General features: G+C 54.4%; 50 protein-coding genes and 1 riboswitch (2 of these 51 cut by a window edge). Of the genes, 34 read left to right on the plus strand and 16 right to left on the minus strand.

What is annotated here, in order from left to right; translation table 11 throughout:
• The 6 genes from B1C80_RS26745 to B1C80_RS26770 form a co-directional block, all read left to right on the plus strand.
• Window positions 1-2055: the 3' portion of a xanthine dehydrogenase family protein molybdopterin-binding subunit gene (locus B1C80_RS26745; protein WP_077924269.1), read on the plus strand. It extends 171 nt beyond the left edge of the window; 2055 of the gene's 2226 nt are visible here — the last part of the coding sequence; its start codon lies beyond the left edge, outside the window; the stop codon is at window positions 2053-2055.
• Window positions 2056-2135: 80 nt separating this feature from the next.
• A riboswitch (cobalamin riboswitch) is annotated at window positions 2136-2324 on the plus strand.
• A 140-nt stretch (window positions 2325-2464) separates the two neighbouring features.
• The gene (locus B1C80_RS26750; protein WP_077924270.1) at window positions 2465-4465 is read left to right on the plus strand and encodes a TonB-dependent siderophore receptor; all 2001 of its coding nucleotides are present in this window, start codon (window positions 2465-2467) and stop codon (window positions 4463-4465) included.
• 17 nt (window positions 4466-4482) lie between these two features.
• The gene (locus B1C80_RS26755; protein ID WP_077924271.1) at window positions 4483-5070 is read left to right on the plus strand and encodes a DUF6580 family putative transport protein; all 588 of its coding nucleotides are present in this window, start codon (window positions 4483-4485) and stop codon (window positions 5068-5070) included.
• Between the two features lie 74 nt (window positions 5071-5144).
• Window positions 5145-6113: an ABC transporter substrate-binding protein gene (locus B1C80_RS26760; protein WP_077924272.1), complete on the plus strand. Its 969-nt coding sequence runs from the start codon at window positions 5145-5147 to the stop codon at window positions 6111-6113.
• Window positions 6058-6591, plus strand: coding sequence for a bifunctional adenosylcobinamide kinase/adenosylcobinamide-phosphate guanylyltransferase (gene cobU / locus B1C80_RS26765; RefSeq protein ID WP_077924273.1), 534 nt, complete (start codon window positions 6058-6060; stop codon window positions 6589-6591). The genes B1C80_RS26760 and cobU overlap by 56 nt, the downstream gene beginning before the upstream one ends.
• Entirely contained in the window at window positions 6588-7295 is a 708-nt protein-coding gene (locus tag B1C80_RS26770; RefSeq protein WP_236648943.1) for an adenine nucleotide alpha hydrolase, read from the plus strand. Before cobU ends, B1C80_RS26770 begins: the two co-directional genes overlap by 4 nt.
• Window positions 7296-7366: 71 nt before the next feature.
• On the opposite strand, the gene B1C80_RS26775 is transcribed toward B1C80_RS26770, so the two are convergent.
• Window positions 7367-8785 carry a Gfo/Idh/MocA family protein gene (locus B1C80_RS26775; RefSeq protein ID WP_077924274.1) on the minus strand — a complete coding sequence of 473 codons (1419 nt, stop codon included), beginning with the start codon at window positions 8783-8785 and terminating at the stop codon, window positions 7367-7369.
• Between the two features lie 118 nt (window positions 8786-8903).
• Window positions 8904-9200, minus strand: a complete 297-nt coding sequence (locus B1C80_RS26780) for an SCP2 sterol-binding domain-containing protein (RefSeq protein WP_077924275.1) — start codon at window positions 9198-9200, stop codon at window positions 8904-8906.
• 109 nt (window positions 9201-9309) lie between these two features.
• Here B1C80_RS26780 and B1C80_RS26785 point away from each other — a divergent pair, with 109 nt between their 5' ends.
• The 4 genes from B1C80_RS26785 (at window position 9310) to B1C80_RS26800 (ending at window position 13866) form a co-directional block, all read left to right on the plus strand.
• Window positions 9310-9765 (plus strand): hypothetical protein, encoded by a 456-nt coding sequence (locus tag B1C80_RS26785; protein ID WP_077924276.1) that lies wholly within the window; start codon window positions 9310-9312, stop codon window positions 9763-9765.
• Between the two features lie 186 nt (window positions 9766-9951).
• Complete coding sequence (locus B1C80_RS26790; protein WP_077924323.1) at window positions 9952-10323, plus strand: BlaI/MecI/CopY family transcriptional regulator; 372 nt, start codon at window positions 9952-9954, stop codon at window positions 10321-10323.
• Window positions 10320-11744 (plus strand): M56 family metallopeptidase, encoded by a 1425-nt coding sequence (locus B1C80_RS26795; protein ID WP_077924277.1) that lies wholly within the window; start codon window positions 10320-10322, stop codon window positions 11742-11744. Before B1C80_RS26790 ends, B1C80_RS26795 begins: the two co-directional genes overlap by 4 nt.
• 256 nt (window positions 11745-12000) lie before the next feature.
• Window positions 12001-13866 carry a glycoside hydrolase family 127 protein gene (locus B1C80_RS26800; RefSeq protein WP_077924278.1) on the plus strand — a complete coding sequence of 622 codons (1866 nt, stop codon included), beginning with the start codon at window positions 12001-12003 and terminating at the stop codon, window positions 13864-13866.
• Between the two features lie 177 nt (window positions 13867-14043).
• Here B1C80_RS26800 and B1C80_RS26805 read toward each other — a convergent pair whose 3' ends face one another.
• The 3 genes from B1C80_RS26805 to B1C80_RS26815 form a co-directional block, all read right to left on the minus strand.
• Window positions 14044-15237, minus strand: a complete 1194-nt coding sequence (locus B1C80_RS26805; protein WP_077924279.1) for a DUF1501 domain-containing protein — start codon at window positions 15235-15237, stop codon at window positions 14044-14046.
• 88 nt (window positions 15238-15325) lie between these two features.
• Entirely contained in the window at window positions 15326-16762 is a 1437-nt protein-coding gene (locus tag B1C80_RS26810; protein WP_077924280.1) for a DUF1800 family protein, read from the minus strand.
• A gap of 478 nt (window positions 16763-17240) precedes the next feature.
• Complete coding sequence (locus B1C80_RS26815; protein WP_077924281.1) at window positions 17241-17780, minus strand: hypothetical protein; 540 nt, start codon at window positions 17778-17780, stop codon at window positions 17241-17243.
• Between the two features lie 637 nt (window positions 17781-18417).
• Between B1C80_RS26815 and B1C80_RS26825 the strand changes: the two genes are divergently transcribed.
• Window positions 18418-22476: a S8 family serine peptidase gene (locus B1C80_RS26825; protein WP_077924283.1), complete on the plus strand. Its 4059-nt coding sequence runs from the start codon at window positions 18418-18420 to the stop codon at window positions 22474-22476.
• 112 nt (window positions 22477-22588) lie between these two features.
• Entirely contained in the window at window positions 22589-25318 is a 2730-nt protein-coding gene (locus B1C80_RS26830) for a S8 family serine peptidase (protein WP_077924284.1), read from the plus strand.
• 75 nt (window positions 25319-25393) lie between these two features.
• On the opposite strand, the gene B1C80_RS26835 is transcribed toward B1C80_RS26830, so the two are convergent.
• Window positions 25394-27001, minus strand: a complete 1608-nt coding sequence (locus tag B1C80_RS26835) for a S8 family peptidase (RefSeq protein ID WP_201723598.1) — start codon at window positions 26999-27001, stop codon at window positions 25394-25396.
• 86 nt (window positions 27002-27087) lie between these two features.
• Window positions 27088-27363 carry a helix-turn-helix domain-containing protein gene (locus B1C80_RS26840; RefSeq protein ID WP_077924286.1) on the minus strand — a complete coding sequence of 92 codons (276 nt, stop codon included), beginning with the start codon at window positions 27361-27363 and terminating at the stop codon, window positions 27088-27090.
• Window positions 27364-27787: 424 nt separating this feature from the next.
• Here B1C80_RS26840 and B1C80_RS26845 point away from each other — a divergent pair, with 424 nt between their 5' ends.
• The 9 genes from B1C80_RS26845 to B1C80_RS26885 all read left to right on the plus strand — a co-directional run bounded on the left by B1C80_RS26845 (window position 27788) and on the right by B1C80_RS26885 (window position 32511).
• Window positions 27788-27997 carry a hypothetical protein gene (locus B1C80_RS26845; RefSeq protein WP_077924287.1) on the plus strand — a complete coding sequence of 70 codons (210 nt, stop codon included), beginning with the start codon at window positions 27788-27790 and terminating at the stop codon, window positions 27995-27997.
• Between the two features lie 13 nt (window positions 27998-28010).
• The gene (locus B1C80_RS26850) at window positions 28011-28208 is read left to right on the plus strand and encodes a hypothetical protein (protein ID WP_077924288.1); all 198 of its coding nucleotides are present in this window, start codon (window positions 28011-28013) and stop codon (window positions 28206-28208) included.
• 190 nt (window positions 28209-28398) lie between these two features.
• Window positions 28399-28707, plus strand: a complete 309-nt coding sequence (locus tag B1C80_RS29045; RefSeq protein WP_369822751.1) for a type II CAAX prenyl endopeptidase Rce1 family protein — start codon at window positions 28399-28401, stop codon at window positions 28705-28707.
• Window positions 28708-29016: 309 nt separating this feature from the next.
• A complete protein-coding gene (locus B1C80_RS26860) occupies window positions 29017-29304 on the plus strand; it encodes a hypothetical protein (protein WP_139361753.1) in 288 nt (95 codons plus the stop codon).
• A gap of 14 nt (window positions 29305-29318) precedes the next feature.
• The gene (locus tag B1C80_RS26865) at window positions 29319-29510 is read left to right on the plus strand and encodes a bacteriocin class II family protein (protein ID WP_077924291.1); all 192 of its coding nucleotides are present in this window, start codon (window positions 29319-29321) and stop codon (window positions 29508-29510) included.
• A gap of 140 nt (window positions 29511-29650) precedes the next feature.
• Window positions 29651-30079, plus strand: a complete 429-nt coding sequence (locus B1C80_RS29050; RefSeq protein ID WP_369822752.1) for a type II CAAX prenyl endopeptidase Rce1 family protein — start codon at window positions 29651-29653, stop codon at window positions 30077-30079.
• Window positions 30080-30532: 453 nt separating this feature from the next.
• Window positions 30533-30868, plus strand: a complete 336-nt coding sequence (locus B1C80_RS26875) for a hypothetical protein (RefSeq protein ID WP_077924293.1) — start codon at window positions 30533-30535, stop codon at window positions 30866-30868.
• Between the two features lie 78 nt (window positions 30869-30946).
• Window positions 30947-31612, plus strand: a complete 666-nt coding sequence (locus tag B1C80_RS26880; protein WP_077924294.1) for a hypothetical protein — start codon at window positions 30947-30949, stop codon at window positions 31610-31612.
• 554 nt (window positions 31613-32166) lie between these two features.
• A complete protein-coding gene (locus B1C80_RS26885) occupies window positions 32167-32511 on the plus strand; it encodes a hypothetical protein (protein ID WP_077924295.1) in 345 nt (114 codons plus the stop codon).
• A 199-nt stretch (window positions 32512-32710) separates the two neighbouring features.
• Here the strand turns inward: B1C80_RS26885 and B1C80_RS26890 are convergent, their stop codons facing one another.
• Complete coding sequence (locus B1C80_RS26890) at window positions 32711-33829, minus strand: DUF3500 domain-containing protein (protein WP_369822750.1); 1119 nt, start codon at window positions 33827-33829, stop codon at window positions 32711-32713.
• Window positions 33830-34028: 199 nt separating this feature from the next.
• Between B1C80_RS26890 and B1C80_RS26895 the strand changes: the two genes are divergently transcribed.
• A complete protein-coding gene (locus tag B1C80_RS26895; protein WP_077924296.1) occupies window positions 34029-35141 on the plus strand; it encodes a hypothetical protein in 1113 nt (370 codons plus the stop codon).
• 75 nt (window positions 35142-35216) lie between these two features.
• On the opposite strand, the gene B1C80_RS26900 is transcribed toward B1C80_RS26895, so the two are convergent.
• The 4 genes from B1C80_RS26900 to mutY all read right to left on the minus strand — a co-directional run bounded on the left by B1C80_RS26900 (window position 35217) and on the right by mutY (window position 39466).
• Complete coding sequence (locus tag B1C80_RS26900; protein WP_077924297.1) at window positions 35217-36242, minus strand: phytanoyl-CoA dioxygenase family protein; 1026 nt, start codon at window positions 36240-36242, stop codon at window positions 35217-35219.
• A 139-nt stretch (window positions 36243-36381) separates the two neighbouring features.
• Window positions 36382-37725 carry a gliding motility-associated protein GldE gene (gldE, locus tag B1C80_RS26905; protein ID WP_077924298.1) on the minus strand — a complete coding sequence of 448 codons (1344 nt, stop codon included), beginning with the start codon at window positions 37723-37725 and terminating at the stop codon, window positions 36382-36384.
• 33 nt (window positions 37726-37758) lie between these two features.
• A complete protein-coding gene (locus tag B1C80_RS26910) occupies window positions 37759-38307 on the minus strand; it encodes a single-stranded DNA-binding protein (protein ID WP_077924299.1) in 549 nt (182 codons plus the stop codon).
• Between the two features lie 70 nt (window positions 38308-38377).
• Window positions 38378-39466, minus strand: coding sequence for an A/G-specific adenine glycosylase (gene mutY, locus B1C80_RS26915; protein WP_077924300.1), 1089 nt, complete (start codon window positions 39464-39466; stop codon window positions 38378-38380).
• A gap of 140 nt (window positions 39467-39606) precedes the next feature.
• Between mutY and B1C80_RS26920 the strand changes: the two genes are divergently transcribed.
• The 3 genes from B1C80_RS26920 to B1C80_RS26930 all read left to right on the plus strand — a co-directional run bounded on the left by B1C80_RS26920 (window position 39607) and on the right by B1C80_RS26930 (window position 42807).
• Window positions 39607-39909 carry an HU family DNA-binding protein gene (locus B1C80_RS26920; RefSeq protein ID WP_077924301.1) on the plus strand — a complete coding sequence of 101 codons (303 nt, stop codon included), beginning with the start codon at window positions 39607-39609 and terminating at the stop codon, window positions 39907-39909.
• A 57-nt stretch (window positions 39910-39966) separates the two neighbouring features.
• Window positions 39967-40851, plus strand: coding sequence for a tetratricopeptide repeat protein (locus B1C80_RS26925; protein WP_077924302.1), 885 nt, complete (start codon window positions 39967-39969; stop codon window positions 40849-40851).
• A 393-nt stretch (window positions 40852-41244) separates the two neighbouring features.
• Entirely contained in the window at window positions 41245-42807 is a 1563-nt protein-coding gene (locus B1C80_RS26930) for an Rne/Rng family ribonuclease (protein WP_170315666.1), read from the plus strand.
• 66 nt (window positions 42808-42873) lie between these two features.
• Here the strand turns inward: B1C80_RS26930 and B1C80_RS26935 are convergent, their stop codons facing one another.
• Window positions 42874-43896, minus strand: coding sequence for a hypothetical protein (locus B1C80_RS26935; protein ID WP_236648944.1), 1023 nt, complete (start codon window positions 43894-43896; stop codon window positions 42874-42876).
• Window positions 43897-44346: 450 nt separating this feature from the next.
• Here B1C80_RS26935 and B1C80_RS26940 point away from each other — a divergent pair, with 450 nt between their 5' ends.
• Window positions 44347-45369 (plus strand): LytTR family DNA-binding domain-containing protein, encoded by a 1023-nt coding sequence (locus tag B1C80_RS26940; protein ID WP_077924305.1) that lies wholly within the window; start codon window positions 44347-44349, stop codon window positions 45367-45369.
• A gap of 3 nt (window positions 45370-45372) precedes the next feature.
• On the opposite strand, the gene B1C80_RS26945 is transcribed toward B1C80_RS26940, so the two are convergent.
• The gene (locus B1C80_RS26945) at window positions 45373-46068 is read right to left on the minus strand and encodes a response regulator transcription factor (protein WP_077924306.1); all 696 of its coding nucleotides are present in this window, start codon (window positions 46066-46068) and stop codon (window positions 45373-45375) included.
• 250 nt (window positions 46069-46318) lie between these two features.
• Between B1C80_RS26945 and B1C80_RS26950 the strand changes: the two genes are divergently transcribed.
• The gene (locus B1C80_RS26950) at window positions 46319-46702 is read left to right on the plus strand and encodes a hypothetical protein (protein ID WP_077924325.1); all 384 of its coding nucleotides are present in this window, start codon (window positions 46319-46321) and stop codon (window positions 46700-46702) included.
• Window positions 46703-46898: 196 nt separating this feature from the next.
• On the opposite strand, the gene dnaG is transcribed toward B1C80_RS26950, so the two are convergent.
• Entirely contained in the window at window positions 46899-48947 is a 2049-nt protein-coding gene (gene dnaG / locus B1C80_RS26955) for a DNA primase (protein WP_077924307.1), read from the minus strand.
• A gap of 195 nt (window positions 48948-49142) precedes the next feature.
• Between dnaG and B1C80_RS26960 the strand changes: the two genes are divergently transcribed.
• Window positions 49143-50507, plus strand: a complete 1365-nt coding sequence (locus B1C80_RS26960) for a vanadium-dependent haloperoxidase (RefSeq protein WP_077924308.1) — start codon at window positions 49143-49145, stop codon at window positions 50505-50507.
• Window positions 50508-50583: 76 nt separating this feature from the next.
• Here the strand turns inward: B1C80_RS26960 and B1C80_RS26965 are convergent, their stop codons facing one another.
• Window positions 50584-52476 (minus strand): amidophosphoribosyltransferase, encoded by a 1893-nt coding sequence (locus tag B1C80_RS26965; RefSeq protein ID WP_077924309.1) that lies wholly within the window; start codon window positions 52474-52476, stop codon window positions 50584-50586.
• A gap of 232 nt (window positions 52477-52708) precedes the next feature.
• Here B1C80_RS26965 and B1C80_RS26970 point away from each other — a divergent pair, with 232 nt between their 5' ends.
• From B1C80_RS26970 to B1C80_RS26995, 6 genes are all read left to right on the plus strand, one after another.
• Window positions 52709-53539, plus strand: coding sequence for a sensor histidine kinase (locus B1C80_RS26970; RefSeq protein WP_077924310.1), 831 nt, complete (start codon window positions 52709-52711; stop codon window positions 53537-53539).
• Between the two features lie 63 nt (window positions 53540-53602).
• Entirely contained in the window at window positions 53603-54262 is a 660-nt protein-coding gene (locus tag B1C80_RS26975; protein WP_077924311.1) for a response regulator transcription factor, read from the plus strand.
• A 102-nt stretch (window positions 54263-54364) separates the two neighbouring features.
• A complete protein-coding gene (locus tag B1C80_RS26980) occupies window positions 54365-55171 on the plus strand; it encodes a DUF547 domain-containing protein (protein WP_077924312.1) in 807 nt (268 codons plus the stop codon).
• A gap of 101 nt (window positions 55172-55272) precedes the next feature.
• Window positions 55273-56754: a DASH family cryptochrome gene (locus tag B1C80_RS26985; RefSeq protein ID WP_077924313.1), complete on the plus strand. Its 1482-nt coding sequence runs from the start codon at window positions 55273-55275 to the stop codon at window positions 56752-56754.
• A gap of 74 nt (window positions 56755-56828) precedes the next feature.
• Window positions 56829-57410, plus strand: a complete 582-nt coding sequence (locus B1C80_RS26990; protein ID WP_077924314.1) for a LemA family protein — start codon at window positions 56829-56831, stop codon at window positions 57408-57410.
• A 73-nt stretch (window positions 57411-57483) separates the two neighbouring features.
• Window positions 57484-57671, plus strand: the beginning of a protein-coding gene (locus tag B1C80_RS26995) for a TPM domain-containing protein (protein ID WP_077924315.1). 250 nt of this gene lie beyond the right edge of the window; the window shows 188 of its 438 coding nt (coding positions 1-188); its start codon is at window positions 57484-57486; its stop codon lies off the right edge, out of view.

A 57671-nucleotide genomic window follows, 5' to 3' on the forward strand; every position in this document is an offset into this window, starting at 1 on the left:
GGCGTTCTGGAGGTATTCACCCATAAGAACCGTCCCAAAACGGCCTGGTTCGACATGAGTTACAAAGACCAGGATTCCCCACCGGGTTCGCCTTTCCGGCCGCTGCACAACGACCAGGTGAAGTACAACGGTCAGCCCATTGCGCTGGTCGTGGCCGACACCTTCGAGGTAGCCCGCTATGCCGCCACACTGGTTGAGGTCGACTACGACGCTGAACCCTGCGAAACTGATCTGCTCAAACACCTGCACGAAGCCCGCGACCCGGAGTCGGGCGTGGCCAATCTGCTGAAACCGCTCCCGCCCAAACCCCGGGGCGATTCGGCAGCGGCCTATGCCAATGCGCCGGTCAGCATGTCGGCCCGGTACATTCATGGTATGCAGCATCACAACCCCATGGAGATGTTTGCGACCACGGTGGAGTACGGCCGCAACGGCCACCTCACCATCTACGACAAAACGCAGGGCGCTACCAACAGCCAGCTGTATGTTACGCAGGCCTTCAACCTGCCGTTCGACCAGGTGCGGGTCATATCGCCCTATGTCGGGGGTGGGTTCGGGTCGGGGCTACGGCCGCAGTATCAGCTGTTTCTGGCCGTTATGGCGGCCCGCGCGCTGGAACGCTCGGTTCGGGTATCGCTGACCCGCCAGCAGATGTGGAGCTTTGGCCACCGCCCCGCCACCGTACAGAACATCCGGCTGGCCGCCAACCCCGACGGTACGCTGGCCGCGGTAGAGCACGAAGCCATTGCCGAAACCTCGCAGTTTGAAGATTATACCGAAACCGTGGTGAACTGGACAGGTAAGCTCTACGACTGCGCCAACTCAACGCTGAGCTACAAGGTAAAGTCGCTGGATATGTATTCGCCCCTCGACATGCGCGCACCGGGTGGCGTAACGGGAGTTCACGCCATCGAATGCGCCATCGACGAACTCGCCTACAACGCCGGTATCGACCCGCTCGACTTCCGGTTCAAAAACTATTCGGAAAAGGACTGGACCGAGAAAGATAAGCCCTTCTCGAGTAAAGAACTGCGGGCTTGCTTTACCCAGGGAGCCGAACGATTTGGCTGGAGCAACCGTACGCCCGAACCCCGCTCCATGCGTCGGGGCCATACGCTCATCGGCTGGGGCATGGCAACCGGTATCTGGGACGCCAACCAGGTACCCGCCCGCGCCGAGGCCGTACTGACCGTGAATGGAAAACTGCGTGTCAGCAGCGCTACCGCCGACATCGGCACCGGCACCTATACGATTATGACCCAGATTGCGGCCGAGCTGCTCGGTATGCCCCTGGAAAACGTAATCTTCCGGCTCGGCGATACCGATATGCCACTGGCCCCCATCCAGGGCGGGTCGTGGACCGCAGCCACCGTAGGATCGGCGGTAAAAGTCACCTGCGAAGCGCTCGCCAAAAAGCTCTTTAAACTGGCCAGAAAGATGCCCGGCTCGCCCCTGGCCAGTGCCGACTTCACCGATGTGTTCTTCGCCAACAGCCACATCCGGCTCCGGCGCGACCCCAGTGTAGCGGTTCCGCTGCAGGCTATCGTTGACCAGACCGGCGGCCGGGCCATCAGCGAAACGGGTACCTCGCTGCCTAACATGCTCAAACAGAAAGACTATTCGCGCAGCGCACACGCAGCCGCTTTTGTCGAAGTAGAAGTCGACGAAGATTTCGGAACGGTGGTGGTTACGCGGGCGGTAAGCGCCGTAGCGGCCGGTCGGATTCTGAACCCCAAAACGGCCCGCAGCCAGATCATCGGCGGTATGGTCTGGGGCATCAGCTCGGCCCTGCAGGAAGAAAGTGTCATGGACCATCGCTACGGTCGCTACATGAACCAAAACCTGGCCGAATACCACATTCCGGTCTGCGCCGATGTGCGCGACCTCGACGTCATTTTTGTCGAAGAAGTCGACGATATCGTGAATCCGCTCGGGGTAAAAGGGGTGGGCGAAGTGGGTCTGGTAGCCATGCCGGCCGCCGTTGCCAACGCCGTTTTCCACGCCACCGGCAAGCGCATCCACGACCTACCGATCCAGCTCGACAGGCTGCTGTAGATCGGCATATAGAAGTTTATTGTCTATAGAAGAAACGGTATTTGTCGGATAAAACCCAACAAATACCGTTTCTGTGTTTATTTTTGGGCCACGTTTACGGTTTGCCCCCTCAACAAGGGCAATTAAAAGGGAACACCGGTGCAAAACCGGGGCTATACCCGTAGCTGTAAGTTCTAGTACCAGGCCGACAACAACAAGCCACTGCCACCAGCGGGAAGGCGTTGCCGGTAGAACAAGCCAGAAGACCTGCCGCCAGCGAATTCATGATCGAGCTTTCGGGTAAAAAGCCGGGAATGAAAGACGTTTTTCGGTAGAATGGCGTGGCCGCCCGGCGGTCACCGATGGGCGTTTGGCCTGTCTGTCTTTTATTTTCTCTTTCCGACGGCTCATTACTTAATCCATCCGATTAATGATGAGCAAGTTTACCACCCTGATGTCGGTCGTATGGGCCGCATCCGCCTTGCCCGCCCTGGCGCAAGACAACCCCACTCCCCCCCTAGCACGCGCCCTGCAACTGGACGCGGTCACCGTTTCGGCCAACCGCATCGGGCAGAAACTATCCCAGACGGGCAAAGTCGTAACGGTACTACCCGACTCGGTGCTGCAGCGCTACGCCACCCAGTCGGTGAGCGAGCTGCTGACGCGGCAGGCCGGCCTCCAGATTGTTGGCGCCAACGGTCCGTTAGGTACTAACCCCGACATCTACCTGCGGGGGGCGTCGGCCGGGAACACCCTTATTCTGCTCGATGGCATTCCGGTCTACGACCCGTCGGGCACGGCCAACACCTTCGACCTGAACCTGCTGACGGTGGGTGAATGCGAGCGTATCGAGATTCTGCGGGGCGCTCAGTCTACCCTCTATGGGGCCGACGCCGTAGCGGGAGTCATCAGCATCTCGACCCGGCAGGCCCGCACCGAAGCAGACGCCCGGAAAGCGCTGGGCGTAACGGCTTCGCTGAACTACGGCACCTACCAGACGTTTCGCGGAACGCTGGGGCTGACCGGACAGACCGATAAACTCTCCTACGCCGTTCAGTACACCCGGCTATCGTCGGCGGGGTTTTCGGCGGCTACGGACCGGACCGGCCAGCAGGCTTTCGACCCCGACGGCTACCGGCAAAACGCGGTGCTGGCCAACCTGAGCTGGCAGGTCAGTCCCCGGCTTAGCTGGAAACTGCGCGGCATCACAACCGCCTTTTCGGCAGATCTGGATGCCGGTGCCTTTGCCGATGAGAAAGACTTCACCTACCGCAATCAGTTTAAGCAGCTGGCTACGGGCTTCGACTATCGGCATAACCACGGCAGGCTGACGGTCAACTACGGCCTCAGCGACAGCCGCCGTACCTACCGCAACGACTCGACGGCCATCGAACCCAACGCGTCGGAGCGGTATTCGGAGCAGGCCTATGGCGGGCTGGCTCATTTCGCCGAAGCTTACCATACGCTGACCGTAGGGCGCTGGGGCGAACTGCTGACCGGGGCCGACTACCGGTTCAGCAACACCGATCAGACCTACCGGTCCATCAGTTCGTTCGGCCTCTACGAAGCGCCCCCAATCGGAGCCGACACCGCCCGCATCGGGCAGCTGGGCCTGTATGCCACCGCCATCCTGACGCCCTACCGGGGTCTCTCGGTCGAGCTGGGTGGTCGTTACAACCGCAACTCGCTCTACGGCAACGTGTTCACCTATTCGATCAACCCCTCCTATCTGCTGGCGGACCGCGTCAAAGTGTTTATCAATGCATCGTCGGGGTTCCGGGCGCCTACCCTCTACCAGCTTTTCTCGCCCTACGGCAACAAGGCGCTCCGCCCCGAGCGTAGCCGGTCGACGGAGGTAGGTCTGCAACTGTTCAGCAAAAGCCGGAACGCCTGGGTCAGGGCCGTTTACTTCGACCGACAAATTCAGCAGGCTATCTTTTTCGAGTCGCTGAATACGGCTCCTTTTGGCCGGTATATCAATTTTGACCGGCAGCACGATCGCGGCTGGGAGTTCGAAGCGCAGACGCAGCTCAGCCGACTGTCGGTAACGGGTAACCTGACCCTGCTTACGGGCGCTGTCACCACCCGGGCAGCCGGCCGGGATACCACGTACAACAACCTGTTCCGGCGGCCCAGAACCCAGCTTAACATCAGCCTGGGCTACCAGCTCACGCCCCGGCTGTTTGTCAGCGTGGCGGGCCGTACGGTGGGCGCGCGTACCGACCGGTTCTACAACGACGAAACCTTCCGGACCGACAACGTAACCCTGGCGGCCTACACTACTATCGATCTCTACGCCGAAGGCAAGCTGACGCCCCACCTCCGGCTCTATGCCGACGTTCGGAACAGCCTCAACACCACCTACTTTGACATATACGGCTATAACACCCGCGGCCGAAACGCCAACGCGGGTATTCGATTTACCTGGTAATTTTTCGCTTCGTACGTATGAAACAATCCCTCAATCCCCGCTCGCTGGTGCTGCTGCTCTTCATTGGTCTGGCGGCCTCCCTGCGCATCGCCAACTCGACCGACTGGTCGCCGATGGCGCATTTTACTCCGCTGGGCGCCATGGCCCTGTTTGGCGGCTCGTACTTCAGCAACCGCTGGAAAGCATTTGGTCTGCCACTGCTGACGTTATGGATCAGCGATCTGGTTATCAACGGGGTGCTGCTCGGAGGCCGGTACGGCATCATGTATGACGGCTGGTACTGGATCTACGGCATCTTTGCCCTCCTGGTCTGGTACGGGCAGGTGCTGCTGCGGACCGTGTCGATTCGGAACGTGTTGCTGGCCGCCCTGGTGGCTTCGGTTTCGCACTGGGTCCTGGCCGACACCAGCGTATGGCTCACGGGCGGAATCGACCTGCGCACCCAGCTCCCGCTGAGCCGCGATCTGGCCGGCTGGCAGCAGTGTCTGCTACAGGGTTTTCCGTTCATGCGCAATTTCCTGGCCGGTACACTCGTCTATAGTACGATCCTGTTTGGCGGGTTCGAGTGGCTGCAGACGCGCTACCCCCGGCTGGCCCTGGCCTGACCAGTACCGCTCTTTATGGTTCTCTTTTCATTCGTCGATTCCTGCTACAGGAATCGGCGGTTTTCCTACTCACGATGAAAGCCTGTTCATTTTTGCCGGCCGCTACCCAGATGATCTACGACATGGGTCTGCAGGATCTGCTGCATGGGGTTACGTTTGAATGCCCCGAACCAGCCCGGGCCGACCATCCTGTTCTGGTGCGATGCGTGCTGGAAGGTCACGACTACAGCAGTCAGGAGATAGACCGCATTTTCTCGGCCTCGAAAGCCGAAGGGCGCAGCCTCTATTACGTGGACGAAGAAACGCTGCACGCCATCGCCCCCGACGTAATCTTCACCCAGGACGTCTGCGAAGTTTGTCAGATCGACACCAAGTGCACGCAGGCGGTACTGGACCGGCTCCCGAAACAGCCGACCGTCGTGGCGCTGACGCCCCAGAGCCTGAGCGACGTCTTCGATTCGGCCATCACCATTGCCTCGGCTCTGGGCCGTGAAGAAGCTGCCTATACCTACCTTCAGCAGCTGCGTAGTCGCATCGACGCGGTAGTCGATCGGCTGCGGGCCAGCCGGGCCCTGCCCAAACGGGTCATGGTTATGGAGTGGATGGCGCCGATTTATAACTGTGGCCACTGGATTCCGCACCAGATCGCCTATGCGGGTGGCGTCGACATGATGGGCAACCCCTCGGGCGACAGCATCGTAACGAGCTGGGAAAAGGTGCGCCGGTACGACCCCGAAGTCCTCGTCGTAGCGCCCTGCGGGTTCGCCATCGAACGAACGCTCCAGGAGTTTCCGTTGCTCGAGCACCTGCCCGGCTGGAATGAGCTACAGGCGGTCGTCGACCAGGCCGTTTACGTTGCCGACTTCGACCTGTTCACCCAGCCCTCGGCGGCTACGCTCGTCGACGGCATCGAACTGCTGGCGTCCTGTTTTCATCCCAACCTGTTCAGCGTGCCAACGGCGTTGCAGGCCAAAATTCATCCGGTTTATGCCACCTCAACCCACTTTTCTACAGCTGATTACGGGTGGAGCCCGCAGCGGTAAGAGCCGGTATGCCCAGCAACTCGCCCGGGCCTGGAGTCCCAATCCGGTTTATGTAGCGACTGCCCAGGTCTGGGACGACGAGTTTGCCGGGCGCGTCGATCGCCACCGGCACGACCGCGGCCCGGAATGGACCGTACTCGAAGAACCCCGACACGTTAGCCGGTTACCCCTGGCCAGCCGGGTTGTCCTGATCGACTGCGTAACGCTCTGGCTGACTACGTTTTTCGTGGATACCCGGCAGGATGTGGATGAATCGCTGGCCCTGTTCCGGCAGGAGATCGACGCGCTGCTGACCTTACCCGGACAGTTTATCATTGTCACCAACGAACTTGGTATGGGCGTTCATGCCGAAACCGCCGTGGGCCGGGCGTTCACCGACCTGCAGGGCTGGGCCAACCAGTACGTAGCCAGCCGGGCCGACGCCGTTACACTCATGGTCAGCGGTTTGCCCCTGGCCCTTAAACAACCGCTACTATGAATCGGGCACTGATGAACTGGAGTGGTGGTAAGGATTCGGCGCTGGCGCTGTGGCAGGTACAGCAGAGCGGCCAGTATCAGGTCGAAACGCTGCTGACCACGCTCAACGCGGCCAACCGTCGTATTTCCATGCATGGCGTACCGGAAGCGCTGCTCGATGCGCAGGCCCGGCGAATCGGACTGCCGCAGACCAAACTGTTCCTGCCCGAAGACAGCAGTATGGCCAGCTACCAGGAGCAGATGGGGCTCGCCCTGGCACCGCTGGTCGAAACGGGGATTACGCACGCCGTTTTCGGGGATATTTTTCTGGACGATTTACGCCAATGGCGGGAGCTGCAGCTGGCCCGCTGGGCACTGACGGCCGTTTTTCCGCTTTGGCAGCAGTCGTCGCTCCAGCTGCTCGAAACGTTCTGGGCGGCTGGTTTCAGGACAGTCGTTGTCAGCGTCAACAGCCAGTATCTCGATGCGTCGTTCTGCGGCCGGGTGCTCGACCGGCGTTTTGTCAGCGACCTGCCGCCAGCGGTCGACCCCTGTGGCGAAAACGGCGAGTTCCATACGTTTGTGTACCAGGCCCCGTACTTCAGCGAGCCCATTCGCTTCCAGACCGGCGAGACGGTAGAGAAGCACTACACCTACCAGACCGACACCGGCGCCGGACAGCGGTCGACCTATTACTTTACGGACCTGCACCTGGTAGGCCACTGATTACCCATGAGCGTACGCTCAGCAGCCCCGGGCTGGACGCTGACTACCGGCTTCCAGCCCGGGGCTGGCCGTTAGAGGGTGTAGCCGCCGTTATACTGGCGTCTGACAAACTGGTTGGCGTAGTCGTAGTTGGTGATTTTCATGGCGTTGCCGTCCCAGAGGAGTTTCTTCCGACCGGTGAACTTGCCGTCTTCGCGGGCCAGGTACGAGCGGGTGGCCAGATTGCCCATCAGTACGGTTTCGGTGAGCGGACCAGCCTCGTCGAACGATGAGGACGTATAGGCGCCATAGCCCTGCTTACAGGCTTTCACCCACTGCTGCTGGTGACCTTCGGTTTTACCTTCGACCAGGGGTTTTTCGGGCGTGGGCAGGGCGGTATTGGCGAACTTGGCCGTGGGCAGCAGCTTCGGTTTTTCGCCGAACAGCCCGCCCGTCAGCATACCTTTGGTACCGATGAACAGCATACCGCCATCGATGCTCTGGAAAACGTCTTCGTAGGCAACGCCCTCGGGAAGCTGGGGCCTGATCCCCCCGTCGAACCAGGAAAGCCGGATTTCTTTTACCTTTTTATGATCAGACGGGAAGGTCAGGTGAATGGCCGACGACGGCGGACATACATCGTCGAAGTACGCTTCCTTGAAAAAGTCGGCGTAGACCGAGCCGACACTACACTCTACTGAGGTTGGATACTTAAGCTTCAGCGCCCGGAAAGGGACGTCCATGAAGTGGCAGCCCATATCGCCCAGCGCGCCCGTGCCAAAATCCCAGTACCCGCGCCACCGGAACGGCATGTAGGCTTCGTGGTAATCGCGGGTGGGGGCCGTACCGAGCCAGAGTGGCCAGTTTACCTCGGCCGGAACGGGCTGTTTCTCGCCTTTATCTTTCGGCGACTGAACGCCCTGCGGCCATACGGGGCGGTTGGTCCAGCAGTAGACCGTATGCACCGGGCCGATCATGCCTTTCTGAATGGCCGTTTCGATCACGCGGGTGTCATCGCCCGAGCTGCCCTGATTACCCATCTGCGTCACGACCTTGTACTTCCGGGCCGCTTCGGTCAGCATCCGGGCTTCGTAAATATCGTGGGTAAGGGGTTTTTCGACGTACACGTGCTTACCGAGCTGCATGGCGGCCATGGCAATGGGCGCGTGCATATGGTCCGGCGTGGTGACGATTACCGCATCGACGGTCTTACCTGCTTTATCGAGCAGCTGCCGGTAGTCCTGGAAGTAAGGCGCTTTAGGAAACTGGTCGCGGTATTTTTTGGATTGCCGGTCGTCGACGTCGCAGAGGGCCACGATGTTATCGGTACCGCCGTTGTAAGCCTGATGAATATTGAAATCGGCTTTACCACCGCAGCCGATGGCCGCGATGTTGAGTTTGTCCGACGGCGCTACAAATCCTTTACCTAGTACATGTCTCGGTACGATATAAAAGGCCGCGGCCGTTAACGCACTGCTTTGCAGAAATTTGCGACGGGTTGGGTTGGTCATTGTACGAAATGGTCATTGAGTGATTGAGCGAATTAGCGAATGTTTCGGCAGGAATCCAACGGATTCTACAAATCATTCAATTAACAACTCGCTCAATCGCCCAATAAGTCACTGGGTACTACGCCATCACCTGGCCCATTTTCATGGCAATGCCCATGTCGCCTTTTACCTTGAGTTTACCCGACATGAAGGCCATCATCGGGTTGAGATCGCCGGTACCCATCCGGACGAGATCGTTTACGCTCACGTGCAGGTCGCAGTCGGCGGGTTTGTCTTCGTTCGACACCACCGCGGGCGACTGGGTAGCATCGATATACACGACACCCTGATCGGTGACGAGCTTGGCCGTCGCGTTGAGGCTGTCGGCGTGGGTGGCTTTGGTCCGAATCTGTTCGGTCAGTTCCTGTAAGGTCATGTTGTTTTCTCGTTTCTTTGTAAACTGTGCCGCGAAAATAAGGTTTTCCGGTTGCGCAGGCGGTCCGCCTGGCTTATTTAAACCGAGTGGGTAAAGCCGCTCGCTCCCTATGCGTTCTCAATTTCTGACTTTGCTTTGTGTACTGACCTTTCTGAGTTGCGCCTGGGGCCTCGTTGATGCGGTGGTGTCGTTTGCGCAGACCGATGCCGTCTCCGAAACACCCCTGATCGAGCGTACGCTGACCCCCGAGGAGAAAAAGAACGAACCCAAACAATACTTCGAAGACCGCTCGTCGGGCGATGCGCCCATGCCCGGCGACCCTGACCAGATTCGGGCCCTGTCGGTAGCGCAGTTTGCCTATTCGCTGCTGACCCTGCTGGGGGCGGTGTTGATGTTCAACCTGCGCCGGATTGGCTTCTGGGTTTACCTGGCGGGGGTGCTGGTTGGCATCGTAGCCCCTGTAGCGCTGGCCGGTTTCGGCGCCCTCAACACCTCGTTCGGCGTTTTCTTCAGCCTCCTCTTCGCCGGCCTGTACTGGCTAAACATCAAAGATCTACACCCGTAGAGACGCGATCCCTCGCATCTCATTCGCGTCAGCCACCCAACACTTGAACAGGAGACACCAAATGGCTGGCGCACAGGAGACGCGAGGGGTCGCGTCTCTACGTATCATAAATAACTAATAAATTAGTTGTAAAACTAAACTATTAGTCATAGCTTTGGGTTAGGATAGAAATTGCACCGTACCATCATGCCAATACGCGAACTGACCAGGGCCGAGGAAGAAATTATGCGGGTGCTGTGGCAGATCGGCAAAGGGTTCGTGAAGGACGTTCTCGCCGAACTACCCGACCCTAAACCGGCCTATAACACCGTATCGACCATTATCCGGATTCTGGAGAAGAAAGAACTGGTAGGCTATACCGCCTACGGGAAAACGCACGAGTATTTTCCGCTGATCAGCGAGGAGCAGTACCGGCGGTTCCAGACCGAGCAGCTGATGACCAACTACTTCGACGGGTCGCTGAAGAAGCTGGTGTCGTTTTTTGTCAGCGAGAAAAATGTCAGCCTGTCCGAAGCGGATGAGATTATCCGGCTCCTCAACCAAAAGAAAGAGTTATGAACGCGCTCCCCTACTTCCTCACAGCCAGCCTGTTTCTGATTCTGTTTTACGGATGTTACTGGCTCCTGTTACGCCGGAATACCTTCTTCGGACTCAATCGCGCCTATCTGCTGGCGTCTGTCGCGCTATCACTGACATTGCCGCTGATCAGCCTGCCCGATTCGTGGCTCATGGGTGCCGACAGCCCGGCGGTCATGGAGTCGGTTACTCTGCCTGCCTTCTCGGTGAGGCCCGACACACCCGACACCCTGTATGGGCTGACAGCCGATCAGTGGTTCTGGCTGGTATACGGGCTTGGTGTACTGGCTATGCTCACTCGGCTGCTTATGCATCTGCGGGCCGTGTTTCAGCTCATCCGTTCGGGCGTGGCGCAAGCCCGAAACGGCTACACACTTGTCCGGTTGCCCGAACATACCGGGTTGGCTGGCCCTCATCCGTCGTTCTCGTTCGGTCGGTATCTGGTGTTGAATCATGCCGACGCCCTGACCGAACCCAGCGCACTGATGCGCCACGAAGAAGCGCACATCGCCCAGCGTCATACAGTCGATGTGCTGTTTCTGGAGATTGTTCGAGCCGCTTTCTGGTTCAATCCGATTTTGTGGTTCTACAAACGCGCCCTGCAGGTAGTCCACGAATTTCTGGCCGACCGGGCCGCGTCAGAACGAACCGCCGAAGCGCCGGCTACCCTTCAGGCCGACTACGCCCGCGCGCTGGTAGCCTACGCGCTCGATGTTACTCCTACGGCTTTAACTACTCCTTTTGCGTCTGCGTCAACCCTAAAACAACGTATCCTTATGTTACAGAAATCACACTCCAGCCGCCGGGCTCTGTTCGGTTATGTTCTCGTTCTGCCCCTGGCGGCCCTGCTGAGCTTATGCACGCAACCGGATCACAGCCCCGCCGTTGAGCGAGCCAACGCCCGCCCGATCGAGGGTGAGGTGTTTACCGTTGTTGAGCAGCCCCCGGTTTTTCCGGGCGGCATGGAAAAACTCAGCGTCTACCTGGGTGAGCATCTGACTTATCCGGCCGCTGCCCGGAAAGCAAAGGCTACGGGCCGGGTATTTGTCAGCTTCGTCGTTACCAAAACCGGCGACATTACCGACGTAAACGTGCTGAAAGGCATTGGCTACGGCGCCGATGAAGAAGCGATGCGCGTTGTGGCCGAGATGCCCCGCTGGGAACCCGCCCGGCAAAACGGTCAGCCCGTCAACCTGAAATTCAACCTCCCCATCAACTTTCAGCTGAACGACACGCCAACGCCATCGGCCGGTAAAACGGAGCCGTACGCTGGCATCAGGTACTTTATCGTCGACGGCAAAGAGGTCACGAAAGCAGAGCTGGAAGCAATTCCCCCAGCGACCATCGTCCGCATGGACGTCAACAAAGAGCAAGGCACCATCGCCATAACAACTAAAAAGTAGCTCCTCCCCACCCGTGGTCCGCGTCAACAACACATCCGGACACGGACTACGGTAGAGACAGCACAGAACACTGTGATAGCGCCCACCACCGTGGTCCGTGAGGACACGGACCACGGTGGTGGACCACTCGTGCGTCAGCAACACATCCGGACTACGCGTCCCGGATTACGGCAATGGCGCCCATCAGCGCATCATCACCATCAAGTAGTTCTTACCGGTTCAGCCGCTTTTGATCGATAGATTGTCGTCTATCGATATGCTTACCCGTCGCAGCTACATCTTCCTCCTGTTGGTTCTTTGCCCGGGGTATTACGCCCAGGCGCAGCGGGCCATTCGTCCGGTGAATTTTTCGCAGGTAACGATTTCGGATAATTTCTGGCGACCCCGCATGGAGCGGGTGCAGACAGCTACCCTGCCGGTTTGTATCGAACAAACCGAAGTCAAAACCGCCCGCATGCAGAATTTTGAGCGGGCCGCCGAGAAAATCCGGACCGGCAACGCGGGAAAACACGAAGGCATTTATTTCGACGATTCAGACGTATACAAGGTGATCGAGGGCATGGCCTACACCCTCAAAACCAACCGCGACCCCGCGCTTGAGCAGAAAGCCGATGCCTGGATCGACAAGATTGCCGCGGCTCAGTGGCCCGATGGGTACCTCAATACCTACTACACCCTCGGCGACCTCAGCCAGCGCTGGACCGATATGGAAAAGCACGAGGACTACTGCGCCGGTCACCTGATCGAAGCGGCCGTGGCCTACGCTGACGCCACCGGCAAGCGAAAACTACTGACCGTAGCCACCCGGCTGGCCGATTACCTCGACAAGACCTTCCGCCAGGCCAACCGCCCCTGGGTATCGGGCCACCAGGAAATCGAACTGGCGCTGGTCCGGCTCTACCAGGCTACCCAGCAGGACCGGTACCTCAAACTAGCCGACTGGTACCTCGAACAGCGCGGCCACGGCCATGGCAAAGGCGCTATCTGGAACAACAAAACCTGGGGAGCCGCCTACTGCCAGGACGACGTGCCAGTGCGGCAGATCAGCGACATCAGAGGCCATGCCGTGCGGGCCATGTATCTCTATACCGGCATGGCCGACGTAGCCGCCGAAACCCGCGATGCCGGTTATATGGCCGCAACCAGCCGCGTCTGGGACGATGTGGTCGGCCGAAATATGTACGTGACAGGAGGCATCGGCTCGTCGGTTCATAACGAAGGGTTCACCCACGACTACGACCTGCCCAACGAGTCGGCCTACTGCGAAACCTGCGCGTCGGTCGGTATGGTGTTCTGGAACCAGCGGATGAATCTTTACTCCGGCAACGCCCGCTACATCGACGTGCTCGAGCGGTCGCTGTACAACGCGGCCCTGGCGGGGGTGCAGCTAACCGGCGACCGCTTTTTCTACGTAAACCCACTGGCGTCGGCCGGGCAACACCATCGCAAACCCTGGTATGGTACGGCCTGCTGCCCCAGCAACGTATCGCGCCTGCTGCCTTCGCTGGGCGGGTATGTCTATGCCGCCGGCCGCGACTCACTCTATGTCAACCTCTACGTCGGCAGCGAAACAACGGCCAGCGTGGGCCAGCGCACGGTGCGGGTCCGGCAGGAAACGAACTACCCCTGGGACGGCGCTATTACGGTTCGGATCGACCCGGCAACGATGGGTACCTTTGTGCTCAACCTGCGCCTGCCCGACTGGTGCCGCTCGCATACCGTTCGCGTAAACGGCCGCGCCACATCGACCCGAACCAGCCAGGGGTATCTGTCGCTGAACCGGACCTGGAAAAAAGGGGATGTTGTATCGCTGACCCTCGATATGCCCGTTGAGGTGATCGAAGACGACCCGCGCGTGCAGGCTAACGTCGGTAAGCGGGCCATCCGGCGCGGGCCACTGGTCTACTGCGCCGAAGCCGCCGACAACCCCGCCGATACCAGCCTGACCGACGCGATCATTTCGGCCGATACAAAGTTCGTAGCCCAGCGCCAGCCCAGCCTGCTGGGGGGCATCACGACCATTCGGGCCACCAACCCAACCGGATCGTTTACCCTCATCCCCTACTATGCCTGGGCCAACCGGGAGCCCGGCCCCATGAAAGTCTGGTTCGACTGGCGGTAAACTCACAGGCTACCCGTCGCTCGCGACTACGCGTCCCGGTGAGGACATGGAACACGATGAGGACCGCAATGTAGAGACGCAAGGGATTGCGTCTCTACATTGCGTCTCATACGCGTCAGCAAAACCATCCGGACCACGGTGGTCCCGCCAACCGCACATCAAGCCCACACTATAAACCTACACCAGCTTCAACGCATCGAACCGGCGACCCAGGATGGCTACATCGTCGGCACCGAGGTAGTGGCGGAGGAGCGTAGCGTAGATCTGCCGAAAATCGACCGTGTACTTCAGGTCGCCTTCGGTAAGGTCGCTGAGGTTGGGAGCCTCGTTCAGCACCCGCTGCGACGGTAAGCCACCGCCAATCAGAAACACGTTGCTGGCCGTACCGTGGTCGGTGCCGTTGCTGGCGTTCTGCTTCACGCGCCGGCCAAATTCCGAAAACGTCATCAGCATCACATCGTTTTGCCGACCGGCCGCTTTCAGGTCGGCCATGAACGCGCCAACGGCTTCGGCATATTGCTTCAGCAGTCGCTCCTGCTGCCCCGGCTGGTTGATGTGCGTATCGAACCCGCTGATCGAGACGTAGTAGACACTCGTAGCCACGCCCGACTGAATCAGCTGCGACACCGTCTTGAGTCGGTTCCCCAGCTCATGGGCTGGGTAGGTTGCCATCGTTGACCGTACCGTTGCCTTGTCGAACACGTACTCCGCCGACGATACCGTTTCGGCCAGGGTTTTGTAGAGGTAGCCTACCGTTTCGTGGTCGTGGTCGTGCTGCTGGCTCAGGTTCCGGACCAGGCCGCTACGGGTTTGGTTGTAGAGCTTTTTGGGATCCAGCACCGCCAGTCCGTTCAGCCGGTCGCCTTTCAGAGCCAGGCTCAGCGTATCGTCGACCTCCAGCGCGTTATAGGGTCGGGCCTTGTCGGTTTTATCCAGATAACGACCGAGCCAGCCCGTTTGCAAGTACTGGTCCGAGTCGCTGCCGGTTTGCCAGATGTCCATCGACCGGAAGTGCGACCGGTCGGGGTTGGGGTAGCCAACGTTGTTGATCACCGTAACAAGTCCCTCGTCATAGAGCGCTTTCAGCGGGGTCATGGCCGGGTGCAGGCCTATGTCATCGTTCAGCTTCAGCACGTTCTCGGGCCTGATCGCGATGGTCGGGCGTTCGCGGTAGTAGATATCGTTGCGGAAAGGGACCACCGTATTGAGCCCGTCGTTTCCGCCCGACAGTTGTACCACCACCAGAATTTTACCCGACGGCGCCATGGTCTGGCCCATCGCCTGGGCTTCGTACGCCTTCAGAAATTGCGGGATCAGCATCGTTCCCGCCGTCGTAAAAGCCGATTGTCTGATAAAATCGCGTCGGTTCATGTTAGTGTGTTATTGAGCGATTGAGTGAATGGCGATTGAGTAAATTAATCAGTCACTCAATCACCAATTCACTCAATCACTCAATATTTTACGTTAGTTGATATTCGGGCAGGCTCATGAGGGCGGTGGTGAGGGCACGGATGCGTTCGGAGCGGGTCTGGCCGGGCTGGTTCGGCTTCCCGATCAGGCTGCGTTGTTCGGCGCGGAGCGGCAGGGGCAGCAGTACGGCCGCCAGCGCGTCGGGCAGGTCAGCGTCGGGGGTTTTGGCAAACGACTCCTCGAAACCCGCCCAGTCGACCGTAGTGCGAAAGGTTTGGCCTCCTTTGCGGGCGAGGGCTTCGGTATTCACGTCGCCGTCTTCTTTCGGACGAACGGGTACGTCGGCGGCTTTCAGCACGTAGTTGGGCAGCTGCATCCGGAACAACAGGCTCGACGAATCGATCCAGTTTTTTCCGCCGGGCCAGCCCGCTACGTTGGGCGGATAAAACAACACCTGCCCCAGCGTGCGCTGAACGAAGAGTTGCGGCTGCGGCTGATCGAAGGTGATGTTTAGCGTGTGGCGCATCCCGGCCAGCAGCTCAACCGGCGATTTGATGTGCGTCCCTACGTTCTGGGGCTCGTAGAACCAGTCGGCGGTAAAGATATGCGTCATCAGATCGGCCATGTCGTAGCCGTTTTTCCGGAACCGGGCGGCCAGTTCGTCGACCCGTTTTTTGTCTTCGGTTTCGTTGACGAAGAAACGGTAAATTTTGGCGGTGATGTGGCGGGCCGTCTGCGGTTTGTCGAGCAGCATCCTGATCACGTCCTCGCCCCGGAACGCCCCCGTCTGGCCAAACAGCGTTTTTTCACCCTCGTCGTGTACCCGTTCGCGAAACACGAACTGCCCGTCGAGGGTAAACTGCCAGCCCGTAAAGGCGCGGGCCGCTTCTTTAATATCCTGCTCGGTATAATGGCCCCGGCCCAGGGTAAACAGCTCCATGACCTCACGGGCAAAGTTTTCGTTGGGTGCGTTTTTGCGGTTCTGCTGGTTGTTCAGAAACTGGAGCATGGCCGGTTCTTTCGATACCGCCATCAGCAGATCACTGAACGTACCGAGCGCGTGCTGGCGCAGGGTGTTGGCATACAGCTGCATGAACAGGGGGTTCTGGCCCATGGTCCGGCAGGCAAAATGGCCATGCCAGAACAGCGCCATTTTCTCGCGGAGGGCGTTTTCGCCGGAGGCCATCCGATCCAGCCATTGCAGGTTGAGGTCGCGCACTTTTTCGGCATTCATCCGAATACGTTCCTTCAGCGCATCGCGGTCGAGTTGCCCATCGCGCACCATGCCCCGCAGGCCCCGCTTCGTTACGGCCGTCTCGGGGTCGACTACCTTCAGTTCGGACAGGGTATCGGGCCGTCCCATCAGCCGACGCACTACCGCCGGGAGTGACTGTCGGCTGGCTTCGGCCAGTTCGGCGGGGGTAGCCCCAAACGCGGCCCGATCCAGCAGATGTTTCCGTTGCTGCTGTTTGGTAAGTTTATCCATACGGTTCAGCGAGTAGCTATGCTGATAGGACAAACCGGCCTGAGCAAGGTTTAGACGCTGTTCAGAATTTTCTTTTTGTCAGGGATGTAGGGGCGCCATCCGATAATCACCCCTACATCCCCTGAGAGCTCGTTTGGGGAACATACTTGCGGACGTTAGTCGGCTAGATGGGCTGCCTTTTACACCCCCCAGCCCCCTAAAGGGGGAGTTAACCCCGCCGTTTTTTCTCCCCCTTTAGGGGGCTGGGGGGTGTAAAATCGGGTCTCTTCACGGTTTTATCTTTTTAACAACTCTTCACTAAACATCCCTTGAAGGGGGCTTTTCGGATCCAGATCAGGTCCGATCAAGTCTTCTTTGCGGATTTGGGGGTCAGTACGAACCGGTAAACAGGTCTGTAAACGTAGGCTGTTTACAAAGCAACAGAGCAGAGAACGAGTTTCTATCTTCCTATTCCGTGGCCGGTTTGTCAACCAACGCATTACCGCTCTCCCTCCCAGGGCTTGGGCCGCCAGCAATAGACAAGGCTGTGAAGTTCAGTGATACTCTCAAGATCACTCCTAACCGAGTAAAGCCAACCGGCCCGGGTGAACCGATTGATGGCCCGCTGCAAACTGCGCTGAGACAGACCCACCAGCGAGCCCGTCCACTCGTCGCACACCACCACATACCGACCCATGATCTGCGTGTAAAACAGCGGGTGAGCCAGCGAAGCTGATTTTAGAAAACCATAATTTTCATATGTCGTATAAAGCCGGTAACACACCATAGTATCGCGCCTGACCCGGGGCACAATTACAAAAATCACCCCTTTCTGATGGAATCGCTTATCCCTGGGCTCGTTCATGCGCCGATTGATGTAGTCAGGAATGATGCGCAGCAGAAACGTATCCTGGATAGCCGCCTGCTGCAGTTGCAGCGAGTCAGCGCGCTGGGCGGTGGCCCGGTTGGCCAACAGCAGCCCCAGCAGGGCCACCGCCAGGCCCCACCTAAAAACAGACATGGCCAGGCTTATCTTCATAGTGGTTTGGAGTGGTTAGCCATCGATATCACCGTCGTGTCTTTTTGAAGACCATGCCGTTGATTGGCTTTGATGAAGCGCCTGATCACAGCCGTATGCGCTTTGTCTAGTTGCACCAGGAAGGTCGAATCCACGCGAGGTGGGGTATCCCGGATCAACGCATATTCGTCGTTTGATAGCGTTAAAAGCAGTAACAGGAAAGTAGTCATCGCACGGTTCGTTTAAGGGCAGGTGGTTTGCTCGTGCTGAGTTTCGTCCAGTAGCTGGAGTTAGACGTTGCAGAACCGCGTTAGTAGCTGGCAGGATCTGATCCAGTTACCACGAACCAGCTGACTGTTGATCAAGTAGCTCCGTAATGCGGTTGGTTTAGCGACAAACACGACGAGTCCGGAGAATGACCCTATGCGGCAGAAGTACGGTTCATAGGTTCCTCCTGTGCATTGATCCCCCAGACAAATGCTGCCAGATTACCCTCTTTTCAGCCCACCCACACAGGCAATGCGGCTTGTACAATCCTGTTTATACATTAGTTGAAGTTGGGTAGATAAACTTATCCTGATCCGCAACGATACAACCCGAAATCACGTATCGTTTTTATACCTTCGCTGGTTATCTGTCTCTGCTTGTTCTGGTTACTATGCATCAACGTTTACGGTCTCTGGCCTGGTGGTTTTTTACCGGCTTTGTGGGTATAGGTTTTGTGAACAGCGGGGTAGCCCAGCCCTTGCCTCAGTATAACGCCCGGCAGCAGGCGCAGCTTCAGTCGCTGAAGCAACTGGTTCAGTCAGCACGCACCGACAATTACAACCGGGCCGTTCAACTGGCCAACCGGCTGGGTCGACCACTTGTCCAGACCTCCCGACGGGGCGAGGTTATTGTTCTCGACGGTCTCGATGACACCGGTAATCTGCGCTACGTCGGTACCACCAGCGCTACCCGGGCCGGTAACTCGACCCGCACCTCATCCCTGTATACCGGCGGCTCACTCGGGCTCAACCTGTCGGGCAGCAGCGAATCGGTCCAGAACCGGCTGGGGATGTGGGAAGTACGCGGGCTACCCAGGGCCACGCACCTGGAAATGGGGGGGCGCATCAACCAGATCGATGTGGGACAGACTACCTCGCCCGATGAAATACTTCACTCCACCCACGTAGCTGGCATCATGATCGCGCAGGGTCGGAACCCCCTCACCCGGGGTATGGCCTATGGCGCCAATCTCCAATCGTACAACCAGAGCAACGATGCGGCCGAGATGACCGGCGCAGCCGCGAACCTGCTGGTTTCCAACCATTCGTACGGCACCATAACGGGCTGGCGGTTCAACGATAGCCGCACAACCACCACCAAATGGGAATGGTGGGGCGATACGGCCGTTAGCCAGACCGACGATTATAAGTTTGGGTTCTACGAAAGCTCGGTCCGCACCTGGGATCAGATCATGGCCAATGCGCCCTATTATCTGATTGTCAAATCAGCCGGTAACAACCACGGCAGCAACGGGCCGGGCGCCGGACAGCCCTACTACCTGGGCAACAGCAACACGATCAGTACCGTGGCCCGCGCCAGCCAGAACGGCTACGACAACATTCCGACCCAGGGTAACGCCAAAAATATACTGACCGTCGGGGCCGTCAGTAACCTGAGTGCGGGCTACAATCAGCCCGGCGACGTACAGATTGCCGACTTCAGCAGCTGGGGCCCCACCGACGACGGCCGCATCAAGCCCGATCTGGTGGGCGTGGGAGTCAGCGTCTTATCGACCAGCTCGGCCAGCGACAGTGCCTACACCACCCTCAGCGGCACGTCCATGTCGACCCCCAACGTATCGGGAACGCTGCTCCTGCTTCAGGAACTGTACGCCCAGCGCAACAACGGGCAGTTCATGCGGGCGTCGACGCTGAAGGGGCTGGCTATCCATACCGCCGACGAAGCCGGCCCGGCCCCCGGCCCCGACTACCGCCACGGCTGGGGCCTGCTCAACGCCGAACGCGCCGGCCGGGCCATCCTCAACACCGACCGGAATTACCTCGTCAGCGAACAGACCCTGACCCAGAGCCAGTCGTACACCCTGGCCGTAGTCGCTTCGGGCCGGGGTCCGCTCGTGGCAACCATTGCCTGGAACGACCCCGCCGGTACCACAACCTCGCCGGTTACGCTCAACGACCGCACCCCCAAACTCGTCAACGACCTCGACATCCGGATCAGCGACGGGCCGACCAGTACGCTACCCTGGATACTGGACCCCGCCAATCCGGCAGCCTCCGCAACCCGGGGCGACAACAGCCGCGACAACGTTGAACAGGTGCTGCTGGCCAGTCCGGAGCCGGGCAAGTCCTACACCATCACCGTGTCGCACAAACGCAGCCTGTCCGGCACCCGGCAGGATTACGCCCTGCTCGTGAGCGGCATTGGCGGCCAGGCCTACTGCGCATCGGGGCCCAGTTCGTCGGCCAACAGCAAGATCAGCCGGGTACAGCTCGGCACGATCGATCAGGCAGGCGGCAACGACTGTACGACCTACTCCGATTTTTCGCAGACCACTACGTCGGTACAGGCCGGTCAGCAACTGCCGCTCACCGTATCGCTGGGTACCTGCGGAGAAGCGCGCACCGTAATCCTCAAAGCCTTTGCCGACTGGAACCAGAACGGCACCTTTACCGACCCCGGCGAAACCATTGCCCAGTCCGGCACACTGACCAACACGGGCGTTTTCTCGACCACGGTCGGCATTCCGGCTACGGCGCAGAACGGCCAGTTCATCCGGCTCCGTATCGTGGCCGTCGAAACCGCCGATGCAGCCACCATCAGCGCCTGTGGCACGTACGGCAACGGCGAAACGCAGGATTACGGCCTGCGGGTGATACAGACCGTCAACGACATCGGCACCGTGGCGCTGCTATCGCCCCAGAGCGGCTTCTGCGGCCAAACCAACCGCGAAACCCTGGTAACGGTGCGCATCCGGAACTTCGGCTCGGCAACCCAGCGCGACATACCCGTCAGCGTCACGATTACCGATACCACGACGAACACACCCGTTGCTACCCTGACCAGTACGCTACCGCTTTTGTCGGCATTTCGGCAGGCCCAGCTCACCCTTACCCTGCCGGCTACGACCGTACTGACGCCGGGCCAGCCGTATCGGTTTACGGTATCGACGGGGCTTGATACCGACCTGAACCCCGCCAACAACATCCTCTCCGAAACCCGCGTAGCCGCTACCCAACCCCCTACCGGCCTGTTTGCGGTAGTACGCTGCGGCAGCGATACGGCCATTGCCCTCCGCAACACCGGCGGTGGCACTGCTTTCTGGTACGATGCCCCCACGGGTGGCAACCTGCTGGCGGCCGGTAACCGGGCCGACGTGAAGGCCCTGCCAGCAAGCGGCCAGTTCTACGCCAGCCTGAACGAGTTCTCGGGCAGTATTGGCCCGGTCGAAAAGCGCTCGTTCGGCGGGGGGACCTACGGCACCGGTTTCCAGCCTGCTCCGCTCGTGACTACGGCCGTACCGCTCCTGATCGAAAGTGCCCGGCTCTACATAGGATCGGCAGGACAGCTGACCTTCACCGTTCGGCGTTACGACGATACCCCCGTGTCGAGTGTGACGCTGGATGTAGTGCCGACCCGTGGCCAGAGCGTGACTACCCTCACCGGCGGCACCTACCCCGACGATGCCGCCGACCGGGGTGCCGTTTATCCGCTCAACCTGCGCCTTCCCGAAGCGGGTCAGTATAAGATCACGATCGACTATGCCGATGGGGCTTCTATCTTCCGGAGTAATCTAAGTGTATCGGGGTTTCCGTTCCAGCTCCGAACCCAGACCGGCCAGCCCGTCGTGACCATCAGGGGCTCGCTGTTCAACAACGGCACGACTACCGATACCCTGACAGCGGCCTGGTACTATTTCTACGACCTGAAGGTACGATCGCTCGACTGCCCCGCCCCGGCCCGGGTGGCGGTTACGCCAACGGCTGGCACCACCACCGCGGCCGCGATTACAGCCAGTGGCTCTACCAGCCTCTGCGAAGGAAGCAGCGTTACCCTCCAGGCCAATACGGGCAGCGGACTGGCTTACCAGTGGCTTCGTGACGGGCAAGCCCTGGGCGGAGCCACCAGCAGTACCCTAGCCGCGTCAGCAACGGGAAGTTATGCCGTTCGGGTTACCGGAACCTGCCTCCCGGTCCTTTCGGCTGCGGTGCCGGTAACGGTACGCCCGGCCGAAATTCCGACGATAGCAACCAGCGGGCTGACCCTGACTACCAATGCCGTCAGCAACATTCAGTGGCTGCTGGATGGCATTCCGATTGCGGGCGCTACGGCCCCGACCTATACCGCCGTTCGGGCGGGGCGCTACTCGATCCGGGGCGGGGTCAACGGCTGTGGCGAAGGTATCTCCGCCGAAGTCGTGCTGACCATCCTGGCCGAAGAACCCACCCTCGACGACCTGTCGATACAGGCTTATCCGAACCCGGTCACCCGTCAGCTAACCGTATCGGTATCGGCCGAGGGACTAACCGCCCCCCGTCTTCGGCTCACCGACGGCCGGGGTCTCACCGTTCGGTCGGCCCCGCTGCAACGGGACGGGAAAAATTTCAGGTCCGTTCTGGAGATGGGCGATTTACCCGGCGGTACGTTTTTTGTAGTAGTCGATAACGGGCCCGACGAGCGCGTTCGGGTGAAACGTATTAGTAAGCAATAAACCATTACCTCATCTGCGTACTTTATTCTGGCGGCAGGCAGCTGCCTGTATCAATCGATTAGTCCATCATCCGGTCGGGAGCCGGATCAGGAGTCTCTTTTTGCTCAGTTGTTTGCCGGTTCTGCAACCGTTCGTCAGCGCCCAGCCGCGTACGGCAACGCAGTCACCTGCCTGGCAAACCGACTTACTCCGGCAGTATACGGCCCGGCAGCAGCGGACCGCCCGGCTGGCGAAACAGCATGGCTGGCCCCTCATCAAACGGTATTCCGGTCAGCAGACCTTTCGCCTTCAGGACGTCGATGATACGGGGCAGCCCGTCTATTACCGGCTCCATAATGCCGAAGCCGCCGACGCTACCCATACCACGGCCTTATACGGTGGCAGCTCTCTGCCGGTCACGCTAGTGGGCAACTCAGCCCGCATGGCCGGGCGGCTCGGCTTGTGGGATGGCGGTCGCGTGCTGGCTACGCATCAGGAACTGGGCCCGGTTCGTATTCAGCAAAATAATAACTCGGCCCCACTCAGCGACCACGCCACCCACCTCGCCGGAACCCTCATCGGCAATGGAACAGATAGCCGGGCCAGGGGTATGGCCTACGGTGCTCAACTTACCGTCTGGGACTATACCAATGATCTGTCTGAGTTAACCTCGGCGGCTCCGAAACTATTATTGTCCAATCATGCCTACGGCCCCGTAACGGGTTGGGTCTATAACCCGTCGCGCCCCGGCACCGACCCCAATCTGAAGTGGGAATGGTGGGGCAACACCGCCATCAGCGCTACCGATGACTACCTCTTCGGTTTCTACACCGCCAAAGCCCGCGACCTCGACCGGCTCGCCTACAACAATCCGTTTCTGCTCATGGTCCGGTCGGCCGATAACAAACGGGTCGATACCGGCCCACCCGCCGGAACCCCGTATTTCCTGCGCGATTCCAACAACCAAAGTACCCTGCCCCGCCAACGCAACGACGCCTATGACGTAATTCCAGCCGAAGCCACGGCCAAGAATGTTCTGACGGTAGGCGCTGCCGACATAACCCAGGGGGTTCAGCAGGTAACCACAACCGACTTCAGCGGCTGGGGACCGACCGACGACGGCCGTATCAAACCCGACCTGATGGGTCTGGGCACCCGTATTTACTCGTCGATGAGTAGTAGCAACGCCAGTTACGGCACCTACAGCGGTACCAGTATGGCCTCGGCCAATGTAACAGGTTCGCTCTTTCTGCTTCAGGAACTCTACGCCCAGCAGCGGGCCACCAGCCCATCGGCACCGGGTCAGTTTATGCGGTCGGCTACCCTGCGCGGCCTCGCCCTGCATACCGCCACCCGGCCTAACCCGGCAACGGGCCCCAACTACCGTATGGGTTGGGGGCTGCTCAATACCGAGGCAGCCGCCCGGGTGCTGCTCAACAACGACCTGGCCCATCTGGTACTGGAGCAGTCACTGGCGCCGGGTCAGCTGTTTAGCCGCCGACTGGTGGCAGAGGGCAACGAACCGCTCATCGTTACCCTCTGCTGGACCGACCCCGAGGGGACGGCCAGCCCGGTAGCGCCGGTATCGGTCAACAACCCAACTCCCAAACTCGTCAACGACCTGGACCTGCGCCTGACCGATAGCCAATCGACCCTCTTTCCGTTCGTACTGGACCCCGCCAACCCGGCAGCCCCCGCCACCCGGGGCGATAACAGCCGCGACAACATTGAACAGATTTATATTGCAAACCCCATTCCGGGCCAGGCGTATACCTTACAGATAGCCCACAAAGCAAAACTGACTTACGGTAACCAGCCTTTCTCCATCATTGTAAGCGGCCTTCGCCGGGCCAGTTGCGGCCTTACCGTACAGATTAGCCCCAGACGAGATACTATCCTCTGCCCCGGCAACACCTTATCGTTACAGAGTTCGATCGAGTCGGATTTGTACCAGTACCAGTGGTTGCTAAACGGGGTCAGCATAGCCAGCGCCGAAACAGCCCGGTATACAACGACCCAGCCCGGCAGCTATGCGCTGCGTATTACCGACCAGACCGGTTGTGTGGCCACGTCAGCTCCCGTTAGCGTCAGTGTGCACACGGCAGACGTGCAGATCAGTCCAACCGGCGAACAATGGCTCTGCACCGACGGCAAACCGATTCAGCTACAGGCGAGCGGGCTGTCGACAGCAAATGCCCGCCTGACCTGGCTCCGCGATGGCGAGGTAATACCCACGGCAACCGGCCTGTCGCTCTCTGCATCCCAGCCAGGCCGTTACCAGCTACAGGTCAATATGTTGGGCTGTGACATCCGGTCCGAACCCACTACGATTCGGCAAACCACCGTCGACTCCATAGCGCTCACCCCCACCGAAACCCAGCTTTTTTTACCGCTCGGAGCCGCCGTCACCCTCCGTGCACCCGTCGATACCGGCTACCAATACCAGTGGTATCGGGACTCGACGGCGCTGCCCTATGCAACCCGGGCCCAATTATCGGTTTCGGAGTCGGGCACCTATGCCGTGCGGATTACGCAGAAAAGCTGCATAGGCTGGTCTTCGACCCGAACCGTACAGCTGATGGTGCTGACGGCCACCACTCCCACCACTGATCCGCGGCTTCGGTACTTCCCCAACCCGGCTCATACCGCCCTGTCGGTGCAGTATACGGATCCGGTAGCCCGGCAGGTAGACGTTCGGGTGTTCGATACCGGAGGCCGGCAGGTGTTACCTGCGCAGCGGCTCAACCGTACCGGCGGAAGCCACGCCGGAACAGTTCCCCTGACCGACCTGCCTCCCGGCCCTTATCTGCTGCAACTCCTCGATGAACGGGGTAGCCAGACCATCCGTTTTATCAGACAGTAGCCCGAACAGCATCGGCCCCGACCCGACAGAGCGTTTGCGCTGCCAGATCGGGGCCGACCTAAAAAAACGGGGCTGTTATTTACCCTTCGTACCTGAACCGGCTTCCTGAGCCATAGCCAGTTTAACGGCTTCGTACAGGTTGACGATACCGCCCGTTTTCGACAGGCTGGCGAAATCGACCGAGTCGCTCGTTTCGGGTTTGCGCACCTTCGTGCTATACGGCGTGGCCGACTGCATGATGATCCGCTTCAGATCGGCATAGGTCAGCTTAGGGAAATACGACTTCAGCACAGCAGCCACCCCCGCCACGACCGGCGAGGCCATGCTGGTACCGCTGTTGTTCTCGTACTTGCTGCCCGGCACGGTAGAGTAAATGTCTTTACCCGGCGCAAACACATCGACCGTTTGTTTACCGTAGTTCGAAAAGCTGGCTACCAGATCGTTCGTGTTTGGCTCGGCGCTGGCGCCTACCGTAATCACGTTCGGAATCTCTTTGCCATCCAGGAACCGGGGCGACGGATAGTTGGCCGCCGTGTCGATGTCTTTTCCGTCGTTACCGGCCGCGTGTACCAGCAGAACCCCTTTCGAGAGCGCATACCGCTCAGCTTCTTCAACCACCTCGCGCTGGGGCGAATAATCTTTCCCAAAGCTCATGTTGATGATCTGCGCGCCGTTGTCTACAGCATACCGAATGGCATTGGCTACATCTTTATCACGCTCGTCGCCATCGGGTACGGCCCGGACGCCCATAATCTGTACCGCATCCGCAATGCCCATGATACCGAGGGTGTTGGTCCGGTCGGCACCGATGATACCGGCAACGTGGGTACCGTGGTCAGCGCGCGGGCCCATGATGTCGGCGTTCCCGTAGTTCCGCTCCTTCAGGTCGTTGGGGTTGTCGCCCACAATAGCGCGGCTGTCGAAGTCGGGGTTGTAGTTGTACTCGGCGCGGGCTTTGAGCTGCTCGTTGGCTTTTTCCAGCTCGGCCGTTACTGCGTCGGCATCGGCCGCACCCTGCTGCCGCAATAACCGCAGAATACCGACCACCGGCCGTTTCAGCGCAGCGTTGGTGATCGTATCCGATACTTTACTGAGCGTAGTAGTGTCGAGTTTGGTAACGTTGAGCGCTTTTTTCAGGGTCGTAACGGCGGTAGAATACTGCTCGTAGAACTGGCTGATTCCCTGATACTGCGCCTTATACTGTGCCTGGTTTTTTTCTACTTCGGCCTTCGTTTTCACGTACAGATCGTATTCTTTCTGCTCGGCCGGCTTCAGCGAGGCCCGGCTTTTACCGTCGTATTTAGGCTTCAGCTGGGCATAGAGCCGGGTTACCTCGGCCGTTTCGTAGCTGACATTTCGGCCATCTTTCCCACCGATAAAGTTCCAGCCGTGGACATCGTCGACGTAGCCGTTTTTATCGTCATCTTTCCCGTTACCGGCAACTTCTTTAGGATTGACCCATAGCACCCGGCGCAGGTCTTCGTGGGTGGTGTCGATACCGCCGTCGATAACGGCTACCAGTACCGGCGTAGGTTTTCGATTTTTCAGGAGTTCGCGGTAAGCGCGCTCCACGCTGATACCGGCCGAATTATCGGTTTTATCGCGGAGATACCATTGGCTCTCCTGCGCCGATGCTGCCACTGAGAACAGACAAATCGACGCGCTAACAAGGAGTTTCTTCATGAATTGTAAACAAATATTCTTCACAAATTACGAAGAAACCCGTGATTTATAGACTTAAAAGTTGTTAAATGGCGCGCTTCGCTGCGTTACTTACGAATGTCAGCAAGCCGCAACCGCTCAACAACGGCTGGCGTCTGGCTGATGATATCAACAAGAGCAACCGAATTCAGATCCACCAATTGCTGGGCAGTAAGTCCATAGAGCGCGGCCAGTTGCTCCAGCCGGGGCAGGTCCAGCCGGGTAGTGCCGTTTTCCAGTCGGCTATAGGCCGACTGCGTGATACCGAGCTGATCGGCAACCGCTTCCTGAGAGAGACCACAGAACTCGCGCAGCTGCCGGATTCGGGTCATGTAGTTTGGCATAGATAGGCAATTTTAAGCTACGGACAGTTTAGACACCAAAGTTTCGATTAGGAGACTTACCAGTAAAGCTGTATTGCGTGAAATCACCTTTTTTATGCGTGAAATCAACCAAAAAAATAATTACTAATTCTATAGAAATGATAGCTAAAATTACGTTTACGTCTATTTGCGCAGATTTAATTGACACATTTTTATACATATAATTTCTATATTTTATAAAGACTAAATTCTCCAGAATCGATACCTATTTTGGTTTATGCGTAAAACGCATGACGATATGCACAATCTGCATGATTTATGCATTTTACGCATAGCTTCGTATAGATACCCCTATCAACTTTGCAACAACCAATCGCTACTTATTCGGCTGGCTCGAGACGGTTAGAAAAGTTGAAAGATTGGGAGACTTAAACTTTTAACGAGTATGCAGAATGTATTGATCTTTCCGGATTTGTGTGAGATGTCACAGTCTGAAATGTTGGTGATCAATGGTGGCCTGTGCAGTGGTCCCAAAATTCCTTGGGATAAGCTCAAAAAAGGTGCGCAAACTCTCTGGAATGAAGCCAAGAAAACTTGCGCTGTTAACTGTGCATTGTCGTGGTGCGAAGGTTTTGTAAAGGAAATGTTGAACTAACAAATTGAAACCCATGAGAACTTTAGATTTTGGAGTTACGGAACTGTGTCCGGAGGATGCGGTTGTAATGAATGGTGGTCAGTGCAACTGTGAATCAGGTGGAGTGGCTGCTGCCAAGGCTTTAAAAGTTTGGTGGGCAGAAGTGAAACAATCTTGGGGGCAATACTACGTCAACAAGCAGGCCGCTGGTGGCGGCATACCAGGTATGTAAATTATTATCCTGACCCAAACGATAAGTTGGGTCAGGATAATAATTTTAATAGCTAATGAAATCGTCAATTCTTGATTTCATCAAAATACACCTGAAAGTACTGACTGCTAGTTTGGCGATAAGCTTGTCATTCGCATTCGTTTCAGAGCTATTACATGAGGATAATGAAAATTTTGAAAGTTTAAGTGATATGATCATAATATGCTTAATATTAGCACCACTCATAGAGACTCTACTATGCCAGTATATTCCTATGATATTGTTAATCAAGCTTAAATTTAATACAAATATTCAAATTCTAGTTTCCTCTACAATATTTAGCGTGGGCCATTATTACAGTATTAGTTATATGATTTTCATGTTTATATTAGGGATACTATGGGCATGGTATACAAACTATTGTCGAAATAATTTTAATAATTGCTATTGGCCTGTAGTGTTCCTACATTTTAACTACAATCTGATAATAATCGTAGTGCAAAATATTAACCACATATGAAAATTATGAACTTCAATCACTCTCATACCTTTCTCCACACCCTAACCGTCCGTAGCCAGCTTATTTATACGTCGGTATTGAGACGCTGGCAGTCATGTTCGTTACCTATATAAAGCAATTACAATCAATTAAAATTACTTATCAACTTGCTTATATGTATTTTGTGGTTTTCACGTTTTCTGCTTGTCTAGCTAATAGTTATTGCTATATGTTATGTGCCGGTTGCAAAACCGTGGAATTCACATTTATGCACAATTTGCATAATTTATGCATTTTACGCATAGCTTCGTATAGATATCCGTATCAACTTTGCAACAACCAATCGCTACTTATTCGGCTGGCTCGAGACGGTTTGAAAAAGCTGGAGGATTGGGAGACTTAAACTTTTATAAAATGAACCTCCTAGTTCTGCAAAACTCTGATTTTTCTGAAATTGATTTACAATCCGCTTCAGATATTAATGGCGGAATGCCTGAATGGGTTAAAACCTTAGGGCGTAAATTCACCATAGGCTACATAGTAGAAGAGGTCGTTTCTCACTGGGACGAAATTGAGAAAGGTTTCGAAAAGGGGTATAAACAAGGGCATCAACGGTAAATCTATTGAATACAATGAAACAATTTGAAAACTTTGAAGAGTTGTCGACCGCAGAACTTGTCTATGTAAGTGGTGGCGATTCGTTTTGGTCAAGAGCAGGTCAGGCTATTGGCTTTGTTGTAGGCAGGATACATCTGAATGTTCAAGAAGAATACGCTAAATATTCAAAAGATCCTGAACTGTACATGGCTACTCACAGTAAATAAGAACATAGCTATGCAAGGAACATGTCGCATTTCTTGTATAGCTGTTCGTAACGGTCATTATCAATTTTTATCAACATCTACACAACCATATGCAAAACATTACACTCTTACCAAAGTGGCTCTTTTCACTTCTATTCAAAATGAATAGAGCCACTTTGATAATTTTAACTACTATACTCACCAATTGCATATCATTCATATTTTCTCTTATCATTGCACCAATCTTCAATGATACCGCAACCGGGTATCAAACCGGCGATTCTATAAAATTAATTATTATCGTAATTATAATTACACCTATTGCTGAAACTATTTTATTCTTTTCTTTGATTAGAGTTATCTTGCAAAAAATAGACAGTTCAGGCAAATACTTTATTATTTTATCCTCCATTCTGTTTGGAATTAGTCATAATTATAGTATCATTTATATAATCGACACCTTTATTACGGGTGCAATTTGGGCATATGTATATTTAATTTCAGAGAAAAGGCTAGAGAATCCTACAGTTAATTTAATTATTATACATATACTTTGCAACTGCATAATGACCTCCCTATCCTTGATATGATTAAGTACATCTAATCAAAATTCAAACATTGTTGATGCGTGAATTAGTCTGTAAAGACGTCTGCTCGCAGCAGTTGTCAAACTTTCTTAGAAGGTGAACCGACCAGATGTACACTTTACAGGCTTACTGACGAGTCAATAAGGCAGGCACAACGAATTTAGAAAACCTATCAGCAACAGTGACTCCAAACCTTATTTATAACAACCGACAGCTACTTATTCTACTGGCTCGAGACGGTTTAAAACGTGGAAAGGGTGGGAGACCTGTAACTTTTTATAAATATGACTACGGTACAATTAAACACTTGGAACGTTGCGGAGTTAGATCCAACTGCTGCAATCGAGACAGATGGATGTTTTGTGTGGTTTATAGTAGCTGGCGTAGCTTTATTAGCAGCAAGTTGTCAAAGTGGCTCTGGTAATAACCAAGCCGTTGGTTGGAGTAATACTCAACATGCCCGAGCAGATTGTAACCAGACAACAAGCCATGGCCATGTACATGGTCACCTGCACGTTGAAGCTAAAAAATAATATCATGGTGGCAAAATTATCTTCAGATGAGTATGCGAACTTTTCATTAGTAGAAATGACTCATTCTGAGCTAGTAGACACTGATGGAGGTCTGATATGGTTTGTTGTTGCTGGTGTAGCCCTTTTAGCAGCAGCTTGCCAGGGCGGTACTAATAACCAGCAGGTGGTTGGCCACCACAATACGACCATTGTTGCTCCTCCGGGCAATAGCACAATTGTTGCGAATGGAGATACAATTATCATTCGTAATCATCGGTAATACGATTGTTGTTGATATAGACTCATAGGGCAAGGCTGCATTATGACAGCCTTGCCCGCATAGAATAACAATTCTATTATGAAAGGTAAAATAGCCATTTGGCCCTCCTTATTGCTAATTGTAATGTTTCTCGATTTACTGTCTACCTATTACAGTGTCCCTGACTTAAAAAATGAGAGAAACTGGTTAGTGTCAAAATTGGGTTTCAACTGGTTAGCCTTCATAGTGACTTATCTTTTTACAGGAATCATTGAGATTATATTATACTATATTCATTTATGCAGCTACAAGTATAAATGGATTGAAATTATTTCTATAAAAAGCTATTTCTCTAATGTCATTAAAATCGCTATATTCAACAAAGTTATCTTAGGTAAGAATAAATTTTTAAATGGATTGATTAATTTATTCGGTTACTCAGTTATAAGGCTTTCGTTCCTATTAAAACTCATAGCCACTATTTCAAATATAATCGAAGGTTACGCGCAAAAACATTACATATTTGAGTACGGAGGAAATAATACATATTATGCGATTAGTAGGGGATCCTCTCTTAAGCAGTACCCAATCTTGGAAAATATAGCATTTAAATGGTTAGAAATGGAAGATTTAGTAGAAGAAGAATATGACATATATATACGTATTATCTTATCTCTATTAATTTTTATGTTTTTTATCCAATTTGAGATAAAAAGAATGACCAACAAAATAAAAATGCAACGAACCCTGCACTTGAACCATTAGGTGAGACATAATATATACCTCTTAGCAACCCATATGAAAAAGAGCAATCGAAACATTTTTTTGATTTTGATTTCTTTTATCACCGCTCACACTATATTTTCTAATTGGCATATAGTGAAAGCTTTTTTAGGAAAATTGTTCTCGTAGTGGCTATGAAATGATATGGACGCGATCACCAACCCAGCCTTACCAAATATTGCTAGCGCATTGACACTTCGGTATCGATGCTTATGCTAGCTGCACTTGCTACGTTACCCTTCATTGTTGTCGGTGTGTCGGTGCAGGTTAGTGGGCTGACAAAGTTTATGTCCCTGTCAATCTGTATCTAGTGAACAAAAACATTCAGATCCAACGCGATTATGATACACTATAAATGGCATAAACTAATGTTTTATCTGGCCGTAGTGTTAACCACTTTACATTCTGCCGAACTCATTTATTGGCTAGCTATTTCAGCAGAAAACAAAACAAAATTGGCCATCATTATAATGAAATTGATTACCTCCTTATGCTGCATTTATCTGTCCAATAAGTCAGAAAAGAACAGATAGAACATGGACGCGATCACCTACCTCCCTACTCTTACCGTTCGTAGCCAGCTCATCTACACGTCCGTGCTGGTAGCGATAGCGGTTGCCCTGGCTTCGCTGCCGTTCATTGTTGTCGACGTATCGGTGCAGGCCAGTGGACTGGTACGGCCCGTAGCCGAACGGAACGAGGTAAAACCGCTGGTGGCCGGGCGCGTGGCAGCTCTGCTGGTCCGAGAGAATCCACTAAAGGTCGGGGCTGTACTATTGCGGCTGCAACCCTCGACTCCGGTTCCGAACAGTTCGTACAACGCACCATTCAGCATCTTAGGCAATCTGGCAGAACAATTGTCATTATCGCCCATCGACTGAGTACCGTTCGGCAGGCCGATAAAATTATAGTGCTGGATCAGGGACAAATTGTCGAAGAAGGCAGTCATAGCGACTTACTTCAAAATGGGCAAACGTATCGGCATTACTGGCAGCAACAGACCGAGCTGGTATAAACGCTGGTTAGATTCTTCCCGCAGCCGCTACATTAACCTGCTGAATCATAAAACCCGTTCCGCCCTCACGGTTTCCCGTGCTGGCTGGCGCGGTAATGTTCCTGGAGCATGTCTTCGCCCCAGTCGTTTGTCAAATCGCGGACAACGGTATGGATGTGGTTGGCACTCGTCTGCGTGTTATCATACTCGATCAGGATAGTAGGCCCATGAATGCGATAGTACCAGCCTTTCCCCTCGCCCAGTTCAGGCGTCAGATCACCGGCCCACGCAAACCGCAGGCTGTCGAGTCCGGCTTTCTCGAGTTTATTCAGCTGCTGTTTGGCCAGGGTGATGCGGTAGTTGGCCAGGTAGGTTTGCAGCAGATCCATGAATAACTTTTGCTGATCGGCGGTCATATCGGCCAGCTTTAGCCCGTCCATCCGTTCCAGCGAGGCTTTTCGTTTGTTGCTCGTCACAATATCCGGGTAGGCCACGGCGGCCAGTACAGCCTCTTTCCGCTGGTCGGCCGATAAACTTTTGAGCAGCGCAAAGGCCCGCTCCGTTTCCAGCTTCAGAATTTGCCGGCCTTTCTGGGGTAGGTCCTTCACCCGTACATCGCCCATCCGTTTGTCGGCCATCTCAGGGTCGTACTGCAAAATGCCCGGATTGCTGCCGAAGAACGTTGGCGTCTGCGCCAGCACCCGCCCGGTGAGCGACATAAACTGAAGCGATAGGTGGTGCCCTTCCAGCCGCCAGCTCCATGGCTTATCGGTCGATGGGTCGCCGAAGATGCTGAACGAGTAGTTCTCGGGGTCGCGGTAGGTGTCGTTGGGCGGGCGGTTGTCGATAACCCGCAACACGTTTTCCATGTCGATGATCGACGTAGCTTTCTCGTAGCCCTGTTCGCTGAGCCCCGTTTTGAGCAGCGCCATGGCTAGTTTCCGCTGGTTAGTGGTCATCTGCTTCAGCGGTAGTCCCTTGCGTTCGCGTGGCACAAAATGCCAGTTGAACCGTTCTTCGTCATCGAAGGTAAACATAATATGCTTCCGCTGATCGGGCGACAAAGCGCTCAGGAACGCCTTTCCGGACTCGCGCATGTCGTCCAGCACGGCTTTCCGGGCAGCCACTGTCTGCGCCGACGCGCCCATGTATACAACGCTGTGCAAAAACAGCAGCCCCCCCGCGAGTAGTCGGAAACAGATCATACCGAATAGAGTTAATAACGTTACGCTAAAGTCCTGATACTAGTGGATTTACTTTCGGCAAATGGCTTTGTTAGGCTCCGGTCGGGAGGCTCCAGAATTTAACCGCTCAATCAATACAGATGTATCAAATCCGGCCTTTTTGCTAACAACCGCTCCCCTTTACCGGTTGTAGCTATATCTCCACTGTCACTCTGCACGTATGTCAACCCGGCCACCAAACAATAGCTCAGGACCACTTGATCATCTGGCACTTCGCTATCTGCGTCAGGCATTGGACACGGCACATCCTACCGATGAGCCTTATGTACTGAACCCGACTGAGAGCCGCGTCATCCGCCGAACCAAAGTTGTTACGCTCACCATGGCCGCTCTGCTCGGCATACTGGGCGTGTTGATGTTATACCTGCCCCAGTACAGCTGGCCCGACCTGTTTGTCAGCACACCCATCACCCTCTTTGGTACCACCTATGCCCTGCCGCTGGTTACGATGCTGTACGGTCTGCTGCTGGTCTATCTCGAAATCAACCTTCTGATCGCCATCAATTTACGGGGTGTAAAAAATATTATGCAGGTATGTCAGTTTCCAAAGGCCCACGATGCTCAGTACGAACGTCACCTGCGTGCACTGGCCGACGCGGCCCTGGAGAAAACGAATCGGGGCGTATTGCGTTTCGGCATAGACCCGTACCTGAACCTGCCCCGCTGGGGCCTGACCATGTTCTTTCTGGTCAATATGATTAGGGGGGCGCTGAGCAGCCTCGTACTGAAGTTTCTGCTACGCCGGGTAGCGGGGCGGTTTGCCCTGCGGCAGGTTACCGATCTGGCCGGCCTGCCAGTATATGCGTTCTGGAATGCGTGGGCTTCGTGGCAGGTATTGCATGAAGCGCAGGTACGGGTTATGGCTCCGCTGACAATCCGTGAATTTGTTAATGAGCTCTACGATGAGTGGGGCAACAATCCCCAGTTTAAACCACTCATTCTGGAAGCTCTTCAGTACGTAGCCATCCTGAAACGGCAGTATAATTACGCTCACTTCCTGCTAACCGAAACGCTGGTGCATCGGTTTGAGTTACAAACCAACGCCACGCTAACGGGCCATTTTGCCGAACAGGTAGCCAACGCGCCGGTTGAGGTACGCCGGAGTCTGGAACGCCTACTGGTGTTCGGCGTGCTGGTAGACGGCAAACTATCATGGTTCGAAAAACGTCGGCTACGGCAACTCCGCCGGAAAGGACTCCTCAGTAATTACCAGCCCGCAGACATCCAGCGGATCGGCAGCGAATACAATGCCGGCCGGGGCCTTTGGGTGTAAAGGCATAAAGCGTCTATACGAAAAAGGGGAAAGACCAGCTGGTCTTTCCCCTTTTTCGTATAGATCATCCGCCACTTACAGGCTTTTGCCCGCGTCGAATATGTCTTCCTGGTCAGGCATATGGGGGTTCACGAACACATCGGCCCCATTGATAGTACGGCGAGTGGGTTCGGCAGTCGGTAACTGCCGGTGATGCCGATACGCCTTATCCGATGAATAGTGGCAAACGAATGATTTGCGGGTCAGGGCTGTATTTCTAATTTCGTCGCCCCCGTGGGCCAGGGCGGCATGCCACAACAATACATCGCCTTTTTTTATCAGCAACGTTTTCCTCTTGAGACCAGCCTCCTGACATCTCTTGTCGAGGTAGTTGGCGAAATCGTTGGGATCGCGGGTCGACTGCCCGTTGAAGAAAATACCGTTGCCGAAATTGAATTTATTCAGCGTGTGCGAACCGGGGTAATAGAAAAGCGGGCCTGAGTCGATGTGAACATCTTCCAGAGCGACCCAGGCAGCGGCCAGATGGCTCGGAATTTCGGAAACAACATAGGCAAAATCCTGATGGGTTGCCTGCTGGCTACCGTATTTGAACAACAGACTTTGCATACCGATTACCTTGTCGTTAAATACCGCGCTCAGGAACGTTACGATGTTACGGTGCAGCATGATCTTCTTACCAATCACCGAGTTGTCGTGAAAATCCATGAACTTGATGTAAGGACCGTTCAGAACCTCTTTCGGCACGTCCCGGACGGGCTGAACCGGTTTCTGCGTGTAGGCGGGTAGATCGACCCGAACCAGCGTCTGGTGTTTCTGGTGCTGGTCAATCAGCTCCTCTACTTCGCGCCAGAGCTGTTCGACCCAGGCCGTCTGGATGGCCTGCTCCAGGATCACATAGCCATTGGCTTTCCAGAATCGCATCTTCTCGGCCAGGTCATATGGCAGGTCGGTAACGGGTTCGCGTTGCCGCAGAAAGCCATCGATATCGGCGTCTTTCTTGTCGATCCAGGGGAGGGTTGGGTAATCGAATTCAGTGACAGGTTTAACCGGCGGGCTTATTGTTTGCCGAACAACAGCCTTCAACTTACTGATCAGACTCATTAATACTAGTTGGATAAGTACGCGCTAAATATACCAGAAAAATTAGTTCTGATACTTAGTAGGGGGCACTAATCCAATCATTTCTATTGGTAGCCATAGGTAACCCATGCTTTTTCGACAACCTGGCGAACTGGGCATGTCAGGAAGGGGTAACGGCAACGCTGTTCCGGATAACCCGTACTTCGTTGATCCGTTTATCGTCGGCGGATACTATGTGGAAGTTGAACCCGGCATAGCTTGTCTCGTCGCCCGATTTCGGTAACCGGCTGAACAATTCGAGCAGCAATCCACCCAGTGATTCACTATCTCCCTGCACCGCTTCGAAGGTGGTAGCATCTACATTCAGCACACGGCATACGTCTGTAATAGGCACTTTTCCTTCAAATACAACCGTGCGCTCATCTTCGCGTCGATAGCCGGTAGGCGTGTCATCGTCGAATTCATCGTTGATATCACCAAATATCTCTTCGATGATGTCTTCCAGGGTTACAAGTCCGCGGGTGCCGCCGTACTCATCGACCACAATTGCCATATGTACCCGTCGCTTCTGAAAGTCCTGTAGCAGGTCGTCGACTTTTTTGTTTTCGGGAATGAAAAAGGCGGGCCGGAGCAGCGACTGCCAGCGGAACGAATCGTCCTGATGCAGATGGGGCAGCAGATCCTTGATGTACAGCACCCCTTCTATTTTATCCAGCGATTCGCTGAAAACCGGCACCCTTGAATAGCCCGATGCGTTGATCTGTTCCATCAGTTCAGCAAACGTCAGATCGTCGGCAACGGCCGAAATATCGGGTCTGGCCCGCATCACCTGCCGAGCATTCAGGTTGCTGAAGTTGACAATCCCTTTCAGAATTTCTTTTTCCTCGGTAGTGGCATCGGTGCCGGTCAGTTCAACGGCCTGGCTAAGCTCCTCGACCGAGAGTTTGTAGCCCCGGCGCTCAATGCGTTTGTCGACCTGGTTACTCAGGCTCACCAGCAGCGCTGAGAGCGGGCGAAACAAAACCAAACCGACCTGCGCCAGCGGAGCCGTCCGGCGGGCCACTGTCAGGTTGTTCTGGCTGGCGTATACTTTAGGAACAATTTCGCCGAAGAGTACGATGACCAGCGTAGTGAGCAGGGTCACCCCCGACAGAACGAGGCCCGATTCGTGCGAAGCCTGCGAGTAGATCCAGGTCAGGTAGGTGACGATAACGACGATAGCTATGTTCAGCAGGTTATTGAAAATAACCAGCGAAGCCAGTAACCGCTTGGGCCTGTCGAGCAGGCTCGCTATACGTTTCTCGTCGGGCTGTACACTATCCCGGCAGCGGGCCCGGTCATCAGGCGAAAGGGAGAAGAAAGCCGCTTCGGAGGCAGATACAAGGCCTGCCAGCGTCACCAGAAGTAGCAGCAGGGCCGCATAAGGGCCGTAAAAATCAAAATAGGTGCCCCAGCCTTCTGCGGCTGGGAGCACCTGTCGGGGAAGAGGATCGCTAAGGTCCATGTACGTCAAATCTCGTTCAACAATCGAGCGTGGCTAGAATGGAAGGTCATCATCACCACTGTTGCTCTCAAAAGGCATCGGGTCGGGCTCCCGACGGCGCTCTGGCGCAGCCGCCTGCTGACGGGCCGGGGCGGCCTGCTGACGGGTTGCGGCCGGTTGCGGAGCGGGGGCCGCCTGCTGACGGGCGGGGGCAGGTTGTGCCTGCGGAGCGGCAGCCGGAGCGTCATAACCCGTTCCTTCCTGACGATCATTCGGTCCGCTCAGGAACTGGAACGTCGTAGCCCGTACGTTCAGGGCAAACCGTTCTTTTCCTTCCCGATCGGTATAAGTCTCTGTGCGCAAACGGCCTTCAACATAAATCTGCTGCCCTTTGCGAACGTATTTTTCTATAGTTTTTGCCTGATCATTCCAGACCTCAACCCGGAACCACTCCGTCGATTCAACCTGCTCTCCGGTACGGGTCGTATATCGTTCATTGGTAGCAACGCTGAACTTAGCCACTACCGAACCGCCGTCCAAATAGCGCACGTCCGGGTCGCTGCCTACGTTGCCGATAATAATCACTTTGTTAAGACTTGCCATTGTTGTTCTAGTTGGTTACGTATAAAAATCCAGGGGTTTAAGAGAGATAAAGATACTGAAACAAACGTACTTATCCAAATTCACGGGCCAAATAGTTACTGATCAGAACGGGCTTCGGAAGCTCGTTTACCTGATCCATAGTGTACCAGTTCAGGCCTGTTGGCAGCTGCTCTAAAAGCCTGTCCGGCAAGTCGATCAGATGGAAAAATGCCCGAATTCGCTGGTGCGATAAAAGCTGCGACAGTTCAACAACATAGGCCGTCGATACTCCCTGCTGCACCAGTCCGCTCACCGGATCAGGCAACGCCAGATCGCGCAGCGTCGTAACAGGCTCGTCGGTTTCCTGAAGGTAGAAATCGAACAGATTTTGCCAGATGTCGCGGGCCGTACGTTCACGAAGGGCGAGCCGGCCGTTGTTTCTGAACACGAGATAGGAATAATATCGATCCCGCACAGGCGATTTTTTTGCCTTGACCGGCAGACGACTTTGCCGCCCGGTCTGGTAGGCCACGCAGTGCTGCTGCAGCGGACACAGCAAACAGTCGGGCGAGACGGGGGTACACTGGATAGCCCCGAACTCCATAACGGCCTGATTATAGGTAGCCGGATCGTTGGCCCGCTCGATCAGGCGGGCGGCCAGCGCGGCAAACGTCTTCTTAGCTGTTGTCGTGGTGATATCCTGATCGATCCCAAAAATCCGGGCCAGCACCCGGTATACGTTGCCATCGACCACCGCTACCCGCTCGCCAAACGCGAACGACGCGACAGCCGCAGCCGTATAGGCACCTATCCCCTTCATTTTCAGCAACTCCTGATAGGTATCGGGGAACTTACCGGCACAGTGTTCGGTTACGTAGCGGGCAGTCTGGTGCAAATTTCGGGCCCTTGAATAGTAGCCCAGCCCCTGCCATAGACGCAGTAAACTCTGCTCGTCGGCACGGGCCATATCGGCAACCGTTGGGTAGGCAGCAACGAAGCGTTCGTAGTAGGGTTTTCCCTGCGCCACGCGGGTTTGCTGAAGAATTACCTCCGACAGCCAGATGCGGTACGGGTCGCACGTATGGCGCCATGGCAGGTCCCGTTTATGGTGGTCGTACCACCCCTCCAGAACGGGCGCAAGTATCGTTTCGGTGACGTTAGCGTCTGATTGCCAATTCAAAATAAAAGCAGAAAATACAACGTTGGGTAAAGAAATGGGAAAGTCGGGGTTTTATAATTTACCAGAAACCCCTACCTTTGTGTCCCATTTTTGACACCCGAATTTTCAACAATACAGTAAACGTTAAAGTTTAAAAAGTCGTGACGAAAGCAGACGTAATTGCAGAGATCGCCGATAAGACCGGGATTGACAAAGCCGAGGTAACCAACACGCTGGAAACCTTCTTCTCGGTGGTTAAAGACTCATTGGCAGAGGGGGAGAACATCTACGTGAGAGGGTTCGGCAGTTTCATCAACAAAAAGAGAGCGAAGAAAGTAGCGCGGAATATTTCGAAGAATACCGCTATGGTGATCGACGAGCACTATATTCCCAGCTTCAAACCCGCCAAAATTTTTGTTGAGCAGGTAAAAACCAGCGATAAAGCCAAAGTTGCGGCTGAGTAACTGAAAACGCCCTGACGTTTCCGGGCGCCTGACGTTTGCGACGCATCATGTAGTCTTATGAATAAGTACGTATTGCTTGTTATCGTTTTGGCAGCGGCTCTGACAGCGGGCTTATATACCCGACCCAAAGTCGTTGTACGCAACACCGATAAGCAGTTAAGTGAACGAGCGTCGCAAACGTCTGGCAACCGGGCCTCTACTACTGACTCGCTCAACCAGGCGGCTTCGGTAGGTGCTCCTGATCCGAGCCAGCCCGACCGCTCGTCTATGCACAATGAGCCTTTGTCGGCAGCGGTTCAGCAACGTGTGGTTGCGTTACAGCAACAGTACGCATCGGCTGATGCCGCCAAACGGCTCACCATTGGCAAGCAGCTGATCGACGTATTCAGACAGGCCAATCGATTCGACAGTGCCGCCCACTACGCGGGCCAGCTGGCGATCGAACAGCCTACCGAACAGAATCTTCTGCAGGCGGGTGATCAGTATTTTGAAGCGTACACGTTTGCCGTTGATCAGCAGAAAACGGCAGCGCTGGGCCAGAAAACCCGTGATTTTTACCAGAAAGTACTGGCCAAAAATCCGAACCTGCTGGAGGCTAAGGCCAATATGGCGATGACGTATGTAAATACCGAAACGCCTATGCAGGGAATCATGCTGCTGCGGCAGGTGTTGCAGCAGGACCCTACGAACGAGCTGGCCCTGTTTAACCTGGGGTTGCTGTCGATGCGGTCAAATCAGTATGAGCGGGCCATTGAGCGGTTCCGGCAGATTCTGATCGTGAATCCCGCGAGTCGTAAAGCCCAGTTTTATCTGGGCATCAGTCTGGCCGAAGCCGGTCAGAAGGAAGAAGCCAGAAAGGTGCTGGCGCAGGTGAAACAGCAGGAGAAAGACCCGCAGATTCTGGCTGCCATTCGTGAATACGAAGAGCGGCTGTCACAATAACAGGTACTACAGGTACATTACCTGTCTGAACTCGTTTATCACTAGTTGGGTCTGCCGGTTGGCTGGCCGACATTTATTTTCAACCATTAAACACTGTATACAATGCCTTGCGGTAAGAAACGGAAGCGGCACAAGATTGCCACCCACAAGCGGAAAAAACGGCTCAGAAAAAATCGGCATAAAAAGAAATAGTTTACCGTTTTCAGTTCGCCGTTTTCAGTAGCCCGCTACCTCGTACGAGTAGCTGACCAAACCGCCAGTCTGCGGGAACGTCCCGTGAAAACCAACGATCTGGAAACTGGAAACTCATTTTATAGAAGCCTCGGCCGGCCTGCAAAGTCCGAACGTGGCTTCTTTCTTTTTACACAGCCATTTTAACCGTACATTCATCTTGTGAGTAATGAATTAGTTATCAGTTCGACTCAGAAAGGTGATCGGATCGCACTCTTGCAAAACAAGAGGTTGCTCGAGTATCACGAAGAAGAGTTAGACAGCAGCTTTACTGTTGGCGATCTTTATTTAGGAACAGTCAAGAAACTATCGTCGGGGCTCAACGCAGCCTTTGTGGATGTAGGCCACGAAAAAGATGGTTTCCTGCACTATCAGGACTTGGGGCCGAATATTAATTCGCTCAACAAGTTTGTCAAAGATGTTATCGCCAAGCGCGTCACCACTGGTCGGCTAAACGGCAGCAAGCTGGAGCCGGTTATCGAAAAAATTGGGAAGATCGATAAGGTACTGACGAAAAACGCTCCCATCCTGGTTCAGGTGGTTAAAGAACCCATCTCAACCAAAGGCCCACGCCTTTCCTGCGACATTTCAATAGCAGGCCGCTATCTGGTTCTGGTGCCGTTTTCAGACGGCGTAAACCTATCGAAAAAAATTACCGACCGTGCCGAACGGTCCAGGCTCCTGCGGCTGATGTCATCCCTGAAGCCCCAGAATTTCGGCGTTATCGTTCGTACAGTAGCTCAGGAAAAAGACGTAGAAGAACTTGACCGCGACCTGCAGAACTCACTGGCCAAGTGGGAACAGGCAGTCAAAACCCTGTCAGAAGCCAAGCCCCGCGATCGGGTGCTGGGTGAGATGAACCGGGCGTCGTCGATTCTGCGCGACATGCTCAACGAGTCCTTTGAAAGCATTACCGTCGATACGCGTGAATCGTACGACGAAATCCGGAATTACATCCACACGATTGCGCCCGACAAAGAAAAAATTGTTAAGCTCTACAACGGCAAAACAAAGGTATTTGAAGCGCTGGGGCTCGAGAAACAACTCAAATCCCTGTTTGGCCGATCGGTAAGCTTACCCGGTGGCGGTTACCTGATTATCGAGCATACCGAAGCGCTGCACGTCATCGACGTTAACAGCGGCAACAAGTCAAACTCAGAGGAAGATCAGGAGGCTACGGCTATCAGTGTTAACCGCGAGGCCGCCAAAGAAATTGCCCGGCAGCTCCGGCTGCGCGATATGGGCGGGATCATCGTTGTCGACTTTATCGACATGAAGAAAGCAGAGAATAAAAAGCTCCTGCAAGACATCATGCGCGACGAGATGAAACCCGACCGCTCCAAGTTTACCATTCTGCCCCTGACCAAATTTGGCCTGATGCAGATTACCCGACAGCGCGTTCGGCCCGAGATGAATATTGTTACCCGCGAGGTTTGTCCGACCTGCGGTGGCACCGGTACCATCCAGGCCAGTGTGCTGGTTACCGACGTAATCGAGAACAACCTCGACTATGTGCTGACTAAACAGAACGAGCGTGGTATTTCAATCTCGATGCACCCGTTTCTGTATTCATACTATACCAAAGGCGTTTATTCAAAACAGATGCAGTGGTATATGAAGTACAAAACTTGGGTAAAACTGGTTAAAGACAGCTCGCTGGGCATTGTTAATTTTAAATTCTTCAACAAATCAGGCGACGAGATAGACCTCGGCGGCATTGTCTGAACCAGCAGATAACGAGAAAGGCTTACCATCTGGTAAGCCTTTCTCGTATCGTTAATATTGTAATAGTTAGTAAAGCACTTCCATTTCGACGAGTTCGCCGAATACTTCCTGTCCAACTACTTCTTCTACTGACTCAACGCTATTCAGGTTGAGCAGCAGATCGCGCAGATCTTCCGTAATCTCATACGTCTGATACAGACGCCGGTCGAACAGGATGGGGGCCTGTTCCAGATCGCAAAGCGTATAGCGATCCGCATTGAAGGCCGGTTTTAACATCCGTCTCCGCATCAAATGAGGACGAAATTTCTCTGGCTCGAGGAAAGAGTGAACAAAATTCCACCCTTCCCATTGTTCCGGATATCGGTTCAGATACGGCCAGAAAGCGTCGTAAAGCTGTTGCATAGCCTCCCGACAGTACATTTCCCGGTCACTCTGCCGAATGGGGCGTATTGCACCCAGAAACTGCAACACGTTAGTCAAGTCATCCTGCCGGTAACTCACGACCGGTACGATTGGCACGCCAGCAGCATGCGATAGATACCCTACCCCTTTGCGGGTCAATAACCGTCGCTTGCCAAACCTGACTGACAGAAATTGATCTTCCTGGCCCGGCTCGGGAGCCGTCTCAGGACTTCCATCTACATAAACGATCAGTGATCGCCCGGCTTTCAACTCTCGCAGTACCGTTAAGCCGGCGGTCGGACTCCCCGCTTCGACTATCCGGAATGAATTGGTCAGTCCATGTTTCTGGCGCAGACCCTCAATGTGTTCAACCATACCATCGCCCTGGCTACGATTCATGTTGTTCCCCACCAGCAGCACACAGTCAACCCCTTGTCTGAACAGTACGCTGGTCAACAGCCTGTACGAGCCGAGGTGATAGGTGCAATAAATAGCTGGGGAACTGGCCGCAAACGACGCCGTACGCGTTCCGTTCAGTTTCACCAGGTCGCCAGCCGTCAGACACTGCTGATCGAAGGTGGCGAAGATCTGCTGCAACAGAAGCTGCCTGAAAAGGCTTTCGTGTTCGGTTCGGGGGATATGGGGCAGTACGTTCTCTACGTTCGCCGAAAAGGTCGTGAACCTCATCAGATAGCCCCTCTCCCGCTGCAAGTCGACCCGCTCAAAATGTTCACGACAGCGGGCCAACTCCTGCCTATATAATGTCCGTGGGGTTGGCATGGTTTGTGCGGCTTACAGCGAGAAAACTGGCTTGTTCTGTCCGTTCATCAGCATGACAGAATCACAGCAGATTGGGCTCTTTACGAATTTGAATACGTTGGCTGATTCGGACTTGGCAACTGATTTCGACAAAGATTTCAGAACACTGGCTGGTTTGATGGCAAATTGCTTTTTCATGGTGACTGTCAGTTTGATTGTTTTTTGGTTGTTTGTAAGCCGGCGTTTGTAGTGCCGTTTTGTTGATACAAAGCTACCAGGTGGCCCAGGGGCTGACAATCACGAAAAAGTCACAAAAGCATGTTGGAATTAGTTAATTATTACCAGTATCTTAGTCGAGATTTTGAATAAGGGGACAGCATGAAGGAGATCCGACTCACCCGCAGTTTTCTGAGCAAACCGATCAACAGCATTCTGATTTTGCTGGGTATCATTTTGCTCATTGAAGCGGTTTCATGGTCGATTGGCTACGCCATTAAACTTGACAAAGTAGAGAAAGCAGGCGGCTTTCTCAGCTATGTCGGGTTGGTGGTGCGGGTTTTGTTCCTGCCTGAGTTGGTTACGCTTATCATCACTATTGCACTCATTAACCGCTATCACAAGTGGATAAAGCTGGTTTCGGTCGAAAACGACTGGCAGGCTGTAGGGCTGTACGAGCTCAAATTTCTGCCTGTTCTGGGGATGGCATTCTGGATATTCAATCCTTTCACACAAACCGTCCGGTACATACTGGAACAGTTCCCCACTTATTCGCTATCAGATTATCTCACTTTTTACCTGGTAGGCACCTACAACTGGGCCACTTACTTTAAGTATTTATTCCCAGTCATACTAATCGGTTACATAGCCTTAAATATTTCGCTGCTGTCAGACTTTCTGAAACAGCGCCGGGAAGCCCAGGAAGCCGCCGAGGCCAAAGCCACCAAAGCCGCTCAGGAAGCGCTGGCCCTATCGGCCACGTTTGTACCTAAACCCACTCCTACCACGCCATCGCCTTATCTGACCCAGTTGAAAGGCAAAAATGGCGGTGGTGAGCTAACTTTTCCGATCAACGAAGTCTGCTTCTTTACGGTAGAAGACCGGAGTTATTACGCAGAGCTGACCAAAGGGCGATATCTGGTGAGCAAAACGCTGAATGAACTCGAAACTGAAGTCGACCCAAGTGTCTTTTTCCGAATAAAGCGAGACTATATCATCAACCGCCAGGCTGTTCAGCATTACTCATACTGGGAGAATGGCAAGTATATAGTACGGCTTAATACCCCCGATGCACACGAGATCATTGTTCCCCGGGCTCGTATGCAGGAATTCAGAGAATGGCTGCAAAACACCCAGTCATCGCAGACAGACACCGCTGCGGATTCGTTCGTTCTCACCTCCTGATCATTACAAATAGCTCTTGACAGCAATACCATAGCGCGGTAACTGCCTGCAGCTGCTCAATTCCAGCTTTTTGGCGATATGAGCCTTGTGGTTAATAGCTGTTCTGTAGCTTATGCCCAGTTGCTCGGCTATTTCGGTAGCCGTATGCCCGTTGGCAACCATCTTTAGTACCTCTCGCTCCCGATCGGTGAGCCGCTTGAGTTCATTGCGTGTACTGTCGGCCAGAATTTCAACCCCGAAATTCTTGAGCAACGCCATAAATCCCGTACTGTAATAACACCCTCCGCTACTTACCGTCTGGAAACAGCGGTGCAGTTCTTCGAGACCGTCACTGGCGTACAGAAACCCGAAAAAACCCAATTGCATCGCATTGGCAATCATCCGTAAATCCGGTTTACTGGCGTACAGTATGAACTTGGTTTGCTGGTTCGATTGCCGCATCTGATGAACAATATCGAAACTCTGCCGGCCTGATATCTCTGACTCCAGAATAACACACTGCGGACGCTTGACCCGAATCTGCTGTAGTGTATCTTCAACCTCTACCGCACGACCTACTACATTATATCCCTGCTCTTTGAGGAGCTGGCTTAATACCTCGCACGTGAACACTTCTGACTGAGCTACGAGTATTGAAAAATCCCGGCGTCGAATCGCAAAACTTTTGGCGGCTTCCTGGCCGTCGGTTGAGTAGTTCATAATATACTAGGTTGCATAGGTGCTGAAATCTAAAGCTCACCTGCCCGACAAGGCAAGGGTCGATGTCTGAAATCACCTATTTTCCGTCTGAAATCACCCATAAAGGTTTGTTGGCGTCTAAAGCCATCCGACTTTATGGGTGATTTCACGCATAAAAAGGGTGATTTCACGCATGGTGACTTGTCTAAACGAAATAGAAGGGCCTATTTTGATCATCAGTCAAGAATCACGTACTCAAATTTTTTGTGTGATGAATCAGGAAGAAAAGGTAATGTCGTCTGGATACGAAGCGTCATCAGTAGAAGTACAAAACGTGATTATCGAGTGGGCAAAAGCTGCCGAAGCGTTTCATCAGCGTTATGGAAAGCTAACTGAGGTTATCAACGTTTTACAAGTTACGGCCCGGCGAAATCCTGGTGCCAATAAAGCAAAGCTGCGTCGGCTCGTCGCCCTGCGGCAACATATGAGCGATGCGCTTATGACACTGTTGCTGGATATGTCTGGTCAAAAACCAGGACGTTCTGCACAACCATCAAAACCAGGTCAGCTGCGTTCGCATACCTGCCTCCTGGATGAGCTAAACCGCGAAATTGACGCTGAGTTGGTCAGTTTCAGCAATGTAGCCCAAGCATAGTGTTCACTTCCCTATTGATAAAGGTAAGTCCCTCGATTCGTCGAGGGGCTTTTTTTATGGTAAACGTAGTAAATATTTACTACGCGATGAACACAAATTGATTAAATGAATAGTAAATGTTAGCATTATTGCTAATACACATACAAATTCGCAAATAGTTACTTTCCAGGAAAAATCCAATTTTAACTCAGACAGATCAGCCCGAAATAACGGTTCCCAACAGGGACGAAATCTGCATATCAATTCGCTTGAAATGCATGAACTCGGTCATAAGCTGATCAGCTTCTTCAGGAGTTTTGCTGCTGACCTCGCGGAGTTGTTGTTGAAGGGTAACCATGCGTTGCTCGGCCAGCATTTTCTTGATGCGCAGCACGTTTTTCCAGGCTGCTTCGGCCAGGATTTTCACTTCCTCTTCTGACGGGACGAATATCTCGTGTTTCTCCCACCCATCACTGATCTCGTACCGGGGGGTTGTCAGATTGATAGCCTGGTGCTGCATGTCGGCAGCACTCGCATTCGGCACAACGGCCGGGTTTCGGTTCAGGAAGTCGTGGGCCAGCAGGATCTCTCCCCGACTATAAGCCTCCCGATACAAGGTTAACATCAGATCATAGGGCGAAGTTTGAAACTCGATCTCATGCAACTCCGAGAGCACATACTGGCAGAGCGTAATGCCGGGCTCCAGTTCCCGGGCTCCGTAGTTCATCAGCAACCGGATACATTCTTCCTCCTGAAACGAGAGCGGAGTACGGGCCGTTGCCGCCAAACTGGGCCTGGGGGGCGCTGCTGCTTCATCGGGAGGCATATCAACGCTCAGTCCGTTAAGCAGGGCATTGATCTCCTCCAGCGACGCATCGGGTTCGGGGTTGCCGCCGGCTGGTTGCTGGCGGTTGTTACGATCGCGTTGGCGTTCGGCCTCTTTCTGCCGCTGATCCTGCTGTTGTCTGAGAAGCCGGTTGATCTCCGAGATGACCGACTGTTCACTCACGTGAAATACCTGCGCCACCCGCTGCGACAGGGTTTGGCGTTTAAGCGGGTCGGGTATTCGGGTGATACTGGCGCATACGTCCGAAATTCCTTCGGCTCGTTTGAGGGGATTATCGCCGGCTTCGGCCAGCCACTGACTGGCTTTGAAATCGATGAAATCTTTCGAGTGGTTCCGGATATACAGTTTAAAGGCATCGGCCCCTACTTTATGCACGTAGCTATCCGGGTCTTCGCCATCGGGTAACAGCAGCAGCCGCAGGTTCAACCCTTCTTCCAGCACCATGTCGAGACCGCGCAGGGCCGCTTTGATACCAGCTGCGTCGCCATCGTAGAGGATGGTCACGTTGGGAGTGAAACGGGCAATCAGCCGGATCTGCTCGGTAGTCAGCGAGGTACCCGACGAGGCCACAACGTTTTTTATCCCAGCCTGATGCAGCGAGATAACATCGGTATACCCTTCTGTCAGGTAGCATACATCCTCCTGTCGAATGGCCTGCTTGGCCTGAAAGATGCCGTATAGCACCTGGCTCTTGTGGTAGACCGTTGTTTCGGGCGAGTTCAGGTACTTTGGCTGCGTTTTATCGGCCTTTAGAATACGCGCGCCAAAGGCAATGACCCGACCCGACACATTATGGATCGGGAACATGACGCGCCCCCTGAAGCGGTCGAAGGTCTTGTTATTTTCCTTGCTTAAAATGAGTCCGGCTTTCTCGAGCAAATCGCGGCTGTATCCACGGCGGCTGCCTTCCTGCAAGAGGGCGTCCCACTGATCAAGGCTGTATCCCAGGTCGAAAGCCTCGATGGTTGGGTTCGTGAAGCCACGTTCCCGAAAGTAACTCAGGCCGATGCTCTTGCCTTCGTCTGTTTGCAATAAGGTTTCCTGAAAAAACGTCTTGGCAAAGTTCAGCACGATCAGCAGGCTCTCCCGCTCATTCTGGCGCAGCAGATCTTCGGGTGTCTGCTCCTGTTCTTCGATCTCGATACCGTATTTCTTGGCCAGATAGCGCAACGCTTCGCCATAGCCAATGTTCTCGATATCCATGACGAACTTGACAGCGTCTCCTGCCTTGCCGCAGCCAAAACACTTGTAAATCTGCCGCGACGGGTTTACGTTGAACGAAGGCGACTTCTCATTGTGGAAGGGACAGCAGGCGGTATAGTTACTACCGCGCTTCTTGAGCGAGACAAAATCGCCGACCACCTCCAGGATATCTGCCGCCTGCCGGATTCGTTCAACCGTTTCTTCAGGAATTCGCATTGGATTTCATTACGTAAATGAGTACCCAAATTTACGCCGAAACGCGTCGCAATGACGGTTTCATACAGATAGCTCACACCTGTTTTGGCAGTATTTTTGCTATTTATATAGTTGATCGCAAATGTGATCATGCGTAGAGTGGGTCTCAAAATCACGTAACACCGTATGAACCGACAAGTACTTCCCGCTAGATATATGCCCCCACCTGGCCAAAATCGCCTTATTTCGATAGCTATACTTTCTCTGCTGGTTCTGCTACAGTCGTGCCGCAAACAGCCTGACGATGTAGTAGCCCCTAACGGCAAACCAACCAACCTGTACTCGGCGGATGTGGCTACCAAATGGGCCTCCCTTCAACTTAAGCTAACGAAAACTACGGCTGGGTTTACCCCGCCCGTTGCGTCGCGTGCTTTGGGATATGCCGGCCTTACTATGTATGAGTCAGTCGTACCTGGTATCACCAACCGCAAATCGCTGGTAGGGCAGCTCCAGGGCCTGACAGCTTTGCCTTTACCAGAGATCGGCAAAACCTATAACTGGGCACTTAGCGCTAATGCTGCACAGGCCGCCATCCTTCGTAGTCTGTATGCCAATACCTCGGCTGCTAACAAAACCACTATCGACTCGCTCGAAACGGCTTTGCTAACTCAATTTAAAGACAAAGACGAAACCATAAATCAACGGTCGGTAACCTTCGGCACCGCAATTGCCAATGCGGTATTCGAATACTCAAAGTCAGACGGTGGCCATGAAGGGTACAGCCGTAACTTCCCGACCAGCTACGTCGTTCCAACAGGTGCCGGTATGTGGCAACCGACCGAGAACGGTATAAAAATTCCGATGCAGCCCTACTGGGGACGTAACCGAACGTTTGTAAAAGCCAATGATGAACTGGCTGTACCGAAGCCTCTGGCTTATTCAACCAACACTAACTCAGCGTTTTTCAAGCAGTACATGGATGTCTATAACAAGTCAAAAGTGCTGACCCAGACTGAGAAAGAAATTGCCGTCTGGTGGGCCGACAACCCCGGCGAAACGTTTACACCACCTGGTCACTCCTACAACATTGCCCAGATTGTAGTAACGACTGCCAAAGCCAATCTGGCCAAGGCGGCAGAGACATTTGCGCGTACCGGCCTGGCAGTCTCGGATGCATTCATACTGTGCTGGCGATGCAAGTTTCTCTACAACAACCTGCGCCCCTACACCTACGTGCGACTCGCCATTGACCCCGCCTGGGTTCCGTTCTGGCCAGCTCCGCCCTTCCCGGGCTTCCCGTCTGGTCATGCTACCCAGTCCTCGTCGGCAGCTACTGTACTGGCGGCTATGTACGGTGAAAAATTCACCTTTACGGACAATTCGCACGTCAACCGCTTTAAGGATGCAGCGCGGAATGTAGAATTCAAAGCCCGTACATTTACATCATTTTCCGCTTCGGCGAAAGAATCGGCAGATTCGCGTTTTTACGGCAACATACATACCGCACAGGATAACGAAACAGGGCTGGCTGAAGGCAAGAAGATCGGCGCTAACATAAACGCTCTCGCCTGGACGAAATAGGTCTAACAACAGTTCGGCCCCCGAGCGTACATAAGCGGTACGTTCGGGGGCCGAACTGTTGTTTATAAAGAAGGGCTCAGTAAGCCCGAACGAGCTTACCCTCCATGAAGTTAACGAACGCCTTATTAACGACGTTATTCCCACCCGGCGTTGGGTAGTTACCCGTAAAGTACCAGTCGCCCGAATGGTTGGGGCAGGCGCGGTGCAGGTTCTCAACCGTTTGGTATACCACGGCTACCTGAGCTTTGAGATCGGATGGCGTGACGATCCGGGCCACCTGCTGCGACAGTTCATCGTGCGTGAACGGTTCAAACAACGCTTTTACGTAATTTTCTTTGGCGGCATTGCCCGACTCGATGGCCGCTACACACTGGGCGTAGACCTCTTCGATGACGTCTTCCTGGTTCCGCTCCCGCAGCAGATCGAGCGCGGCCCGGAAACCAACGAACTCCTTGAACTTCGACATGTCGATGCCGTAGCAGTCGGGAAAACGGATTTGCGGAGCTGACGAGACAATGATGATTTTTTTGGGACCCAGCCGGTCGAGCATCTTCAGGATGCTTTTCTCAAGCGTTGTTCCCCGTACGATGGAGTCATCAACCACGACCACGTTGTCTTTACCCTTCCGGATAACTTCGAACGTTGTGTCATACACATGCGATACCATATCGTCACGCTGGCTATCGTCAGTAATGAAGGTGCGTAGCTTCACATCTTTAGAAACCAGCTTTTCTACCCGCGGCCGGAACGACAGCACCCGGTCGAGCTCCTGCTCGAACAGAATGCCCTCCATGATGGCTTTTTTCCGCTGCTTATAGAGATATTCTTCCAGCCCTTCTACCATACCGAAGAACGCGGTTTCGGCCGTGTTCGGGATATAGGAGAAGACCGTGTTTTCGAGATCGTAATCGATCTCTTCCAGAATCTGCGGAACCAGCAGTTTGCCGAGCATCTTACGCTCGTTATAAATATCGGGGTCGGTAGCCCGCGAGAAGTAGATCCGCTCAAAGCTGCACGACCTTTTTTCGACCGGCTGGATGAACTCGTACTCGCCGTACTCACCGTATTTGTCAACAATAAGCGCATGGCCGGGCTGTACTTCCTTGATTTCGCTGTATTCTACGTTGAATGCCGTTTTGATAGCCGGTTTCTCCGAGGCTACCACCACCACTTCATCGTCGGCATAGTAATAGGCCGGACGGATACCCGCCGGGTCGCGCGCTACGAACGAGGCTCCGTAGCCCGTCATACCAACCATGGCATAGCCACCGTCGAAATCGCGGCACGACCGGTGCAGAACCCGTTGCAGATCGAGGTTGTCTTCGATAATGTCTGACAGGTCGGGGTTTTCGTAGATGCCCTTGAACCGGTCGAAGACGCGCTGGTTTTCTTCGTCGAGAAAATGGCCGATTTTTTCCATCACCGTTACGGTATCGACCTTTTCTTTGGGGTGCTGACCAAGCGAAACCAGTTTATTGAACAGGCTGTCTACGTTGGTCATGTTGAAGTTGCCGGCCATTACCAGGTTCCGGCTGCGCCAGTTGCTCTGCCGGAGCATAGGGTGGCAGTTCTCGATCTCGTTGGCGCCATGGGTGCCGTAGCGGAGATGGCCCATCCAGACTTCGCCTGTAAAAGCCACGTTCTCCTGGAGCCACTGCGCGTCTTTGGCCTTGTCCCGGTTGCCTTTGATGGCCTTCCGGAACTTCTTGTTGACCTTCTCGAAGATGTCGGTCACCGGCCGCTGATCAACGGAGCGGTAGCGGCTGATGTACCGATGGCCCGGTGGTACGTCGAGTTTGATGTTGGCAATACCGGCCCCGTCCTGGCCCCGGTTTACCTGCTTTTCCATGAGCAGGTAGAGCTTGTTGGCTCCATAAAGAGCCGTTCCGTACTTATCAATATAATACTGGTACGGTTTGCGGAGCCGGATTAGGGCAATGCCGCACTCATGTTTGATGGCGTCGCTCATGAGGGGTTGTCGCTGAAGCGAAGAGTGTTTTGGTGAATAACGAAGTAACGACCCTCTTCGTAAAAGGGTTCGGCATCGGTATAAGCAAAGGTAGAGAAAGTGAGCTGGAAACAGATGGGTTGTCAACTCATTTTACCACTTCCTCAAACGGGTAGTTTCCCGGGTTGACATTCGACCTGCGATTCGTCATATTTACAGCAATTGGCTACGGCCGAATGGATGAATAACGCCGATGGACTCCGGTTTTGTTATTGCGGTCGGAACGGCCGTACTGTTGATGATGGCCGTGTTCATCATCATTTTCGTGGCCTATTACCAACAAAAACAGGCAAAGCAGCAACTGGCTCTCAAGGAGTTACAGGAACAGCACCGGCGTGAGCTTATGGCAGCGACCTTCCGGGGTCAGGAAGCCGAACGCAAACGCCTGGCCGCCGACCTTCATGATGGCATTGGCACCATGCTGTCGGTTACCAAGATGAGCCTCAACCAGGTAGAGCGGCAACTGAACGGCGATACGCTGAACATGCGAACGGCCCTCCAGGTTCAGAAAACCCGGGCCATGATCGACGAGACCATGACCAACGTCAGGCGCATCAGCCGCGACCTGGTCCCTACTACCCTCGACCGGTTTGGTCTGCTGCCCGCCCTCGAAGAACTGGCCGAACGCGCTTCAGAAGGCGACATTCTGGTTCGGCTCGACTGCCCCGATGATCTCCAGCAGCTATCGCCCCCGCTGAGTTTGACGCTCTACCGCATTGCGCAGGAGTTGCTCAACAACGCCATTCGGCACGCCCGCGCTACCCAGATCGATATTCAGCTGTACTGCCTGCACATGAACAACTCGGTCGGCGAAGTTCGCCTGTCGGTCATCGACGACGGCGTCGGCTTTGATTTCGACGCCATTATGGAAGACAAACGCGCCGGGCTGGGTCTGCGCAATATCGAAAGCCGGCTGAGTGTGGTCGATGGCCATGTCACCTTCGATGTGGCACCCGGCCGGGGCTCACAGATTCACGTACAGGTCAGGCTCGAAGACGCAGAAACTGTTGGTTTTATGCGTTAATTTGTTTCCCCGCAGCACCGCCAAAACGACTAACTATCGACTCAATTTTACTGGCTTCCTCCTATGAGAAAAATAAAACTGGCCCTCTGCGACGACCATACGCTGTTTCGTGTGGGCATGGCTACCATTCTTGGTCAGGTTCACGACTTCGAGCTGATCCTGGAAGCAGGCAATGGGCAGGAACTGATCGAACGCGTTCCCCGAAAAATGCCCGACGTCGTGCTGCTTGACCTGCAAATGCCGGTCATGGACGGCACCGCCACCGCCGACTACCTCCGCGAACACTGGCCCCTGGTTAAAATCGTTGTTCTGACTATGCACGACGAAGACCGTATGGTACTGCACCTGCTCGAAAAAGGGGTAAGCGGCTATCTGCTCAAAGATGCCGAGGCCGACGAGGTTGAAAAAGCGATTCGGAAGGTGATGGACGAAGGCGTTTACCTGAACGAATTCGTATCGAAGGCCATGCTGCGGAAGATGACCAACAAAACAAACGTGGCGAAGCCCGTCAACGCCTTCTACAACAGCAAAATACTGCTCTCGGAGCGGGAGAAAGAAGTGCTGACCCTGATCTGCGAAGGCTTGTCAACGAACGAGATCAGCGAAAAGATCTTTCTCAGTCCGCGCACGGTAGAAGGCCATCGGCTGCGCATTCTGGAGAAAACTGGCACCAAAAATACGGCCGGCATGGTAGCCTACGCGTTCAAGAATAGTCTGGTATAAGATAAGGGGGCCGGCGTTCCCTCGGGACCGGGCTGACCAGACTCCCGACTAAACCTTTTTCGACTTGTGGGCGTATGTATCTCTAAACAAATGCCGATACGCATGAAACGCTACACACAAAAAGGAATATTGGTAGCCCTGACAGGCTTTGCTCTAACCAGCCTCGTGGCCTTCACCGAACCGGGCCCGGTCACTACACCGACAGCCCCGGTCATGACGCTGGCAGCCGACCCCGTTGATCACAGCATCTACGACCGGCTGGCCAAAAAACACATCAATGAAAAAGGGCTGGTCAACTACAAAGGCTTCAGGAGCGACGAGAAAGAACTGGATAAGTACCTCGACCTGCTTTCTAAAAACCCGCCTACCGACAAATGGAGTCAGGACGCCCAGATCGCTTACTGGATCAACGCCTATAACGCCTACACCATCAAGCTGATTCTGAACCATTACCCGGTTAAAAGCATCAAGGACATCGGCAGCAAAATCAAGATTCCGTTCGTGACCACCCCCTGGGCCATCAAGTTTATCCCGATTGGGTCGGAGAAGATCAGCCTCGACAACATCGAGCACGGGACCCTCCGCAAGAAGTTCAACGACCAGCGGATTCACTTTGCGCTGGTTTGTGCAGCTCGCTCGTGTCCCCGTCTCCGTAACGAAGCCTACACAGGCGCCAAACTGGATGCCCAGCTCGACGACCAGGGGAGCGATTTCCTGAACAACCCGGCAAAGAATGCAATCAGCCCACAGAAAGCCAGCTTGTCGAAGTACTTCGACTGGTATAAAGGCGACTGGAAAGAAGACAACAAGTCCATTGAATACTGGGTAAATCGGTATTCGAAAACCAAAATCAATAAAGACACCGATATTTCTTTTCTGGATTATAACTGGGCCCTGAACGAACAGTGATGTCTGCTGTCAGTTATCAGTAAGGAGTGATTGCCTCTACGCCGTTGGTTCTCTGGAAACGATGGTCCGGGTCAACCTGCTCCTTACTCAGCTGTTTACAGATGAAACGCATTGTATACTGGTTCCGAAATGATCTGCGGCTACACGACAACGACGGGTTTTCCCGGGCGCTGGCCGACGCCGACGAAGTGCTTCCCGTTTTTGTATTCGACCCGCGCTGGTTTACCGAACCAGACAGCGCCCGGCGCCCCGACACACCCCTCAACTTCCGCAAAACCGGTCTGTACCGAACCAGTTTTCTAATCGAGTCGGTAGCAGATCTGCGCCAGTCGCTACAGGTTAAGGGAGCCGACCTGATTGTCCGTATCGGTAATCCCGCACTCATTCTGGCCGAACTGGCCGAAGATATCGAAGCCGTTGCCATCTACGCCAGCAAAGAGGTAACCCAGGAAGAAACAGACGTAGAATCGGATCTCGGCAAACGACTCAAGCCGCTCAACATCAACCTGGATCTGTTCTGGCAATCGACGCTCTATCACGTGCGGGATCTGCCGTTCGAAATTTCCAGACTGCCCGACGTGTTCACGCAGTTTCGGAACCGGATCGAGAAATATGCGCCGGTGCGGGAGGTGATTTCAACACCGGACCGAATTCGGCTCGCCACCGACGGAGCCGGCTCGGCTATTGATCCTGAACCGCTGCCTACAATCGCCACGTTTGGTTTTCCGTCCGAATTTTCGCCCAGCGCGCAAGCCGCTGTACCCTTCAAAGGGGGCGAGACCATGGCGCTTAGCCGGCTTCAGCACTACCTGTGGGATCGTGACCTGCTCAGAACGTACAAAGAAACCCGCAACGGTATGCTCGGCGAAGCGTATTCGAGCAAGTTTTCGGCCTGGCTGTCGCTGGGTTGCCTGTCGCCCCGGTTCGTGTACGAAGAAGTGAAGCGGTATGAGCAGGAACGGGTCAAAAACGACTCGACCTATTGGCTGATCTTCGAGCTGCTCTGGCGCGATTTTTTTCGGTTCGTGGCGCTGCGCTACGGTAACCGGCTTTTCAAACCCAGCGGTATCCGCCATCAGCTCGGCAAAAAATGGCGTCGCGACCGGGATTTGTTTTTGCGATGGGCAGGGGGCGAAACCGGTATTCCCTTTATCGATGCCAACATGCGGGAATTGAACATGACCGGGTTCATGTCCAACCGGGGCCGTCAAAATGTAGGCAGCTTTCTGGTCCGGGATCTGGGCATCGACTGGACCTGGGGGGCCGCTTATTTCGAGAGCCTGCTGGTCGACTACGACCCTTGTAGCAACTGGGGCAACTGGAACTACGTAGCCGGGGTGGGCAACGACCCGCGCGAAGACCGATACTTTAACATTTACAGCCAGGCCATGCGTTACGACGAGGAAGGTCGGTTCGTCAAACACTGGCTACCGGAGCTGGCCAGTGTACCTTCCCATAGGGTGCATATGGTTTCGAACATCCCCCAGCAGGAGCTGAACGAATACGGCGTAGCGCTGGGCGATAACTACCCCATGCCGATTATCAATCCAAACAAGTGGCTTACGGCTGAAAAAAACCGGTAACCAAAAAAAGTAAAAACAAATCCATAGTTTTAAGCAGTTTTGAATCCGATAAACACCTTTTCGGTACCACAATTATGTCAAGAACAACCATTATCGTCGTTGCTGTTTTGCTTATTCTGGGCGTATACGGCTGCAGTTCGTACAACGGCCTGGTGACTAAAGATACACAGGTAGAAAACGCCTGGGCTAATGTGCAGACCCAGTACCAGCGCCGGGCCGACCTGATTCCGAACCTGGTTCGGACGGTGCAGGGAGCGGCTAATTTCGAGAAAAGTACCTTGTCGGCCGTAATCCAGGCTCGTGCCAACGCGACGGGCATCAACCTCAACGCCGACCAGCTCACGCCCGAGAATATCCAGAAGTTTCAGGCAGCCCAGGATCAGCTGAGCGGTTCGCTGTCGCGGCTGCTGGCGGTGGCCGAGAGCTACCCACAGCTAAAAGCCACCCAGAATTTCTCGGAATTACAGGCGCAGCTGGAAGGCACTGAGAACCGGATCACCGTGGCCCGTAACGACTTCAACGGAGTAGCCACCAGCTATAACCAGTCGGTTCGGTCATTCCCGAACAACATCTTTGCGGGCGTCTTCGGATTCCAGCGCAAAGGCCTCTTCGAAGCCTCGCAGGCCGCCCAGAGCGCTCCGACCGTACAGTTTTAACGTACAGTGATCAATGCATACGGCAGGCAGGGCTTCGGTCCGGCAGGCCGTATGCATTACCCCGCTCTGAACCATGACAGCACCTTTCTCTCCTGCCGAGCAGCAACGTATCGTGGAGGCCATCCAGCAGGCCGAAAAAGCCACATCGGGCGAAATCCGGGTACACGTTGAGCCACATTGCGTCGGTTCGGACCCCTTGGCACGGGCCATTGAGGTGTTTGCCCAGCTGGGTATGCACCAGACCAAAGCGCAAAACGGGGT

Source organism: Spirosoma sp. 209, assembly GCF_002006735.1.
Taxonomy (GTDB): Bacteria; Bacteroidota; Bacteroidia; order Cytophagales; family Spirosomataceae; genus Spirosoma; species Spirosoma sordidisoli.

Bases quoted from the DNA above. Each gene is read 5' to 3' on its own strand.
- B1C80_RS26780 (WP_077924275.1), bottom strand. From the start codon at position 9,200: ATGACCTTACAGGAACTGACCGAACAGATTCGGACCAAAGCCACCCAC.
- B1C80_RS26885 (WP_077924295.1), top strand. From the start codon at position 32,167: ATGGACGCGATCACCTACCTCCCTACTCTTACCGTTCGTAGCCAGCTC.
- B1C80_RS26980 (WP_077924312.1), top strand. From the start codon at position 54,365: ATGAAACGCTACACACAAAAAGGAATATTGGTAGCCCTGACAGGCTTT.
- B1C80_RS26795 (WP_077924277.1), top strand. From the start codon at position 10,320: ATGAACGCGCTCCCCTACTTCCTCACAGCCAGCCTGTTTCTGATTCTG.
- gldE (WP_077924298.1), bottom strand. From the start codon at position 37,725: ATGGACCTTAGCGATCCTCTTCCCCGACAGGTGCTCCCAGCCGCAGAA.
- B1C80_RS26815 (WP_077924281.1), bottom strand. From the start codon at position 17,780: ATGAAGATAAGCCTGGCCATGTCTGTTTTTAGGTGGGGCCTGGCGGTG.
- B1C80_RS26755 (WP_077924271.1), top strand. From the start codon at position 4,483: ATGAAACAATCCCTCAATCCCCGCTCGCTGGTGCTGCTGCTCTTCATT.
- B1C80_RS26985 (WP_077924313.1), top strand. From the start codon at position 55,273: ATGAAACGCATTGTATACTGGTTCCGAAATGATCTGCGGCTACACGAC.
- B1C80_RS26800 (WP_077924278.1), top strand. From the start codon at position 12,001: ATGCTTACCCGTCGCAGCTACATCTTCCTCCTGTTGGTTCTTTGCCCG.
- B1C80_RS29045 (WP_369822751.1), top strand. From the start codon at position 28,399: ATGATCATAATATGCTTAATATTAGCACCACTCATAGAGACTCTACTA.
- B1C80_RS26965 (WP_077924309.1), bottom strand. From the start codon at position 52,476: ATGAGCGACGCCATCAAACATGAGTGCGGCATTGCCCTAATCCGGCTC.
- B1C80_RS26945 (WP_077924306.1), bottom strand. From the start codon at position 46,068: ATGAACTACTCAACCGACGGCCAGGAAGCCGCCAAAAGTTTTGCGATT.
- B1C80_RS26990 (WP_077924314.1), top strand. From the start codon at position 56,829: ATGTCAAGAACAACCATTATCGTCGTTGCTGTTTTGCTTATTCTGGGC.
- B1C80_RS26950 (WP_077924325.1), top strand. From the start codon at position 46,319: ATGAATCAGGAAGAAAAGGTAATGTCGTCTGGATACGAAGCGTCATCA.
- B1C80_RS26895 (WP_077924296.1), top strand. From the start codon at position 34,029: ATGTCAACCCGGCCACCAAACAATAGCTCAGGACCACTTGATCATCTG.
- B1C80_RS26840 (WP_077924286.1), bottom strand. From the start codon at position 27,363: ATGCCAAACTACATGACCCGAATCCGGCAGCTGCGCGAGTTCTGTGGT.
- B1C80_RS26890 (WP_369822750.1), bottom strand. From the start codon at position 33,829: ATGATCTGTTTCCGACTACTCGCGGGGGGGCTGCTGTTTTTGCACAGC.
- B1C80_RS26850 (WP_077924288.1), top strand. From the start codon at position 28,011: ATGAGAACTTTAGATTTTGGAGTTACGGAACTGTGTCCGGAGGATGCG.
- B1C80_RS26960 (WP_077924308.1), top strand. From the start codon at position 49,143: ATGCCCCCACCTGGCCAAAATCGCCTTATTTCGATAGCTATACTTTCT.
- B1C80_RS26910 (WP_077924299.1), bottom strand. From the start codon at position 38,307: ATGGCAAGTCTTAACAAAGTGATTATTATCGGCAACGTAGGCAGCGAC.
- B1C80_RS26880 (WP_077924294.1), top strand. From the start codon at position 30,947: ATGAAAGGTAAAATAGCCATTTGGCCCTCCTTATTGCTAATTGTAATG.
- B1C80_RS26810 (WP_077924280.1), bottom strand. From the start codon at position 16,762: ATGGATAAACTTACCAAACAGCAGCAACGGAAACATCTGCTGGATCGG.
- B1C80_RS26760 (WP_077924272.1), top strand. From the start codon at position 5,145: ATGAAAGCCTGTTCATTTTTGCCGGCCGCTACCCAGATGATCTACGAC.
- B1C80_RS26790 (WP_077924323.1), top strand. From the start codon at position 9,952: ATGCCAATACGCGAACTGACCAGGGCCGAGGAAGAAATTATGCGGGTG.
- B1C80_RS26865 (WP_077924291.1), top strand. From the start codon at position 29,319: ATGAAACAATTTGAAAACTTTGAAGAGTTGTCGACCGCAGAACTTGTC.
- B1C80_RS26845 (WP_077924287.1), top strand. From the start codon at position 27,788: ATGCAGAATGTATTGATCTTTCCGGATTTGTGTGAGATGTCACAGTCT.
- dnaG (WP_077924307.1), bottom strand. From the start codon at position 48,947: ATGCGAATTCCTGAAGAAACGGTTGAACGAATCCGGCAGGCGGCAGAT.
- B1C80_RS26805 (WP_077924279.1), bottom strand. From the start codon at position 15,237: ATGAACCGACGCGATTTTATCAGACAATCGGCTTTTACGACGGCGGGA.
- B1C80_RS26825 (WP_077924283.1), top strand. From the start codon at position 18,418: ATGCATCAACGTTTACGGTCTCTGGCCTGGTGGTTTTTTACCGGCTTT.
- B1C80_RS26935 (WP_236648944.1), bottom strand. From the start codon at position 43,896: ATGAGGTTCACGACCTTTTCGGCGAACGTAGAGAACGTACTGCCCCAT.
- B1C80_RS26785 (WP_077924276.1), top strand. From the start codon at position 9,310: ATGCGTTCTCAATTTCTGACTTTGCTTTGTGTACTGACCTTTCTGAGT.
- B1C80_RS26970 (WP_077924310.1), top strand. From the start codon at position 52,709: ATGGACTCCGGTTTTGTTATTGCGGTCGGAACGGCCGTACTGTTGATG.
- B1C80_RS26925 (WP_077924302.1), top strand. From the start codon at position 39,967: ATGAATAAGTACGTATTGCTTGTTATCGTTTTGGCAGCGGCTCTGACA.
- B1C80_RS26875 (WP_077924293.1), top strand. From the start codon at position 30,533: ATGCCCGAGCAGATTGTAACCAGACAACAAGCCATGGCCATGTACATG.
- cobU (WP_077924273.1), top strand. From the start codon at position 6,058: ATGCCACCTCAACCCACTTTTCTACAGCTGATTACGGGTGGAGCCCGC.
- B1C80_RS26900 (WP_077924297.1), bottom strand. From the start codon at position 36,242: ATGAGTCTGATCAGTAAGTTGAAGGCTGTTGTTCGGCAAACAATAAGC.
- B1C80_RS26750 (WP_077924270.1), top strand. From the start codon at position 2,465: ATGATGAGCAAGTTTACCACCCTGATGTCGGTCGTATGGGCCGCATCC.
- B1C80_RS26775 (WP_077924274.1), bottom strand. From the start codon at position 8,785: ATGACCAACCCAACCCGTCGCAAATTTCTGCAAAGCAGTGCGTTAACG.
- B1C80_RS26835 (WP_201723598.1), bottom strand. From the start codon at position 27,001: ATGAAGAAACTCCTTGTTAGCGCGTCGATTTGTCTGTTCTCAGTGGCA.
- B1C80_RS29050 (WP_369822752.1), top strand. From the start codon at position 29,651: ATGAATAGAGCCACTTTGATAATTTTAACTACTATACTCACCAATTGC.
- B1C80_RS26940 (WP_077924305.1), top strand. From the start codon at position 44,347: ATGAAGGAGATCCGACTCACCCGCAGTTTTCTGAGCAAACCGATCAAC.
- B1C80_RS26975 (WP_077924311.1), top strand. From the start codon at position 53,603: ATGAGAAAAATAAAACTGGCCCTCTGCGACGACCATACGCTGTTTCGT.
- B1C80_RS26770 (WP_236648943.1), top strand. From the start codon at position 6,588: ATGAATCGGGCACTGATGAACTGGAGTGGTGGTAAGGATTCGGCGCTG.